This window comes from Natrinema sp. LJW11, assembly GCF_056135975.1.
Map to the genome: position 1 here is coordinate 1 of NZ_JBWBDM010000014.1, position 54,361 is coordinate 54,361.

Below are 54,361 nucleotides of genomic sequence, written 5' to 3' on the forward strand. Positions count from 1 at the left end.
ACCCTCACGTTTCTAGTTACTGACTATTCTAGCTTGGTGTCTCTGGATCCCCCGATCTGCTAAACTAGAACGGATGGAGCTACTCCCCATAGTATGATGATCCGAGTGAATCGGTATAAGAATTCGGTGAGGTGCCTATTAAGCGGAATTTCAAGCTCCGGTATCAGCTATTGCTGAAGACTCTTGATCAGTAAGCACGTTTGGTGTACAGTAGATTTACATGAATGGTTCTTTAAAGAAGAGGATTTCAACAGAGCCGATAGCCTCTCACTTGGTGTGCACTCTCCTCCAGAGTTTTAACCGCGTGAGGGCCATATTTTTGTCTACATTGAAACTCGCACAGACACTCCAAGATAGACCTGTGGATTCGAATTTGGTGAGAGGCGTATGACAGACATGAGGTATGATTCGTGCAGTACGCGGTTAGAATTCTACAGAGGGGTGAGATACTGTCCGGCTTGCCAAAGCAAAGCGTAGGTGAAACAGAAGATTGACTCACAACGGGGACTATAGAGAGAACTGGCACCTACGGTGTGACTTCTATTCTCGGAAACAGTTCCCAATAATTCTTTTCACACATCGTTGGGGTGAATAGAGGCCGTGAATGTTTCGTGTCGTTCCTAACTCAACAATCCACTTCCTCTACAGTTTTGGAAGATGAACTATTTTGGGAGATGGTCAAGCTGATTCTGCATCATATCTACTCTATAGTCATTCAGTCATATGTATGAAAATCAACTTCTTGCTCGAGAAGTTCGTCGGGAATCCCAGGAACTTCATCGGAACGGACTGGACCCTGTTCCTCGATGACGTCGAGATCGCGGGGGAATTCACGTAACGCGAAATGCAATGAAATACCAGCCTTTGCTCCTTCGCCCAATGCAATCGGGAGTTGATTGTGCCCAGGTGTCAGGTCTCCCACTGCATAGACGCGATCGACTGTTGTCTGCCCGTGATCATCGACGACGACCGTCCCATCATCGTTGACATCACAGCCGAGATTACGGGCCAGACCGTTGTTGTACTCGGCACCGTACATGGCGAAGCCACCCTTGTACTCGCGAATCATGCCGTCTTCGAACTCGAAGGCTGCTAACCAGCCATCTTTGTCGTTTTGAACGCCAGTGATGTCCTCGTGAATGATATCGATCGGATGGTTCGAGAGCATCGTTGCCGTCTCGTCGCTCCATTCAGGGCTATCATTGCGAGTGAGTAGATCAACATCGTCGGTGAAGTTCAGCATGATCGCAGCTACGTGTGCAGCGCTCTCCCCGTATCCCATGACGTAGACGGGTTCATCGACGAACATGTAAGCATCACAGTGCAAGCAGTAGTGGAGCCCGCGACCGGTCCGCGGTAGTGGCGGTTCCGGGCGGATATCGTTGAATCCCGTCGCGAGAACAACGTACTCTGCGCGATAGTCAGCATTATTCCCGCAGAGACGGATCGAACCATCCTCAGTACTGTCGCAGGAGACGAGTAGATCATTGTGGATATCGCACCCGTACTCCCGAAGTTGGTCTCTACCAACCGAGAGAAATTCGTTCCCGGATGTCTCCTCCGTGACACCCAGTAAATTGTGGACCTCTTGCATCATCGCTGCGCGTCCACCGCCTCGATCGACGACGGCCGTTCGATGACCGAGTCGCGTCGTATACAGCGCTGCGGTCATTCCAGCCGGACCGCCTCCGACGACGAGAACTTCGTAATCGTGAACAGTTGAATCAGTAGCCATCGTCTCTTCGTCCGATATCGACACATAAAATGGTGGTTCGAAATCGGCGTGATATTGTGGATACAGTGACAAAGCCAGCGAGTGAGCTCTAGTTCTTGAATTCTATAGACTTACTGAGCAGCCGTTCCTAATCTAATAATTCATAGAATGCATGTTTCCAGCTACAGAGGAATCTCAAATGCGGCCTCTTCCGTTCGCTCGAGCGTCTCGAGGTGCGCTTCGGCATCGAGTGCTGCCATGCTGCCGGTTCCGGCAGCGGTGACCGCCTGTTGATAGTGCGGATCAGCGACGTCACCGGCGGCGAAGACGCCCTCGACCGCCGTCTCGGTCGTCGCGCGGCCGGCGTCGTCCGTACGGGTGCGGAGATAGCCGCTCTCGTCGCGGTCGACGGCGGTCCCCTCGAGGAATTCGGTGTTCGGTGTGTGGCCGATGGCGTAGAACACGCCGCCGACATCGACGGTCTCTCGGTCGACGTCGACGCCGGTTGCGGCCTTCTCCGCGGGATAGCCGTCGGGATGCGAGACGAGCGTCGCGCTGGTGACACCCTCCTCCTGCGAGCCGTGTATCGCCTCGAGTTCCGTGTTCCAGCGGAACTCGATGGTCTCGTTGTCGCGGGCGCGGTCGGCCATGATCTCGGAGGCGCGCAGTTCCTCGCGACGGTGAACGATCGTCACATTATCGGCGAACTTCGCGAGGAAGAGCGCTTCTTCCATCGCCGAATCACCGCCGCCGATCACGAGGACGTCGTCACCGCGGTGGAATGCGCCGTCGCAGGTCGCACACGTGGAGAGCCCGTAGCCCATCAGTTCGTCTTCATTCTTGGCGCCGACCCAGCGAGCGCTCGCGCCGCTCGCGACGATCAGCGCACGCGTTTGCAACGTGTTGCCGTTCGAGAGTTCGAGTTCGAACGGCCGCTCTGCGAGCATCGCGTTTTCGACAGTGCCGTGGGTGAACTCAGCGCCGAAGCGCTCGGCCTGGTCCTTCCCGTTTTGGATCAGCTCCATCCCGCCGACGCCCTCAGGGAAGCCGAGGTAGTTCTCGACGTCGGTCGTCAGCGTCAGTTGGCCGCCCGGTTCGGGTCCCTCGAGCACCAGCGGCTCGAGGTCGGCCCGCGCGGCGTAGACGGCCGCGGAGAGGCCGGCGACGCCGGAACCGACGATCACTATGTTGCGAACATCCGCGGTCGTGTCTGTTTCCTTGTTCATTCGGTGTATCTCTCGATCAGGCTACGGAGTCGGTCTTCCGGCAGCGCGCCGGACTGCTGTTCGACCTGCTCGCCGTCAGCGAAGAGGGCTAGCGTTGGCACACCCCGAACGCCGAACGAGCCCGCGAGTTGCTGGTGTTCGTCGACGTCGACCTTGGCGATCACGGCCTCGGTCGTGTCCGCCAACTGCTCGAGGACGGGATTGAGCATCTGACAGGGGCCACACCAGTCGGCGTAGAAGTCCACGAGAACGACGTCGTGCGCCGTCGTGACGTCCTCGAGGTGGCTTCTCCCGTCGATGTAGATCGGTTCGTCGAGCGATTCTCCGGAGGCACCGCGTGCATCAGTTGCCATCACCACTACGTATGGACTGATAGCGTTTAAAGGTTTTGTGAGAATTGCACAATATAAGGGCCATAGTAGAGGCTGTCTTCATTCTCCACACTACGATGAACGAACCGATCCGTGGACCGCGCTAAGTAGAGGTTCGGTGAGGATGATCGAAGAGACGTGACAACGCTTTCGTCGGTCGAACCGTCCCGATCGGTTTTGCACAGTAACCTAACAACCGCTCATTCGACAGAGTCGGCCGACCGATCTGAAATACCCGCGTCAAAGCGGGTGAAATACCCAACTCGCGTTCCGACGCGCGCGTCGAACGTCAGTCCCCGCTGTTCGACACGGCGTCGCAGCCCTTCGAACCTGACGAAGTGCGGGTCGGGGAGCGACTCGCCGACGACGAGTCGACCGTCGGGTTTCAGGACTCGCTCGAGTTCGTCGAGGGCTCGCTCTTGGTCAGGAATTTCCCCGAGGACTAAGATCAGATACGCAGCGTCGAACGTGTCGTCCGGATACGGAAGCGATCGTGCATCGCCGCGGATCGGTTCGACGTTCGGGTTCCCTTCCTGTCGCATTCGCGTTCGGACGTGTTCGACCATCTCCGATTGGACGTCCACGGCGTGTAGTGTCCCCGACGGTTCGATTGCCCGTGCGACCATCCCGGTGTAGTAGCCGGTTCCCGGTCCGACCTCGAGAAGACGTTCACCGGGCTGGGGCTTGAGTACGTCGCGCAGCCGGGAGCGAGTAATGACCGGACGCGGGAAGTTGATCGCGTGGCGCTGGGCGTACGGGCACGGTGATGGGTTCGATCGCCACCGGAGGGCGTATCCGAGTCCGGCGAGCAGCGTGAGTCCGAGCAGGGCGGCGATCGCTCGTACGGTACGACGAGAAACCATAGTACTCCCTTCATCGTGGACGGACTACAGTCTTCCTCAAACTGACGCACGTGCTGCAGGCTTGCTGGTGCTACCCCAACTACGACCGTTCTCGAAATCAGTTGTACAGTATGTCCTATACGCTTCGTACACAAGTCGACGGCGAGTTTGACGACATCGTCGAGAAAACGATCGACGCCCTTGAGGACGAGGGGTTCGGCGTGCTCTGCGATATCGACGTCCGGGAAACGCTGAAAAAGAAACTCGACGAGGACTTCCGGCAGTATAGAATCCTGGGTGCGTGCAATCCGCAGTTGGCCCATCAGGGACTCGAGCACGATCTCGAACTCGGGACGTTGCTCCCATGTAACGTCGTCGTGTACGACGATGACGACGGCGTCGTCGTTAGCGCGGTCGACCCGCAGCGTCTGATTGGTGTCGTTGACGACGACGAACTCGACCCGATCGGTGACGATGCTTACGAGCGCTTCGAACGCGTTCTCGAGTCGCTGTAGTCGGGTCCAAGAGCGGCCGTTCGGGGTTGGTCTCATCCATGGTTCATCCCAACGCCGCGTTCGCTTATGGGACAGGGCGGTGTCCGTCGTGCATGGCAGATTCGAATGACGACGAGTTCGATCCAATGGCGCCCGAACAGCGGGAGATCGGCCGCGAAATGGTCGACGAGAGTACGGGCCTCGGCTCGGTGATGGCTCACGCGTACCGCGGCGAACTCGGCCGGGTGGATACGTGGCGACAGCGTCTCGACCAGACGACGACGTGGGCCGTGACCGTGATGGCGGCGATCCTAACGTGGGCGTTCTCGAGTCCCGACAACCCCCACTATATTCTGCTGATCGGCATCGTGATCGTCACGGTCTTCCTCGGCATCGAGGCGCGACGGTACCGTGACTACGACGTCTTCCGGTCGCGCGTTCGGATTCTCCAGGAGAACCTGCTCGCGACCGCTCTCGATCCGTCGCAGGGGGTCGAACACGTCGACTGGCGAGCGGAATTGAGTCAGGACTACCGCGAGCCAACAGTGAAGGTACCGATGTGGGAAGCCCTCGCGAATCGCCTCCGGCGCGTGTATCTCGCGCTACTCGGTGTTCTCCTCGTTGCGTGGCTCTTCAGAGTGACCGCGTTTGCGGGACGCGAAGACTGGATCGAAACCGCTGCGATCGCTCGAATCCGGGGGCCGATCGTGATCGCGGTCGTCGTCGCGTTCTACGTCGCGCTGCTCGCGATCGCGCTGTGGCCGCGAGAACGCCAGGCGAAGGGTGAATTCCGTAAAGGAAAAGAAATAGAGGGTGACTGGAAAGATCCGGATGCAGAGGACGAATCGCGTAATCGATGAGCAACTGCACGGAACCATGCGAGTCCGACTGTGGGTAACTAAACTCCGCGGTCGTTCGGTTCTAGCTCGAACTCTGTCATCTCAGACTCGTCGTTCGGATCAAACGGGATGTTCTCAACGCGCTATGGATCCAATTTGACTATCCCTCAGTTGCCAACGTTGCGGGATCGTCAGTCTCTACCTCGACAGGGGAGCGAATGAGGTTCCCCCACTCGGTCCACGAACCGTCGTAATTACGGACGTCCTCGTACCCGAGGAGTTCGTGGAGTGTGACCCAGGTAATCGACGAACGCTCGCCGATTCGACAGTAGGTGATGACCTCGCTATCACCGGTGATACTGTAGTCTGCGTAGAGGTCTTCCAGTTCCGCTCGACTCTTGAATCGACCATTCTCTTTGAGGTTCTCACTCCAGGTAATGTTCTGAGCACCCGGAATGTGACCTGCTCGCTGAGCGGTTTCCCGACTTCCTTCGGGAGCGATTTTCTCACCGCGGTACTCCGCAGCGCTACGAACGTCTACGAGCGGAACGTCCACCTCTAATGCATCCTCAACGCCCTCCCGATAAATACGGATATTGTCGAACGGGCCGCTGACGTCGTACTCACGTTCGGGGAAATCCGGTTCGTCGGTTGTCATTGGGTAGTCGTTTTCTTCCCAGTAGACCCGTCCACCGTCCAGCAGATGGACGTCCTCGTGACCGTAGTACTTGAACTGCCAGTAGGTGTACGCGGCCCACTGATTCCACTCGTCACCGTAGAGTACGACGGTCGAGTCCTCCGTAATCCCCGCTTCCCCCATGATTTCCGCGAACTGATCCTTTTTCAGGATGTCGCGCTGCGTCGAATCCTGGAGGTGTGTCCCCCAACCGAATCCGATCGCGTTCGGAATATGTCCTTCGGCGTACGACTCCTCGTACTCGATATCAGCCTCGACCAACCGATACTCCGGGTCGTCATCTCCGAACTCGTCGAGGTGTTCTTCGAGCCAGTCCGGCGAAACGAGTGCGTCGGTCGCGTATTCACTGGTGTCGGCCATACGAGTTCGACTACTCGAATAAGCCACTTAGAGCTGTTTCTAATAATTCCATAGTCATACAATATTCTGTGTTTCCACTGTGCTGAAGTAGCACTCAGAACCGATACGGCTGGCAAATCCGAGGCGGCGTTACTCCATAGTACATCTCGAGTGGGACCGGAGACGATGAATGCCCGGGTTAGGCTGCGCAGTTGTTCGGCCCTAACTCGAGTTCCGTCGCCTCGGACTCGTCCTCGGGTGGCTCCGAACCCGTGTTGATCTCGATCACGCGCTCGTAGTTCGGTGGCTTGTCGGGCGCATTGTCGACCAATCGGTCCACGAACTCGTCCTCGTCCAGTCCCAGCAGGTCGAGGCTGTCGCGGAGGTCACCTAGTCGAGCGCTGATCAGTTCGCCAGGCGAGCCGACCTCGTATTGGTTGTCCTCCGTGACCGAAACGTGGCCCGGAAGGATCCGCGTCTCCTCTGGTAACTCGAGGATGGTGTCGTGAATCGATTCGTATAGCAGTTCGGCGCCGCTTGCCGCATCTTCATCGCCGAACTGAAGCTCTGTCCGTCCGACGGACTCGACGAACAGCGTGTCGCCGGTCAGCAGCGCCTCGCCATCGACGAGGTAGTTGACCATCTCGGACGTGTGCCCCGGCGTGTGCAGCGCTTCGATCTCGATCTCGCCGAGTTCGATCGTCTCGCCGTCGGCGAGGGGTTCGTAGTCGTACTCGACGCCCCGCTCGCTCGCGTGTTCGCCGAGGTGGTACGGTACGTCGAGTTCGTCCGCGAGCTTCGGTCCACCCGAGATGTGGTCGGCGTGAACGTGGGTATCGAGGACGCGCTCGATCGTGAGCCCGGCCTCCTCGGCGACGATTTTGAACTGGTCCGTCTGACGGGTCGCATCGACGACGACCGCCGACTCGGCGTCCCTCGAGCCGACGATATAGCCGAGACAGCCCTTCGCCCGTCGCTGTAGCTGCAGGACGACGAGGTCGTCGTTTTCGGTCTCGACGGGAACGACCTCGTAGACTTTGCTCCAATCCTCCATACCGCCCTTCACGACGGACACGTCGTCGTAGCCGTGTTGCTCGAGTTCGAAGCTGAACGGCGTCGACGTAAGCCCCTTTCCACAGATCGCGACTACTGTCTCTCCGTCTTTGGCCTCCTCAACGCGCTCGAGTTCTTCGTCCCCGATCTCGTTGTCTGGACCGAACGGGATGTTCTCGGCGCCGTGAATACGCCAGCCCTCGTAACTATCTTCAGGGCGCGTATCGACGAGCGTGAACGACTCGTTTGAGTCAATCATATCCGCGAGCCGTTCAGGGGAAATTTGGTTCACCATTGGAATCACCTTACAATACTATCTGGTGCGAGGCCGCCGATAGTTCTCATCCCTGCATAGGCATCCTCGGCTACCGGTACGGATTTCGCCCGCTCTCGGGGAAGCGGGTCCCGGTTGGGATTAACCGCGTCTCGCAGTACTCATCTCCGCCCGCGTAATCAACCCCCGGTTGGACGTACGGGTACGGTCCGTCAGCGGGCGTATTCTGGACCCATCCGCCGTTGTCGGGTGTCTGGACGAGCGTCGTCTCCTCGTAATCGATCGGCGAGTAGTCCTCGAGGTAGTCGACGACGACGTCGACCGGAACGACGCCGTCTTCAATGTCGATGTCTTGGAACGGGAAGCCGCAGTTTCCGAGATCACGTTCGGGATCACCGGGACGGGTAAACGTCGCGATCGAGTAGCGCGCTTCGGGATCGACCGGTTCCCCGTCGACGACGAGATCGACGAGTCTGCGTTCGCGTTTCGCGGTCGGATCGATGATCACCTCCACGTTCGAAGAGTAGTTCCGGACACGACCGTCCTCTTGCTCGTAAACGTACGGTGTGAAGTTGTCAGTAAGGAACGCTTCCATGTGGTTCAGCAGCTGCTGACCGTACGCTTCGCCACGGGCCACCGGTGCGGTCATCGGAAACGCTTGATATAGGTGCTCGAGCGTTATCTCGCCGGCGGGAACTGCCGGACCGTAACGGAAGCCGTGGGTGACCGCTAATTCGGTGCCGAAGTACGTTCGTAGTGCGTCGGCGAACAGCGCGTTCCAGTCGCTCTCGAGGAACGATTGTCGATCGAGCGACCCCTCCGTCCTCCCGACGACTGTGTCCAGCGGCCGCTCGAGGGTTCCGTCTCCTCGCTCGTAGGAAGTTTCGTCGTCGAAGAACGGCGATCGAATATCCGCAACCGTCCGTTCGGCCACCGGTGCCGGGTCGGATGTGTAGACGTGGTCTTCGGCGAGACAATAGAGGATGTGGCGAAATGCGACGCCGTCGTCATCGATGTGGAGGTCCACGCGGCCGAGTCCGTCGCCCGTTCCTGATTCGATGACGAGCGTCTCCGTCTTATCGATCAGGATCGGATCGTGAGTGTACTCGTGAGTATGCGCACTGAACAGAACATCGATACTCTCGATGTCCTTCGCCGCTTGGACGGCCCACGGCAGTCCGATCTCGGTGACCGCGAGGACGACATCGGTACCCTCGTTGCGTACGGATTCTGCGGCTTCCTCGAGCAACGCTGGGTGTTTTCCGAACCGGTACTTTCCCTCATGGAACGCCGGCGCCATACGGTCGACGTAGACGTTCGTCATCCCGACGATTCCGACGTCGACGCCGTTCACACGTTCAATCGTGTAGGGGTCGAACAGCAACCCGTCCGCATCTGGCCCGTAGAGGTTGTTCGCTAACACCTGCGCCTCGAGTTCGTCCATCAGGTTCCGCAGGTTCCTGTCCTCGGCGGCCTCGTTTCCAAAGTCCCAGTTCCCCGGAACGTACACGTCCGGATCGACGTGCTCGGTTATCGGTTCTAGCATCGCCCTGCCCTTCGTGTACGTCGTCACCGCGGTGCCGTGGAACGTGTCGCCGCTCATTAGCGTAAGCGTCTCATCGGTAGCCGAGCGGATCTCTTTGAGTTTGCCGGCCAACAGCGGGATCCCGCCGCCGCGCCGGAGGATCCGGTCGTCGCCACCGAAGTCGAAATCGGGGCTCGATTCGGGATTATCGTAGTAGACGTGATATTCGGGAACGAGCTGGCCGTGCAGGTCGCTGACGTGGAGACAGACTACGTCCGGTACTTGTCCCTGATCGCGGTCAGCCGCGTCCGATCCGTCGAGCCGTTTCCACTCCTCCATGTATTCCGTGTCGAGATCCATGCGATGCTCTTTCACGTCCTACGAGAGCATGTACTCAAGCCGTTACCCTGCATTGTGCTCCCGCGATTCCCACTCTTGCTCCAGTCCGTCGAGCAGTCGATCGATGTCGTTTGCAGTATTGACTGCGTGGACGGACGCTCGAACGGCGGTCGGAGATGGCAGTGCTCGAACGACGATCCCGTTGGCAGCCAGCCGTTCGACTGTCGTCGCCGGATCGTCAACATCGATGGTCACGAGCCCCGACTCCGGCACTGAGGGGCTGAGAAGACGGTCAACAGGGACACCGTCTACTAGTCGACCGGCGAGACGGCGGACGCGGTCTTCGATCCGGTCGATCCCGACTTCATCGATCACGTTGATTGCTTCCCGGAGCGCGACGTGGGGTGCCGGGTTCGCTGACCCAACTTCGAACCGACGTGCGCCGGCTGCGTACTTGTAGGGATCGTCGGATGGCGTCTCGACGCTTCGATAACCGACCGTTCGCGGCTCGAAACCCTCAGCGACGTCACGGTCGACGTAGAGGAAGCCGCCGCCCCACAGCCCGAGCAGCCACTTATGGCCGGCAGCAGCGACCGCATCAGCACCCCACTCCGCGACGTTCATTGGTAGTTGTCCGGGGACCTGTACGGCGTCGACGAGCGCAAGCGCACCAGCGTCGTGGGCGATATCAACCAGTTTCCCTACCGGAAGCTGCGTCCCGTGGGTCCACGTGACCGCGCTGAAGCAGGCGACTCTGGCATCCGTGACGGCCTCGGCGAAACGCTCGAGATCGATGCGGCCGTCCTCGGTCTCGACGACTCGAACCTCGACGCCTTCCCGCTTGAGGCGTTGCCACGGGAGGATTCCGGCGGGATGCTCGAGGTCCGTCCGTACGACGATGTCGCCGGGCTGCCAGTCGATCGCGTTGGCGATCGCGTTGATTCCGGCCGTCGTACTCTCGGTGAGCGCGATCTCGTCCGGATTGGCGCCGACGAACGATGCGACCCGCTCTCGAGTCCGGTCAAACGCTCGGAACGCCGTCTCGTAGGGGTGGTCGCCAACCGGTGACTCGTACTCGTGCTCGCGGACGAACTCGTCGGCGGCATCGACGACATATTTCGGACTTGGACCGTGAGCGCCGAAGTTGAGGTAGGTTCCCTCCTGTAAGGCAGGGATATCCGCCCTGAACTCGGTCGGCGTCATCGTCGGATTCGGTTGCATACGGTATCTTACGAACGCAGTAGATAATAATCTTGGGTTCACTATGAAATACTGAGGGCAGACGCCGTGAACGAGCAATTCACCGACGAGCAACGGGGGTTGCAAGAAACCGGTCCCCAGCCCCATCTCGAACACTTCGTTCATCCGGAGAACCGTTCCTGGCGATTCGGCAACAACTATCGTGACCACTGAACGTTATTGCACACCTGATCGGAGGCGACAGTATTATATTATATTGGGACCATAGTACAATACATGTCTGAACCAAGAAGCGATGACACTGGGGAACAATTGGGAATCGTACTCGAAACCAGCGACCCCGAACGCGCGTGGAACGCCTTTCGTCTCGGAATCACCGCACTAGAGAACGGAAACGACGTGTCAGTGTTCCTGCTCGGCGACGGCGTCGAAGCCGAGGAGATCACGGACGATCAGTTCGACGTACGGAATCGAATGGAGGAGTTTGACGAGGCCGGCGGGGAGTTGTTGGCCTGTGGTACCTGTCTGGACATCCGAAACAGCGATGGGAGCGAGGTCTGCCCGATCTCGACGATGAACGATCTCCTTGAGGTCGTGACGACCGCCGATCGAGTGCTGACGATCGGATAGTAATCGGTTCCGGACACCCTGCACAGCGGAGCGCTCGAGCGTCGGAGTGCTATCCGGATGGATCCATCCTGTCGACTGCAGACGCCCATACTTCGGGCAGGCGCGCGTACACCATCGCGTTCCCGATGAGCGCGTCGACGGTCGTGTACTCGTCGACCGCGTGGCCGGTATCCGTCGCGAGCGCGAACTCTACCGTCGGAACGCCGGCGTTTCGAAGTGTCTTCGCGTCGCCGCCGCCGGTCGCGCTCCGGCGGTACATCCGCTTGCCGGTTGTCGCTTCGGCACTCGAGGCGACGGCCTCGACGAGCGGACTGTCGATCGGTTCGGCGGTGCCGACGCTCCAGGCGACGTCGGCGACCGTGATCCCCTCGCAGTCGGCGACGCACTCCCGTATTGCTGAGAGGACCTCGTGCGTCCGGACGCCGGCCGTCAACCGGATATCGATTTCCGCGCGGGCGGACTCGGGGACGCTGTTGATCGCGTCCCCGCCCTCGAGGACGCCGAGGTTGATCGTCGGCGTCTCAAACAGTTCGCGGGCGGTCTCGGCGCCCATCGTCGGCTCGTAGAACGCGATCGATTCGTCGAGGATCGGCTCGATGATGGGATCGATCTCGAGGCATCGCGTCCCGAACCGTTGCCGCAGCGTCGTCACTGCGTCGTAAAGTCGGTCGATCGCGTTCTTGCCGAGCACCGGCCGCGAGCCGTGTGCGGCCTCGCCGGTCGCCTCGAGCGTCAGCCAGATACTCCCTCGATCGGCGACCGTCACGGAGTGGCGCCCCACCTCGCAGGTCGGTTCGCCGATGACGCAGGCGTCGGCCTCGAGACGGCCGGTCTCGAGCAACGCGGGGAGGCCGGCGTCGCCGCCGACTTCCTCGTCGCTGACGAACGCGAACGCGAGGTCGACGGGCGGTTCGACGTCCGTCTCGGCGAACGCGAGGTCGACGGGCGGTTCGACGTCCGTCTCGGCGAACGCGCGGATCGCGAACAGCATCGCTGCGACGGCTCCCTTCATATCGGTCGCGCCGCGGCCGTAGATCCGGTCGTCGATGCGCTCACCGAGCGGATCGGACGACCAGGCGTCGGTGTCGAACGGCACCGTATCGAGGTGACCGTTGTACAGCAGCGTTCGATCGCTCGCGCCCGGAAGAGTCACGAGGAGGTTTGGTTTCGCTGGATCGACGGCGAACCGCTCGACGTCGACCGGAAGCGGCGACAGGTACTCCTCGAGCAGCGAGACGATCTCGCGCGTGTCGCCAGGCGGATTCGCCGTGTCGACCGCCAGCAGGTCGAGCGCGAGCTCGATCAGGTCCGCGCGGTGGTCGGCGACGTAGGCTTCCAGTTCACCGGGTTCGTCGGTCGTCATCGTGATCTCACTCGAGTTTGCCGGCGAGAACCTTCGCCGCGGTGAGAATCGGATCCCAGACGGGGCTGAACGGCGGCGCGTACGCCAGATCCGCGTTCTGCAGTTCGGTGACGGTCATGTCGGCCGTCAGCGCCGTCGCGACCGTGTCGATGCGCTTCGCGCCCTCGCGGCCGACGACGGTGCCACCGAGCAGTTCGCCGCTCTCGCGGTCGGCGACCAGCGTGACGGTGAGCTCCGCGCCGTCGGGGTAGTAGTGAGCGCGCGTCGATGCCGAGATCGTCACGGAAACGGGATCGAATCCAGCCTCGCGGGCCCGATCCTCGTCGATGATCCCTGTTCGGGCGGCCCCGAGGCCGAACGCCTTTACGATCGCGGTGCCGGCGGTGCCGCCGGTCGGCGTGGGAGCGCCGGTAATCGTCTGTCCGATCGCCCGCCCCGCACGGTTGGCTGTGAGGGCCAGCGGGACGTGGTCCGGATCGCCGGTCACGACGTGGGTCGCCTCGGCGTTGTCGCCCGCTGCGTAGACGTTCTCGTCGTTCGTTCGCCCGTACTCGTCGGTTGCGATGGCTCCGGTCGGCCCCAGTTCGATGCCGGCTTCCTCGGCGAGATCGGTATTGGGCGCGCCGCCGACGCCGACGATCGCGACGTCGGCGGCGACGGTCTCGTCCTCGAGTTCGACGGCCTCGACCCGCTCGTCGCCGACGAAGCCCGACACGGCGGTCTCGAGGTGGAGTTCGACCCCCTGCTCGCGCAGGTGCTCCTCGACGACCCCGGCGACGGCCTCACCGAACGGCTGGAGGACGTGGGGCAACATCTCGTAGAGGTGGACATCGACGCCGCGGGCCGACAGCGCCTCGGCCATCTCGATGCCGACGTAGCCCCCGCCGACGATCGCGGCCGTCTCGGGTTCGCGGTCGGTGACGTAGTTCTCGATGGCGTCGGCCTCGTCCATGTCGTGGATCGTGAACACGCCCTCGAGATCGAGTCCCTCGAACGGCGGTTCGATCGCGCTCGCGCCGGTCGCGACGAGCAGGTCGTCGTAGGGCTGTTCGTCGGTCTCGTCGTCGATCTCGACCGTCACCGTCTGCGCGTCGGGATCGATATCGACGACCTCCGCGCCCGTTCGCAGGTCGACGTCCCGTTCCTCTCGGAACTCCTCGGCCGTCACGGTGACGAGGTCGTCCAGGTCGTCCACCGCCCCCTTCACGTAGTATGGCATCCCGCAGGCGGCGTAGGAGACCCACTCCCCTTTCTCGAAGACGATCACCTCTCGCTCGGGATCGTCTCGTTTCGCCTTGCTCGCGGCGCTCATTCCCGCGGCGTCACCGCCGATAACGACGAACGTCTCGGTCATACGCGAAGAGTAGGACGGCAGCGCCTAAAGTATTTCTGGGAGTTCCCAATACTATGCAATCAAATACGGCTATCGCTCCGAAAGCGTCTCTCGTCACGAGCCTCTGCTCGACGAGTTCGGTACCATCTACAAAGACATGGTACGGTCTCCGATGCCACGATCAGTGTGGAAGCGTCCACTGCTTGCGTCAACGGATCACTCGAGGTCCGCGTTTCGCTCCACGCCCGAGGATCGCTGCGTCTCCCGGTCCGCGGTACGGGCCGAACACGAACAGTTTGAGCGCAGTCGGATCAGTAGCCCGATGACGCCGAGCACTGCGAAGATCACCGCTCCCTGTGCGATCCCGGCGATCATCCCGACTGATGTTCCGCCGGCGATGGCGGCGGTCCCCGGTCCGACACAACAGAGGCTCGCGAGCCCTGCCAGCCCGAGCAGCGATTGGTCCGAGATGTCTGAACCCATACGTGAATGTAAGGATCGGGAGGGATATGTATTCGGCCGATTTTCCGAGTCAGCGATTGCGGTCTCGAACTGACCGCCCGGTATCCCACCTGTTACGTGTCCGCTCGCCTGCCGAACGATACAGGAGGCTCCTACACGTGATTCGTCCGCCCGGTTTTCGCTGGAGCAGCGCACGGTGGTGTACTCCCACGAATCGACGGTCGTCCCGTAACGGTCGACGGTGAAATCCAGAACTGATTTTTGTGGCGGACACAATACTATACACGAATGACGCTGCCAATCGACCCTAGTCAAATCGATCCGGACGACATCGGTGCGAAACAGACGACCCTCGAGATGGACCACGAGGAAGCGATCGAGCGCGTCCGCGAGGTATTCACCGACGCGGGGTTCGGCGTTCCCGTCGAGTTCTCGCCGTCGGAGCTGCTCAACGAGAAGGTCGATGCCGACCGCGACCCCTACTACGTCCTCGGCGCGTGTAATCCGTCGGTCGCCGACCGTGCACTCGAGGCGACCGACGGGAAACTCGGCGCGCTCTTCCCGTGTAACGTCGTCGTCTGGGAGGAAGAGCCGGGTCGACAGCGCGTCTACCACGTCTCGATCATGCGGATCGCGCGGCTCGTCGGAATGGCACCGGACGACGACGAGATGGAAGACATCGTGGCGGAGACCGGCGAATTGGTCGATACCGCGTTCGAGAATCTGTAACCATGGGATACCACACGTTCGACGCCGAGCGAGCGGACAAGTTAGAGGTGGCCGGACGGCGTTATCGGTTCGTCTCGGCCGAGGAACTGCTGTGGGCGCTCTCGCTCTCCCCGGACGATACCGTCGCCGACCTCGGCAGCGGAACCGGCTTTTTCACCGACGACGTCGCACCACACGCCGGCGAGGTCTACGCGGTCGACGTTCAGGAGGAGATGCACGAGTACTACCGGGAGAAGGGCGTCCCGGAGAACGTCGATCTCGTGACCAGCGACGTGAGCGACCTGCCGTTCGACGACGGCGGCGTCGACGCCGCGTTCTCGACGATGACCTACCACGAGTTCGCGAGCGACGCGGCGCTGGCCGAGATTCGCCGGGTCCTCGCCGCAGGCGGTCGACTCGTCGTCGTCGACTGGGCGGCCACCGGAACCGGTGAGGACGGTCCGCCGGTCGACGAGCGCTACAGCGCCGACGAGGCGGCGGACGCCCTCCGCGAGGTCGGGTTCGCCATCGAACACGAGGCCGTCCGACCGGAGACCTTCCTGCTGATCGCGACGCTCGAGTAAGGGTGGAATCGGTGTCCTGACCGGAACAGAGACGAGTATTCTTCCTTTGAAAGAGAATTACGCGTCTCTGATCCGTTCGATCGCCTCGTCGAAGCGCTCGATGGGCTGTGCGCCGACGAGCGTCCCGAAGGATTCGGAGTCCGGATCGGAGACGGCGAACGTCGGCGTCCCCCGAATGCCAAACGAGCGTGCTTGCTCGTTATCCGCGTCGATCTCGTTTTCGAGCGCCGACCGCCGATCGTCGAGACACGACTCGAGCGAGTCGGCGTCGATGCCGTCGACCGAGCGCGTGTACTCGACCAAGTTATCGGCCGCTGCCCAACCGGAGTTCTTCTCGCCCTGTTCCTCGAAGATTGCCGCGTGCCAGTCCCAGTACGTCGAAGGGTCGGCGTCGCGAACCTGATCCCACACGCACTTGCCGGCGACCGCGGCCGTCATCGAGTCCGCACCGAAGTACGGCAGCGAGATGAATACGATTCGAAGCTCGCCCGGTTCGACGTACTTTCGAACGAGGTCAGGGAGTGTCTCTCGTTCGAACTGTTCGCAGAACGGACACTGGAAGTCCGTCCAGTAGTAGATCTCGAGCGGTGCATCGGACGCACCCATAATCGGCTTTCCCTGCAATTCGACGCCGAGGTTTGATGTCTCGTCGCTCGAGTGAAACGACGGGGAGAGGTCGTGACCGGTGTCGTCGGATCGGGTGAGATAGTACGCGCCGCCGACGCCGAGAGTTCCAACGAGACCCGTAACGAGAGCGCGACGAGACGGCTGATCGAGCGACATCGATTGTTCGCGCTCACATTTCTGCTACCGGCCCTAAACGGATCCGCCGATTTGCTAGGCCAGCAAATCGGATCGGGATCTCGTCCGTCCCGCTCCAATTTGCCCATTCGGTCGCTCCCGACGGTCCGACGATGAGCAGTGATCGAACAGCGGAAACGGTGTCGGGCGCAACGAGTGTTTCGAGCGATCGAATCCGGTACTACGAGTCCACGACCTCGAGCGTCCAGTCGCCGTTGGCCTCGACGTTGAGCCAGACGGGGCCGCCCGCCTTGTACGACCGTGAGTTATTGAACTCGCCGGTCCGGTGGACGAGTATCTCCCGACTGCCGTCCGCGTCGTAGCCGTCGACGATGAACGCACCGTCACCGTCATGTGTCGCGACGACTCTGATGCCACCCTGGGTCCACAGCGGTCCGACAAACGCCGATCCCGTTCCGGTCGCCTCGAGCGGGAGGTCCTCGAGTTCGTCGGCGTCAACCGCCGGCTGTGAGAGGTCGATCGACCACGCGCCGTCGGCGTCGACCTCGAGTCTGTAGGCGTCGTCGTCGACGGCCATGATCGACTCGCCGGTGGTATTCCCGGACGTGGTCAGCAGATTCTCGTTGCGTCCGATACCGTCGGCTTTCGTCACGTCGACGGCGATCTCCCCGCCGTCGTGGGAGACGTTCGCCACGAGCATCCCCTCGTCGAGGTCGAACGTGGCGGTGTCGCTAGATCCAGATCCCTCGAACGTGTGGGACTGGCCCGCCTCGAGAATCGTTCCGCTCGGTCGCTCTCTGTTCTCGGTTTCGTCGGTGCCGTCGGCGCGCTCGAACGTCTCGTCGACGAGATCTGAGGGAGTAATGACGTCGAGGCCGCGGTGCTCGATGTGATCGAGGAGCAGTCCGAAGTCGTCCAGTGACATCCGATTCTCGTTGACACCCACGTCCGCTTCGTCGACGATCCGCGGGACGCGCAACACGGTGAGATGGTTGTACTGATTGGAGAGGTTGATGTGTCGGCGAACACCGGTGTGAAGCGCGGGACCCCAGATGAACGGGATCATATGCATCTCGGTCGGTGGCACGCTCGTCGTTCCGGCGTTGGACAGGAACGTCGTCTCGTGGATTTCTCTCGTGAGCCCGTAGGTCGTCGCATCCATCCGGTCGTCAGGAACGAACAGGTGACGCGATCCGTCCTCGAAGCCCTCGTCTGCGAGCGCGTCTCGAGCGGTTTCGAGGATCCGTCGCTGCTGGTCCTCGGACTGTTCCGGCAGGGGCGTCGACACCTGTGGGAGCGAACAGACGTCCCAGCCGCGGTCTCGGAGGTCGCGTAATTCGGTGCGCCCCATCCGACCGGCGGCTCCGATTTGCTCGGGGCTGACCGGAACCGCCGCGGTCCAGTCGCGCTCCTCGAGCATCTCGGCCGCGATGTCGTAGTGCGAACCGTGGCCGCCGTAGAACGCGAGGATTGCGGCACCGTTAGCGGCCGATTCGGTTCGGTGGAGGTCGTCGACCAGCAATTTGGACGGTCCGCCGTCCGGCCCGTCCGCGATGATATTGAGACCGGTGACGTTCGACAGGTCCGGGTCTTCCCCCGGTTTCTGCTGGTAGCCACAGTCCATTCGGAACCAGCCGTCGTATCCATCCGGAACGATTCGAATACTGGTGAGGCGTTGGCTCTGCGTCGGTGCAAGGAATTCGACGATGATTCGATCAGCGGATTCCGGTTTGACCGCCAGCGAGGTGTCCCAATCCTTGAAGTCGATTCCGTCGTCGAACCGAATCTCCATGCCGGCCGTCGCCTCGTCGCTCTCGATGACCGCCGCTTGCGATCCGAGTCGCGCCTCGTCGGGAGCGGCCGAGAGTTCGCCAGTTCGGGCGGACCACTCGCCGAGATCCTCGAAGTCAGAGATTACCTGTCCACTCTCGATAGCGGGCCAGTTCGTGGGGCCGGACGCCATTTCTCCCCTGCCGACTCCGTTACCGTCGTCGTCCGATAGGATGTCCATACAGCCAGCGAGGGTCGTCGATGCGGCACCGAGTGCGGCGAGCATTCGCCGTCGGGACGACCCCCCGTTCGTGTCGCATTCGTGAGCCATTGTAGATAGGTTACTCGTCGTTACGTTCTCTCTTTGATGGCGTAAACGGACCTGCTGATTTGCTGACCCAGCAAATCGGAGTCGGTGATTTCAGTCATCCCTGCATCGGTGCAACTAGATGTTCACGCGCGATTCGATCAGCGGGTACTTGACGAACCTCGCTGCAGCGGTCTCGTACCCGTTCGAGACGTGGCGAGGGACGATCGGACTGGTACTCGTGACGGTCGCCACCTACGTCCTCCTGATCCTGAGTACGATGCCGGAGTTCTCGCTCCAGATGCTCGGCGATGGACTCCACTGGTTCGAATACGTTCTCGTCTCGCTCACGGAGACGATTTACCGAACCGACGGCTGGTCGGGGCTCGCGGTCATCGTCCTCTACGCCTTGCTGTCGGGCGTCGCGATCGTCAACGCCGTTGCGCAACTGCAGATCGTCGGTCTCTCGAGTCTCACCGACCTCTCCGGCGTCGTCCCGGGGCTCCTCGCATCGGGCTGTGCGAGCTGCGGTGCCGGCCTCCTCGGCTTTCTCGGGTTCGCCGGGGGACTGGCAGTACTCCCATACGACGGCGCGTTGCTTCGCATCGGCGGGCTCGCTCTCTTGGTGTTTTTCCTCGGACGAGCGGGCCATCCGGAACGCTGTGCGATCACGACGGAGGCGACAAAATGACGGCACACGACTTCGTCCGATCGATCCGATCGGATCGGCGAGCGATGCTGTGGGGAACGGCCGCCGGAATCGGCGTGGTCCTGCTATTCGGGCTCGTCACCGGTCTCATCCCGAACCCCCTGTACGTTCGGATGGTCCCCCGGACGCCCACCGACTACCTGTTTCTGATGCTGACCGCGCTGCTGGCGGGCGTCTACACCGCACAGCGACTGGCGACCGAGACGGCCGATCTCGACCTTGAGGCCGACGACGAGAGCGAGGCCGACGGCGCGAGTAGCGAGGACCGCTGGATGCTCGGCGGTCTCGTCGGCGGATTCCTGGCGGTCGGTTGTCCGATCTGTAACGTCGCCCTGCTCGCCCTGTTTAGTTCGTCCGCGCTCATGACGTACTTCGATCCGTTACGACCGGCCCTCGGTGCGCTCTCCGTGGTGATTCTGGCGGGACTTATCTACGTTCGCCACAGGCGGTCGTGTCCGACCTGCACACCGTAATGCGTTCGACCATGAGTTTCCATCAAAACAACCAAGATATTGTAGTAATTATGCACTTCGTCCCAATATTTTAGAATCCATCATCGGAAGCCAATGATTAACCGACACCCTGTCGAGGCGCTCATCATCGATCCGAACGCCGAGGACGTTCAGTTCTTTCTCGAGACGATCGAGAACGCGGCGTCCGTGAACACCGTTTCGACCGCTGTCAGTGGCGCCGACGCACTCGAGTTTATGCGGCAGTGCAATTCGGATCCCGACCGTTCCCGTCCGAACCTCGTCGTGATCGATATCGACCTCCCGAAGATGGACTGGCGATCGCTCCTCGAGACGTTCGATACCCATCCCGAGTGGACGGACGTTCCCGTCATTGGCTTCACAGGGGTGGACGAGCGGAAATGCATCACACAATCGTACACACTCCGCGCAAACGCATATATTCGGAAGTTGGATGTCCGAGACGGGTTCGTCGACGTCGTCCGAACGCTTGAGGTGTTCTGGTTCGACATCGTCTGGTTACCGCCGGGAGACGAAGCGGACGACGACCGTCAGTAGTCAGGAGTGCTGCTCGAGTGTGGGTACAAGATAGTGACGGCGATTTGCTGAGCCGGGGAATCGTGGCCTATTTGGTACTGAACGACGGGGTCTATCGTGTGCAACACGGAGGTCCCTCGGACTCGGCGGAAATCTTCCAGATCCTCGCGGATGAGTACGCACGGAAGATACTCCTCGCCGCAGATCACGGACCGAAAACAGCGAAAACGCTCAGCGAGGAATGCGACGCCTCGCTCACGACGATCTATCGGCGAGTGTCGACGCTGCAGGACCACGACCTCATCGAGGAACGGAATACCGTCGATTCAGACGGGTCCCATCGAAGCAAGTTCCAAACGTCACTCGAGGAACTCCACGTCGAGATTACCGACGGGCAGCTCTCGCTGACGCTGGAGACCCGCGACGAACTCGCTGACAACTTCACGTCCCTCTGGAGCGATCTCCGGGGTGACGACTGATGGAAGCGTCGTTCGTGATCGCCAAACTGTTCACGTTCGTGCTGAGTCTCGGCGTCGCGTATCTGGCGTATCACGGCTATCGGCGCAGCGGTCAGACGCCGATGCTGTACGTCTCCGGTGGATTCGTCTTCATCGGTGCCGGCGCGATCTGCGAGGGGCTCATCTACCACGTGTTCGGAACGACGATCGCGTCCGCCGCCCTCGTGCAGGCGGCCATCGTCTCGAGCGGGATGGTGCTCGTTCTCATTTCGTTGACGAAGTGATCTCGCGAACTCCCGAGCGGCATTCGCGCTCCTCGTTCATCCTCGCCGCTGTCCCTTTTTCCGACTCGGGGAATCGTCGTACTGGATTTACGATTCCCACCGAAACGTCGACGTATGAATCGGCGTCTCTGGCTCCGATCGATCGCCGCCTCGAGTGTCGCTACCACCGCGGGCTGTCTGGATACCCTCTCGAGTGATGAGGGACAGGCAGACGATAGCGCCGGTAGTGAACGGAAGCATGCCGACGGAGCGGTTCTCGGCCCACCGGAGCAAGATCTGAGCGAGTCGTCGCATCCGAGCTACGGCGACGACGTTCCGTCGGTCGAACTCCCCAACCCGCTGACCGGTGAAACGGTCTCGACGGACCAGTTCGAGAACGATCGGGCCATTTTGATGACCTTCTTTTATACGTCGTGTCCCGATGGGATGTGTCCCGCGTTGATACTACGACTCCGTCGTGCACAGGAAGCCGCTGCTGCCAACGGGTACGGTGACGATGTCCAACTGCTCGCGATGACGTTCGATCCGGAACGGGACACGGAAGACGCGCTTCGAACGTTCGCCGATCAGCAGGGAGTCAATCTCGAGGCCGGGAACTGGGATTTTCTCAGACCGAAGCGGTACGAAACGGCGAAGGAGATCTTAACAGACCAAATTGGGTTGCCGCTCAAAAAGATCGATGCCGAGAAGTACGATTCGCTCGAGTATCAGTTCCCCCACTATAATTTGATCTTGCTCGCGAACGAACGGGGGATCGTCGAGCGAGTGTATCCCCGGGGGGCAACGGTCGAGATCTCACGGGTAGTCGACGATCTCGAAACGGTGGTGTCAGCGTAAGATGCGCAGGCGAGATATCCTCGCCGGAGTCGGCAGTCTGGGTACGATCGGTGGCGCAGGAGCGCTGGCGATACGCGGTCCACCGTCGTTCGGAGATGGAACAGACGAAACCCAGAGCGAGAATTCGGATGGAACAGGATCTCCGGACACCGAACCGCTCACGATCGAGACGATCGATGCCCCGGGAAGCGAAGCCGGCGAGGTCCGTGTTCCGGCGTCCGACCGACCCACGTTCATCGATTTCTTCGGCACGTGGTGTCCGCCGTGTATCGAGCAGATGCCCGCACTTGCGGCGGCGAACGATCGCATCGGTGACGACGTGCTGTTCATCTCGATCACGAGCGAAGCGATCGGGCGATCAGTGACGAAAGCAGAACTAGTCGACTGGTGGGAGAAACACGACGGGAACTGGTCTCTCGGCCTCGATCCGACTGCGGAACTGACTGCACGGTATCTCGCGGGCGGCTATCCCTCTGCGGTTGCGATCGATACGTCCGGTCGCGTCCAGTGGTCGGACACCGGCGTCAAAACGGCGGACGAACTCGTGGCGGGGATCGAACAGGCGCTCGAGGCGAGGACGGACGCGTGATCGACGCATCGCTCCTGTCGACGGTCGTCTTCGCACTCACTGCCGGCGTCGCGACCTTCTTTAGCCCCTGTGCGTATCCGCTGTTGCCCGGGTACGTCGGGTTCTACGTCAGCCGGACGGACGGCGACGCATCACTCGGTGGGGCGACGACCCGCGGTATCGCCGCAGGCGTTGGCGTTCTGGGAACGCTCGCAGCCCTCATCGGGGTGACGTTCGTAATCGGTCAGCAGACGCTATCGAACCTCACGATCTTCGAGTCGCTCGTCGGCGGACTACTGGTGATCTTCGGCGCGCTCGTTCTCGCCGGTCGCGCCCCCTCGCTGTCGATTCCGCTTCCGAAGCGGCGCTCGAGTATCTTCGGATTCGGACTCTTCGGTTCGGGGTACGCGCTCGCTGGGGCCGGTTGCGTCGCGCCCGTCTTCCTCGCGGTCGTCGCCCGCTCGCTATCGCTGCCGACCGAGGCGGCGGCGCTCATCCTGATGACCTACGTCGGTAGCGTCGTCGCCCTGATGATCGCGGTGACGGTCGCGACCGGAATGGGGCTGGTCGCGAGTGCAGGTCGGTTCGCGGCCTACTCGGGACCCCTGAAGCGGCTCGCCGGAGGCCTGATGATCGTGGCTGGAGCCGGACAGCTTTATCTGGCGCTCGTTGTCTATTAGCACGATTTCATTTAGAACAACTCGTGTAACTCACGGTCAGTACAGGGGAAGGACTTACCACTGGAATATTTCGGTAGAGAGTAACGATATTGCACTATTCATGTTCGTTCAAAAACAATAAGTGACTCTGTTCTATAACTCAGACTGTGCGCCGTATCTATTTAGCCGTAACTGGAGGAAGCTTCCTGTGGGCCATAGCGGTGGTATTACTCATGTTTGGCCGATATACTCCCTTCCCGATGTTTGACCTTGTACGTTCAATAGTCTTCCTTGGTGCTATTATCTGGACTATTCTGGGAATAGGGATGCTCGTACGAAACGGGTATCAGCGACTTTCAGGCTGACAAGTTCGCACACGTAGTTACCGTTCTGTATAGATGGTTACGAAAATGATCTCAAAGTACGAGATTAAATTCACGTTCGCAATAACTCAGAACTTTCTGTGTTGGTAGTAAGCGCAAATACGATGAGCAATCATCCAGACACCACGCGTGATCAGACCCAGAATACGGTGACTCAACGCGCGCTAATCGCGGCAGGAGTATTCGGATTTGGATTCAGCGGGTTAATTGACGTACTCGTTTTGCACCATATCCTCCAGTGGCATCACTTGGTTTCTGGAATTTATCCAATGTACACGCTGGACGGCCTTGAGACAAACATCCTTGCAGATGGGCTGTTCTCACTTGCGATGTTAATTATTATGGGAGTCGGGGCCGGCCTTGTGTGGCAGTCTGAGCGACGAACTGTTGTTCCGTTAGCCGTCCAACCGCTGGCTGGTGCTGCTCTCATCGGTCTCGGCGTGTTCGATGTCTATGACGCCTTCATTGACCACGCTCTGTTAGGCCTACATCAGCCAGTCGGTCCTGGCGGGAAATCCTTGTCTTGGGGTGGTCAGTATAACCCTCATTGGATAGTGGTCAGCCTCCTCTTCATCACTGCGGGGTACTACGTCTATAGAACGGGGATACAGAATCGTAGTGGCGAGCGGGAAGAAACCACATAATTTGTCTGCAATTTCACACTCATGTTTGTTCTACGTATCCTCTCAATGCTTGGGTTTCTATTATACGGAAGTCCGTTACATGGTCCTCCGCAAGCGCCACCGCCACCAGTCCCCCATTGGGTCGTACTGATCGTTGTTGTTCCTACTCTTTGGCTTGTTATCGGTGGTATAGTACTAATGATCGATTGGCTGTTACGACAGTTCTGAAAGGTAGGAATACGAACAGGGCTCATTGGAATGCTACTGTTCCGAGCACGTCGAAGTACAGCAATATGTTCGCATATGTAATTACCGTTCAGTAGAGAGAACACACATATTGTAATAGAAAATCTGCAATTTTATTGTATTTTTACACCTCGAAACAGCCATAAGGAGTTGTTGCATTGAGTGTTCCAATGGAGGAGTTGCGATGAGCAGTGGGGATCTATTCGTCATCGATGACAATCCGGCGGATATTCGGTTCATTGAGGAGGCGCTCTCTGTCTCAGAACTGACCCCGACTATCCATACTGTGAATACCAAGGATGAGGCACTTGATTTCATCTATCAGCGAAACGAGTACGAGGATACACCTCGCCCGGATGTGGTGCTGCTCAATTGGCGACTCTCTCAGACGACCGGCAAAGAGATATTGAACGCTGCTCAGTCAGCCACTCCACCCCTCCCTGTCGTCGTAATGACTAGTTCGAAACCACAAATGCAGTCTGAGAATGCACCGGTATCACGGCCAGACCAGATAATCGAGAAGCCAACAGACCCCGAGATGTATACTGAACTGCTCCGACCATACCTCAGCACTCAATAAGCACACGTACTTACCGGATCAAGTGATTCAGTTTCGGGTGCCATTTTTCATACCAAACCCTATTACCAATTACTATTAGAAGAACAGCGCTGGCACGGAGTTGCGGAAGATGTTGAGAGAGATAACGAACAGGAGTCCGACGACGAACCAGTTGAACGCGCGCTCGTCGAACTCGAGGCGTCGGAGATACGTCCCCACCAGTAGGCCACCGATCGTGACGACGGCGATCACCGACCCAAGCCAGAGCCGGTAGGTCGTCAGGAGATCGGTGAACAGCGCCATCTGTATGATACGAACCGTAAATATCGTTCCGAGAACCATTGCCAACCCGCCGATGTATCGCTCGGCATCCCGCTCGAAGGTGTGGAAGTACGCCGGGAGCAGCGGCCCGAGATTCGCGAGAGCGAGCAGGAAGCCTTGGGAAAACCCAGCCATACCGAGGGCGACTGGGTGGTGTGCTTCCTCGACCGTGACGAAGTTCTGGACGACCTGAAAGACAACGTAACTGAGGAGGACGAGTCCGATAACGAAGGGGACGAGCGGTCCGGCGCTGTACGTCGCCAACGCTGCGACGCCGATAACAGTCCCAATAACGGCGAGCAATAGGAGCGACCACTCCTCGCGAACGAACGACCGCCCCGTTCCGGTTTCCGCGATCTGGAACATATTGAGCATCCACGGGGGAATCGCCAGGACGACGACGGCGACGGTCGGATCGATCACCGTCGCGAATATCGGTGTCATGATGAGCGAGTAGCCAAAGCCGGTCATTCCCTTGACGATGCCAGCGACAATCGCGACCATGCTCAGTACGGCGAGCAATCCGACTGAAAGTTCGGACTGAACGCCCCGTCCGGCGTTCTCGAAACCCGGGAAGAAGACGATCGAGGCGACGAGAACGATCAGCGTCGCGCCGACCATCGTCACCTCGCGGTACTGAAACTCGAAGAGATTGGTGAAGAACTGTTCGACGTCGACTGTAGTTTCCGGAGCACTCATACTAGTTCGAAGGCGCATCTCGACCCTCGAGATCGCCGTTTCGAGGACATCGGTCGGCCACCCGTATTCCATTGTGCTATTCGGCGAGATTTATCGAAGCCCGAGTTACCGGAAATCTGGGAGACAGTCGCATTAAACCTTCTCGAGCCCGTTTACAGGGATAACTCGAGAAACAGCTCTGTCGTCTATAGAGGCAATATTAGCCATCAGTTTTCCGATCGTTGGTACACGGTCGTCACCAGCTTCATTTATGGATCGATCGACCGATTGCACAATAGTATTGTGTCTATTCTGCAAAACACTGATACGCATTCGGACCCTAGCCATGTTGATGACTGAACCCACATCCTCAGAGTTGACCGACAACGGCCGCGCGACCCATAGACCCGTCCAATTACACGATGTAGACGACTACGACGACCTACTCGCGGCACACGACCTCGTCTTGCTCGAGTTCGTCACGTCCGGCTGTGGAATCTGCGCGTCGATGGAGCCGGTACTCTCCGGAGTCGCGCGCAGCGCACCTGGCGTCGTGGCGACGGTGAACGCTGGTCTCGTCCCGGATCTCGCCGCCGAGTTCGGCGTCCAGAGCGTCCCGACGCTCGTCGTCCTGCGCGACGGCGACGAAGTCGCCCGCCTCGACGACGGGTTCCAGAGCACTGAGACGCTCGTGGACGTCCTCGAGACGCACGCAGCACACTGACACCGCCGACGACTGTACCGAAGATCAGATTGCTTCTACTGCTATACTGGGTTCGGCGCGCCTCCCGAACGAAGTGCTAGTTCCGAACGCCGATCCGTTTTCGTCACGTCTTTTTTGACGACGAAGTCCTCGAGGACGAGCACGTCAAGTCCCATTCCGTAAAAGTCCTTGATCGCCTGCGTCGGCGTCCGGACGATCGGTTCGGCGTGATCGTTGAACGAGGTGTTGAGGACGATCGGCACGCCGGTGATGTCGGCGAACTCGGAGATGAGCCGGTGATAGCGCGGGTGCTGGTCCTCGCGAACGGTCTGAGGGCGCGTCGAGTTGTCGGCTGGATGCAAGACGGCCTCGAGCTCGTCGGTTCTCTCGGGGCGGATGTCGTAGGCATCGATCATGAACGGCGCTGAGCTGCCGTCGATGAGGTACTCCTCGGCGGCCGACTCGAGCATCGAGGGAGCGAACGGGCGCCACTCCTCGCGATGTTTGACGAACCGATTCACTCGATCGCGGGACTCGGCGGTGCGCGGATCGGCGAGGATGCTCCTGGCACCGAGCGCCCGCGGCCCCATCTCCATCCGGCCTTGGAACCAGCCGACGAGGTCGCCGTCGGCGAGCCGTTCGGCGACGTACCGCTCGATGTCGTCCGGTTCCCCGTACTCGAGTTTGTTCGTCTCGAGGGTCGAACGGATCTCCTCGGTTTCGTATTGGGGACCGAGGTAGACATCGGTCTGGCGGTCGACGGCCGACGGCGGCTGTCCTGTCCATCCCGCACCGAGCGCGAGCCCCGCATCGTTGGCGACCGGCTGGACGAAGACGTCGTCGACGTGTGGTGACTCACGAACGCGCTTGTTCAGCTTGCAGTTCAGCGCGACACCGCCGGCGAGTGCGACGTTCGCCGTGCCCAACTGATCGACGGCTGTCTCCGCGATGTCGACGACCGTCTCCTCGAGCAGTTTCTGAGCAGTGTACGCGAGGTCTTTCTCCCACTGGTCGAACTCGCCGGGCGTTTCGTTTCGAGGACGGCCAAACGCGTCCTCGAGGGTTTCGATGCCGTGGCCGGTTCCCCAGCGCTTCGTCAGTTCGGTGACGTCGTAATCGGCGCCCGTGTCGATCAGCCCGCGTAGGACGCCTTCGATCTCTGGATTGTCCTCGCCATAGGGTGCCAGCCCCATCACTTTCCCCTCGCCGTTGAACATCCGGTAGCCGAGGAACTCCGTGACGACCGCGAAGAAGAGCCCGAGACTGTTCGGGTGTTCGTAAGTGTACGCGCGTGTCAGGCCGTCCTCGTTGCCGCGCCAGACGACCGTCGAGTCGTACTCACCTTTCGCGTCGACCGTGAGGACAATCCCCTCATCGAACCCCGACGGATGGAACGCGCTCGCAGCGTGGCAGCGGTGATGCGGAATCGTCTCGATCGGCGGCACTGGCGAACCGATCAACTCGAGGCGGTTCTCGATCTGTCGGGTCGGAACGAACTGGCTCCGAACCTGCGTGACGAGCGTCTGTTCGAGTGCGGAGAGCTTTCGTCCGATACCAGGCGAGCGGATTGCGTCGGTAACGTAGTGCGAAGCGATCTCGCGTCGGAGCTGCGGATCGTACGGGAGGAGGATCCGATTCAGGTCCGAGAGGGACAGGTTTCGATTGTCGAGACACGCCCGGATCGCGCGTTCGGGAAACATATCCGTCGCGTGTTTGTCTCGCGTGTATCGCTCTTCCTCGACGCCGAAGACGGGCGTCCCGTCATTGAAGAGAACGGCGCTCGGGTCGTGCTGGCCGTAGAGTCCGATCGCCGGTTTGAACGCGAGTTGATAGTCAGTCATGGCTCGTGAAAGTGGTGTATCGTAACCTAATCCAGGAGATAGCAAAACGACGCTGACGATTTGCTGGGTCAGCAAATCGTCGGCGATGTAGTCGTGTTCGTCGTCGGCCAGGCACTGGCGGTCCGCATTCTCACGGATCTCGATGCGATCGAGCACTCTGTCCGAGACCTCGCCCGACGCGACGCCAGCGAGCAATCCACCGACCGTCAGTGTCAGCTACCGCTCGAGGCGTATTCATGGTTCTCGTCGGCACTTCTCCGACAGCAGAAATCGGTATAGCCGATCGAACTGGATACCGGTTCGTGAACGGGAAAACTGTTCCGTTGGGGCAGGAACCCGCTGGGCCGCACGTTCGTCTTCCACTTCCCGTTAGCGAACTCGAACTGTTCTCTCACGACGGTCGTCCAGAGTCCCAACGACAGCGTGACCGTTCGACCGACTGACGACGTTAGTTTGCGGCGCAGTTGTTCGGCCCGAGTTCGAGCGCCTCGACGTCGCTGCCGGGTTGCTCTTTCCCCCAGTTGATCTGCTTGATCTCGTTGTAGTTCGCTGGTTCGTCCGCGAGGCTCTCGACGATGGTCTCGACGAACTCTTCCTCGTCGTCGTCCTCGACGTAACTCAGGAGTTCGTTGGTCGTCTCTTTTCGGAGGTCGCCGAGTTCGGTCGCGACCGGGCGAATCGACTCGTCACTGAAGTGACCAGGAAGGACGACGGTCCCGTCTGCGAGGTCCGTCAGCCGCTCGAGACTGTCGAACAGCTGGCCGGCGGCCTCGCGGACGGCCTCCTCCGCGCCATCCTCGAGGTCGGGGCGGCCGACGCTGCGGAGGAACAGCGTGTCCCCGGACAGCAGCGCGTCGCCGAACCGGAACGAGACGCTGCCGGGCGTGTGTCCAGGCGTGTGGAGCACTTCGAGGTCGCGGTCGCCGACGGAAATTGTCTCGCCGTCCGCGAGTTCCGTGACGTCCTCGAGTTCGCCGGCGTCGTCCCCGTGGAGGTAGTAGGGGACGTCGAGTTCGCCGGCGAGCCGACGGGCGCCCGAGACGTGGTCCGCGTGGGCGTGGCTGTCCGCGACGCCGACGACCTCGAGGCGCTCGAGGCACCCAAGCCGTACGAACGAGGATGGAACGACGTGATCACCGTCGATCCCGGTGAAATCGTCCACGTGATCGTCCATTTCGGAGAGCACGACGGGCTGTTCAACGACCAGACGGGCACGTACATGTGGCACTGCCACATGATCGAACATGAGGACCACGACATGATGCGGCCGTTCACCGTCCGACCGAACGACGCCGATGGTGACGACAACGACGATTCGACGAGCCGCCGCTGAAGCGGTTGGCTCGGTGGGAGACTCCCCTCAGCGAAACGATCTCGAAGCGATTCGTGGAGAGTGAGCGTGAACGTGAGTCGCGGCCGGTAGACGATTAGCTCTGGGCGGGAATCTCGGTGTCGGCCTCGGCGTGTTCGTACTTGTTCTCGAACTCCTGGATGAGTTGCCCCATCTTCGCGTACCAGTCGTTGAGCTTTCGCTGCATATCGTTCGCGATCTGAGTCGGATCCGTCGGGTAGTAGACGTGGTAGTAGCCGCCCTGCTCGTAGTTGATCTGCTCTTTCTGGATGAAGCCGCTCTTGAGCAACCGCTGGATCGATCGGTATGCGGTCGAACGTTCGCGGTCGACCTGCTCGGCAACCTCGTCGATCGTCAGCGCTTCCTCGCTCTCGACCATCACGCGGAAACAGTCCTTGTCGAGTTGCTTGAGTCCGTGAATACACTCGAGTAACCCTTCGCACTCCATGTCTTGCTGCAGTTGTTCCGCCATCGAACTAGCCATTGTACTACGACCCGATAGGGACCGTATCGGTATAAGGGTTGTGCGAATATTGTACAATCTCAATGAACCGAGATAGAAACGGTACGAGCGGCCGCTATAGCGTCAGTCCGCGGACGTCGCAGCCGCGTTCGACTGCGCTCGCATCGTCGTGATCGTGCTGTAGATCACGGCCCCGCTGACCATGAACGCCGAGAGCAGGATCAGCACGAAGCTGACCGTATTCAGCACGTCCATCCCGAGATAGTCGCCCACCTGACGGAACGCGACGGCGATCGAACCACCGACCAGCATTAGTCCGAAGTAGATCTTGATGTCGTCTTCGTCGACGATGCCGGTCGCGGCCGAGCCGATCCGGGCGCCGAGCGCGCTCCCCGCAAGTAGCGGCGCGACGATCGAGAGGTCGACGCCGCCGTTGAGCCCGTAGGTGAACGCGCCGAACCCGCCCGAGAAGACGATCTCGAAGAGGTCGGTCCCGACCGCGACGGGAACCGGGACGCCGATGAGGTAGACCATCGCGGGCATCTTGACGAAACCGCCACCGACACCCAGGAAGCCCGACAACAGGCCCGTGGCGAACGCGACGACCAGAATCAACCAGAGCGAGACCTGGATCCCGCCGGCAACTGTCATCATCGGCGGGATGCGGTAGGACTGAATTCGCTTCGCCAGGGGTGGAATCGCGTCCGGGTCGAACTCCTCGTCGGATTCGTGGTGGCTGCCACCCGAATCGTCTCCGCCGTCGTTTACGAGCGCATTTCGGGTGACGAACAGCCCGACCGCACCCAACAGGACGACGTACGTGATGCCGATGGCACCGCTGGCGAGTCCCAATTCCTCGAGATAGTACACTATCCGACTCCCCACCTCGATACCGCTCGTCGTCCCGACGATCATCAGTCCGCCAAGTTTGTAGTCGACCTGGCCGAGGTCGCGGTGTTTCAGCGTCGCGATCATGGCCGTCCCGAAGACGAAGGCCATGCCGCTCCCGACGGCGACTCTGGCGGGATACCCCATCACGAGTAACGCCGGTGTGACGAGGAACGAACCGCCCATGCCGAAGAAGCCGAATAGGACGCCGACCATGAAGCCGAAGCTTACGAACAGTGCGAGCGTCATCAGGGCGATTCCGAATAGCTCCATCTATGCGCGTGTGATTTTCTCGACGATCGGCGCTGCGACTCGCTCGAGCGCGCCGTACCCGACGTAGAGGACGAACGCCTCGAGGAGGACGGCGCCAACGAGGGCGCCTGACTGTACTGCTGACGAATACGCTGTGAGGTCGATCACCGATACCGACCTCCGTCGCCCGGTTGTGTGCGGAGCATAGGTTTCTACTCGGTATCATCTATCCGAAGGAGGAGTATAACGCTTTTGGGACTTCTACACAATATTACTGCAGTCTATCTCACGGCTATCCAACGAGAATATTCCAGTAAGTTATGCGGGGAGCAGGAACGAATCGTCGGAGACTCCTTCCGCTGGCGCGCGGTCGGAACGCAGCGTCAGCGGATTCGTGGCGAGACGGAGTCGGCGTCGCGATACCTCCGGATCGGTTACGACTGATAGTTCGGAGTAGATATTGGTTTGCACAAACAATATTATGCGTCCGAAGCCTACGACCGGTATGATAGGGATCTGTGCGACCGATCTCTCGGCCGCCAGCGAGGCGACGATCGAGAGCGAGACCTGTCTCGAGTGTCTCGGCCGAATCGGTGTCGAGGAGATCCACCTCGTGACCGTGATCCCGTCGAACGTCCACGCGGGGATGCCCGGTATCGACTTCGCAGCGCGACGCGGGCGAGCGCTCGAGCGCTATCGCAGCGTCATCGAAGACGCGGGCTTCGACGTCGAAGCGCACGTCGTTCGTGGGACGCCCCATCGACGCATCAACGGGATCGCAGAGGCGGTCGGCGCCAGCCTCACGGTCGTCGGCTCGCGGGGAAAGAGCCCGCTCGAGAACCGCATCATCGGCTCGACCGCGCGTAATCTCGCGCGGACGACGGTCATCCCGCTGCTGGTCAACCGGATTGAACGCGGAACTGACGAGCCGACCGTCGTCCGCGAACACCTGTTCCAGCGGATGCTGTACGCGACCGACTTCTCGGAGAACGCCGAGCGGGCGCTTGAGGCGTTCTCGTACCTCCGTCACGCGACGCAGGAGGCGACGCTAGTCCACGTCGAAACGCCGAAGGATCCGGCGCTTCCAGAGGGCGCCGACCCCGAAGCGCGACTGGCGGAGTTGGCAACCAAACTTGAGGAGTGGGAGATCGAGACGCGAACGGCGGTCCGTCAAGGTGATCCGGCGGACGAGATTCTCGCTGCGGAAGTCGAGTACGAACCGACGACGATTCTCGTCGGCTCGCGCGGTCACAGCAGGCTCCGCAGACTCTTGCTCGGAAGCGTCTCCGAAGATATCGTCGCACGGGCGGACAGCAACGTTATGCTCGTTCCGCCGGATCGAAAGGCGTAACGAGGGCGAACCGTCGGCTCACTCGAGCGGGAACCGGTTCACCGGTCGTGAGAGATGGAGTCGACGCGTTCGTCGGCAAACCAGTGTGTAATCGCGCTCTCCGCGCGATGCAGGACATCGCTCCAGGTCGACTTGGTCACGCCGAGCGCCGACGCGACGTCCGTCAGCGTCGCCTCGCGGGGAACGTCGTAGTACCCCGCCTCGAGAGCGGTGCGGAAGACCTCGAGCTGTCGGTCTGTCAACAGATTTTCTGCGTCGCTCGCGGCGACGGCATGTACGTACTCGATGTGGTATTCGATGCCACGCTCATCGAACGCGTCGCCGAGCATCGATAATCGGTCCGCACTCGTCGTCAGTTCCCAAGTCACCACGCCGTCTTCGACCGCAAACGGCGTCTCCATTGGAACGCCAGCCTGCTGCATGGGAACGAGCAGTGACGGATTCGATGTCTCGACCTGCAGGAGTGCGGTCTCGTCGTGCTTCCAGAGCAACTCGAGGTCCCGGATATCGCTCCGCTCGGCGATCGCGGCGAGTATCGGGACCGGATTCGACGCCGCCAGTTCGATGACACCGATCGCGACGTCCGATCCCGGCAGCACTGAACTGACTCGAAACGTAGTGTCGGGATAGGCCGTCGAAATCTCGTAGATCCAGAGGGATTCGGGGAGTTGGACGGTGAGTTTCGCCCGTGGCATCAGTATTGATGATTGGCAGTCGAACGTCGTAGCATACGCTTCGAACATGTTCGAAGCACCCTGCAATATTCGCGACAACGGATACACAGCGGCCAATCAAACGAACGTGTATGGCTAATACGGATCCGTGCGACCCACGTCCAAGCGACTCCGAATACCGATCCACCCGGCGGACGGCTGATGGACCGACGCTCACTCTGACGCCGTTTCACGTTGCTGGCATCGCATTCCTGTTTGTCGGTTTCGCGCTCGCTCTCTATCAGGGCCTTCAAGCGTTCGAACTCGTTCCGCAGGTATCGTGGATCACGTGGGCGCACATCCACTTCGTTACGATCGGCGCGTTCACGCAGTTGCTCTTCGGCACGCTGCCACAGCTGACGGCGCGGAAACTCGAGCAACCGGGACCGTCAGCAACGGCTATCAAAGCCGTTTTTCTCGGATTGAACGGCGCCGTACTACTCATCTGGTACGGTCGTGCCTTTGGCGAGCCACTGTGGTTCGACATCGGCCTCGGGACGATCTGGCTGCTTACGGGCTGGCTGTTCGCCGTCGTTCTCCTGATGGTACGCAGAAGCGACAGCGGGCGAGCGCGCGACCCGACCATTGGCTTTTACCTCCTCTCACCGTTCGTCTACCTGATCGGGCTCACGTTCGCGTTCGGACTGTACAGCCACGGCTGGGATGTCCCCGGCGGCTGGTACGGACTCCGGGAGGCACACGTCCACGCCAACGCGTGGGGGTTTCTGGGCCTCGCGGCGATCGGCACGCTGTACGATCTCTTTCCGCGGCTCGTGGATGCGGAGCTATACAGCGACCGACTGAGACGATACTCGTTCCCGCTGTTTGCGCTCGGTATCGTCCCGCTCGTCGTCGGACCGGTGCTCGGCATGGGGAAGACGGTGACCGCAATCGGACTAGTACTGTACGCCGCCGGCTACGTTCTCTATATTTACACGCTCGCTCAAACCTACCGGGCCGGCACGCCGAGCGGGACAGCGCTCTCGGTGCTCGTCGCCCAGCTGTGGATCCTCGGCCCGGCGAGCTTCGCCCCGTTCATCCTGTTCGGTATGCCACTCGGTATCCCCGCCCCGTGGATCGAGACCGGCGCATTGCACTTCCTTTTCATCGGCTGGGCGCTTCCAATCGCGCTCGCAGGCTCGCTGCTCGTCGCCTGCACTCTCGAGTGGCCCCACGGAACCACTCGAGGTGACGGCGGCGACAGCCGCGTCGACGGACTCGTCCCCGCGAAGCGTCTCCCGTCGGCCGTCGGACCGAAGTCCGTCCTCGCCTGGAACCTCGCGGTTCTCGCCGTCGGGATCGGCTTCTTCTATCAGGACCAGTCGTGGTCGGCGCTACTGCACGGCTCGGGATTCACTGTCCTCCTCTCACTCTGGGGGTACTATCTGCTGAAGATCGTCGAACAGCGGTGGTCAGTCCGCACGCAGACGTCGTCAACTCGAGTGTGATTTCCGGACTCGACGAGAAAAGCGTTGTATACACCGTCGTCGAGATATCGCGTTCAAAGCTGCTCACAGTCAGCGGCCTGCGTTATTCTGAGTTCTCGCCGAGTGATTGTGTTTCATCAACATCGCTCGGCTGTAGTTGGCGAACGAGATGTAGGTGCATCCGATACCGTACAATATTAGTCCCAATCCGACGAAAATGAGCGGAAGGAGTATTGATTCAATTGCCTGAGAGACACTCTCAAGATTCGCCGGCAGAACGCCTATGATCGCCAAGAGAAATGCACTCACGATCGGTACTGCACTACCCGATCAAACGGGCGGTGCCAACGCCGTGGTATGGTTCATTACTGGACTCATGGACGATCTGTTCCCGGTCTGCTCAGCCCGAACGATGTGAGAGTCGGCCGGCGATCCGCGACGAGACCAGTGCGAGTCCAAACCGGCTATATGATATTGTAGACAGTTCACAAAACCGTTATTGCTGTGGAAACCGTACCGTCGATCGATGAGCGACTCCGCAAACAACGATCGCCAACGGATCCGTGAACAGAAGAAGCGAGAGCTGCAGGAACGTCTCGAGAACGGCGGGGGCCTCGATGCGGCCGACAGGGAGAGCACCGAACCCGACGAGCCAATCGCGATCACAGGCCAGGGTCACCTCGACGAGGTCGTCGGAGAGCACGACGTTGTCCTCGTGGACTGTTACGCCGACTGGTGTGGCCCCTGTCAGATGATGGAGCCGACGATCGAAGCCCTCGCCGCGGAGACCGACGCCGCCGTCGCGAAGGTCGACGTCGACGCTCACCAGCAGATCGCCCAGCAACTGGGCGCTCGCGGCGTCCCGACGCTCGTCCTCTACGCCGACGGCCAGCCGGTCGAGCGGATGGTCGGCGTCCAGGACCGCGGAACGCTGGAGGGGCTAATCGAGCAACACGCGTAGTGACGCACCTGCCGAGGCCACGGCAGTCGATAGTGATTATCTGAACAGCGTCCTGGTCTGACCTAAATACGGGGACCGGCGACACGACCACGACACACTGACCTTCAGCCATGACCACCGATTGGCGGCGAGCGATCGAGACGCAACGGGAAGAGAAAGACCGGTACTTCGGCGGCGACCCGCACTCGCCGATTCCGTCGGACAAGCGCGAGTCGTTCGACGGCCTCGAGTATTACCCGATCGACGAGGCATACCGGTTCGAACTGCCGCTGCACGAGTACAACGACCCTGAACCGGTCACCGTTGGGACGAGCACCGACGGCGAGCGGAAGTACCTTCGGTGGGGCGAGTTCCGATTCACCGTCGACGGCGAAGACATCACGCTGCAGGCCTACAAGGCGGATCCAGACGACGATCGGCTCTGGGTCCCGTTCCGAGACGCGACCAGCGGCGACGAGACCTATGGCGCCGGTCGGTACCTCGACCTCGAAGGCGACGCCCACCGAACGGGCGACGAAAACTGGATCCTCGACTTCAACGAGGCGTACAATCCGACGTGCGCGTACTCGGATCGCTACGAGTGCCCGCTCCCGCCGACGGAGAACTGGCTCGAGGTCCCGATCGAGGCCGGCGAACAGGCGTACCACTGACGATGATTCCGGACTAATTCGGCGCCCTCGACGGAATTTCGCTGTTTTCGAACGTCGTAGGCGCTATCGAACCACCGTGACCGTCGATCGTGAGAATACCACCAGTTATATTATCTACTGAAACTATTACTCACAAGAGTACCCCATGACGACCACTGAAGACCGAATCCGAACGACGCACATCGGGAGTCTTCCCCGCCCGCCGGCACTGCTCGACCTCCTCGAGACGCGTCAGAACGACGAACCGGTCGACGAGGACGAGTGGAACGAAACCGTCGCAGAGGCCACGCGGGCCGTCGTCGAGCGACAGGCCGAGGTCGGGCTCGACGTCGTCAACAACGGCGAACAGTCGCGGGTCTCGTTCAACTGGTACGTCGCGGACCGTCTGAGCGGTATCGACGGGAAGCGCGAACAGGAACTTTGGGCGGACCTCCAGGAGTTCCCCGAGTACGCCGAGGAGACGTTCAAGACGGACGTCATCGATCTCTCGATGCAGCCCGTCGTCGACGGCCCCATCGAGTACACCGGCCGCGCGGAGGCCGAGGACGAACTCGAGGCGTTCCGAGACGCGCTCGCGACCGTCGACGCCGACTTCGAGGGGACGTTCGTGACCTCGGCGTCGCCGAGCATCGTCGCGACCACGCACGTCAACGAGTACTACGACACCTACGAGGAGTACCTCTTCGCCGTCGCGGACGCGATGCAGACGGAGTACGAACTGGTCGCCGAGACCGGGATGACCCTCCAGATCGACGCGCCCGAACTGCTCACCATCGGCCAGACGGCGGCCTACGCGGACGAACCGCTCGAGGACGTCAAGGAAGCGACGCGCCTCCACGTCGAGGCGCTCAACGAGGCCCTCGATAACGTCCCCGCCGAGCAGGTACGCCTCCACACCTGCTGGGGGAGTTACGAGGGCCCCCACCACCTCGACGCGGACCTCGTTGACCTCCTGCCGGAGATCTACGAGGCCGACATCACCGGACTGAGCGTCGAACAGGCTAACCCCCGCCACCAGCACGAGTACCGCGCGTTCGCCGAGCAGCCGCTTCCCGACGGCTGGACGCTGATGCCCGGCGTCGTCGACGTCAAGACGAACATCATCGACCACCCGGAGACGATCTCGGACCGCCTCGAGCGCGTCGCGGACGCGGTCGACGAGTCGACGCCGATCGTCGCCGCGCCCGACTGCGGCTTCGGTACGCAGGCGGGTCTCGGCATGGTCCACCCCAAAATCGCGTGGGCCAAACTCGAGGCGCTCGTCGAGGGCGCCGAGATCGCGACCGAGCGCGTCTACTGACGGCCGCCTCTTGGGCCGCCGGGTGGAAGCCCGTCCGGTGAGCGGTCCGCCCGCGTCTCACGCGAGCGGAAGCGTGAGCGAGAACGTCGATCCCTCACCGGGTTCCGACTCGACCCAGATGCGGCCGCCGTGCCGTTCGACGATCCGCCGAGCGAGGGTCAGTCCCATCCCGGTTCCCTCGTGTTCCTCGTGCGTGTGCAAGCGCCGGAAGATCTCGAAGATCCGGTCCTGATCGTCGGGGTCGATCCCGATTCCCTCGTCCCGAACCGAGAGTAAGCACTGCCGTCCGCGCCGTCCCGTCTCGATATCGATTCGGGGCCGCTCGTCGCCGCTATACGTGATCGCGTTGGTGACGAGATTCTGAAGTACCCGTCGCAACTGACTGGCGTCGCCGCGAACGGTCGGCAACGATTCCGCCGTGATCTCCGCGCCGGTCTCCTCGATCCGGAACTGCAGGTCGTCGAGGACCTCGTCGAGCAGTTCGTCGAGGTCGACCGACTCGAACGACTCCCCTTGCGTATCGACCCGGGAGTATTCGAGCAGCCCATCGATCATCTCCGTCATCCGTTCGGCGCCGTCGACGGCGAACTCGAGGAACTCTGTCGCCTCCCCGTCCAGGTCGTCGCCGTAACGGCTCTCGAGCAGTTGCAAGTAGCTCGAGACCATCCGCAGCGGCTCCTGTAGATCGTGGCTCGCCGCGTAGGCGAACTGCTCTAAGCGCTCGTTCGATTCCTCGAGTTTCCGTTTGTACTCGTCGCGCTCGGTGACGTCGACCGCGACGAGCATCCCCGCGAACACGTCGCCATCGTCGTCCCTGACAGGAACGATGTGGACGTTCCAGATGTGATCGCGAAACGAGACGTCCGTTTCGGTCGATTCACCGCCGAAGACGGACCGGAGCGCCGGCTCGAGTTCGGTGACGAGTTCGTCGGGGTAGACGTCGTGGATCGTCTTTCCCTCGAGTTCGTCGGGGGGAAGATCGATCTCGTCGAGGATTTGCCCGTCCGCGAAGGTATACCGGAGTTCCTCGTCGAACATCGTGATCACGCCGTTCGGGAAGCTCTCGACCAGCGTCCGGTAGCGCCGTTCGCTCTCCTCGAGCCTGCGTTGATACGCGAGCCGCTCGGTGACGTCCCTGACGACGCCGATCCGGCGGTACGTCCCGGATTCGGCGACGTGGGTCGTCACCGCCGTTTCGGTGGGGACCGCCTCGCCGTCGGCCGTCTGGATCGTTGCCTCCAGTTTCGTCGCGCTCGACTCGTCGGCGACGGCTTGAGCGCGTTCGAGTACCTCGTCGTCGACGACAAGCGACTCGCGTGCGCCGAGCAGTTCCTCGCGGTCGTAGCCGGTCAGTTCGGCGAACGCCCGATTGACGACGGTGAATCGGCCCTCGTCGTCGACCGTGTAAACGCCGTCGTCGATCGCCTCGATGATCGTTCGATACTTCTCCAGTTTCCGCTCGCGTTCTTTCTGCGCCGTGACGTCGGCGTCGATTCCGACGATGTGCTGGACCGTCCCGTCGTCGTCGGTGACTGGGACCGCCCGGGCGTGAATCCACCGCTGCTCGCCGTTCGGTCTGACGATCCGAAACTCCTCATCGAACCGCCCGTCCGGCAGTGCGGTGTAGGCCTCGCGGACCCGGTCTCGGTCCGCCGGGTGGACGAGTTCGAGCCACGAGAGCCCGTCGTCGTACAGGTTTTCGCGGTCGTGTCCGAAGACGTCCTCGTAGGCGGGGTTCGCGTAGACGTACTCCGCGGGGTCCGCGTCGGTCAACCAGATGACCTCCTCGAGGTGTTCGCTGAGCGTTCTGAATCGGCGTTCCTGCTCTCGAAGCGCCGCCTCCATCCGGTTGCGCTCGGTTACGTCCCGGACCACACCGATCCGCGTTTCGTCGCCGTCCTCGTCCAGAATAACGAATCGATTCTCGACCGTCCGGGTCTCGTCCGAACCGGCGTCGATCGTCTCCTCGAACATCGGTGGTTTCCCCTCGCTTCCGTCGCTCCACTGTTCGGCCTCGATGGAGGCGAACTCCTCGCCGAACACCGTCGAGGCGTGTCGCCCCTGCAGTTCCGCCCGCGAGAACGGGGTCAGGTCGGCGAACGAATCGTTGACCAGTTCGAACCGACGCTCCTCGTCGAGAACGTAGATGCCCTCGTGGGCCGTTTCGACGACCGTTTCGTACCGCTCGAGCTCTCGACTACGCTCGAACCGATCGGTGATGTCCTCAATCGCGAAGACGACGCCGTCGATTTCGTCGTTGTCACCGTCGGAGAGCGGCGCGCCGCTGATCGAGAGCCACACCCGCTGACCGTCCGGCCGCAAGACCCCGCTGACCTGATCGAACACCGGTTCGCCGGACTCGAGGATCCGGGAGAACGGCAACTCCGCCGACGAAAGGGAATGGCCGTCGGGACCGATCTCGTCCCACTCGGGATCGTCGAACCGCAACTCGTCGATCCGCTCTTTGCTACGACCGAAGATTTCTTCGGCGCGATCGTTTGCGAAGCGCATCTCGCCATCGGTATCGACGATCGTGATGCCGATCGGACTCGTTTCGACGATCTTGTCCTTGAGGGACGCCTCCGCGTCTCTGCGCCGGTTCGCTCGCTCCCGATCGACGACCAAACCGAGGACGTTCGCGACGCTCTGGACAAACGCCGCGTCCGAGTCGTCGAACGCGTCCGTCGTCGTGTAGATAGCGAGGACGCCCCACGGCCCCTCTGTCGAGCCGATACTGGCGCAGATGACGCTGCTGATCGTCCGGTCGGGGAGAAACGGCGGCCGGTCGAACCGATCGCTGGTTTCGAGGTCGACGACGACGGGGTCGTCCGCCGTCAGCGCCGTTCCGTGTGCGGTATTGCGACCGGATGCAGTCGTCTTCGTTCCGATGCGATCGTCGTTGATCCCGTCTCCGCCGCGGATCAGGAACCGATTGTCGCCCGGAGCCGATTCGAGAACGGTCGCGAACTCGGCCTCGAGTACGTCACTGACCGCCGTGACGGCGCTGTCGATCAACTCGTTCGGATCGTCCGTGTCGAACGCCCGGCGACCGAGGTCTGCGACGAGCCTCTGCTGTCGGATGGCAGCGTCCGCCGTCGAGTTCCCATCCGAACGAGGAGAGGGTGTCATTGTCCGTGCTAGAAAGGCGAAGCAGTATAAGGCCACCTTCTCGAACGGGACGGTGCCGTCACCGAACGACGAGCATCGATACGTAGCCGAGCCCGAACGCAAGGACGAACGATCCGATCCAAGCGGCGACGGTGAATCCCAGCTTTCGGGGGCTGACGCCGTCTCCACCGGTGACCGCGAGTCCGCTGCCGATGATCGCGCTCACGATGATCTCGTTGAACGAGACCGGTACCCCGAGCAGGACCGCGGTCTGTGCAATGAGAAACGAGGGGACGAGCGTCGAAATGGATCGTCGCGGTCCCAGCGACGCGTACTCCTGCGAGATTGACTTGATCATTCGGGGCGCACTCGTCCACGAACCGACGAGGATCCCGACGCCGCCGCCGAGCAACACCACGATCGGTGACACCGTCGGCAGCTCCTCGAGCAGCGGGAACAGTGGTCCAACGGCCAGTCCGACCTGACTCGCACCTGCCGAGAACGCTACGAGCGCACCGAGCGAGAGCAGGAACCGGCGCAGCCCGCCGGCCTCGTCGCGACCGACGTCCCAGCGAACGACAGTCGCGGCGATGGTCCCGAAGCCGAGGGAGATTACGATCGTGGCGGCGACGCCGTCGACGGGAACCAGCGTGGTCCCGGCGGCAGCGAGTGTTCCCCCGACCGACGCGAGGAACGAGAACTCGAGGTTCGCAACCACGACGCCGACGATCCCGGCGAGAATCGGAACGGTGACGTCCTCAGGAGCATCAGCTCGCGGGAGGATACTGGCGAGACCGTAGGCGATTCCCCCGCCCACGAACGGTGTAAGGACCCAGACCGCGCCGATTTCGGCGTACTTCCCCCAGGCCGGATCGCCGCCGAGTGCGAGGCCGACGCCGACAACCGACCCGGTCACGGTGAACGCGGTCGCGATCGGATACCCCGTGTAGATCCCGATCGCCATCAGCCCGGCACCGATCAGCAGGACGACGATGACGCCGCTGACCGGGAGGCTGATCCCGTCGACGAGGCCGCTGCCGACGGCTTCGGAGACGTTTCCGCCCTGCGTCACCGCGCCAGCGAAGCCGAGAATGCCAACGAGAAACGCCGCGCGCATCGTCGGAATCGCGTTCGCGCCGACGGCCGGGGCGAACGGGGTCGCGCCGCTCGAGCCGGCGCCGATGACCCACGCCATGAAGAGGCTCGCGACCGCGGCCGCTGCGAACAGGAGTATCGTTGTAGGTTCCATTAGTGTACGAAAATCCTCCGTTTCAGTTCTCGAGGTGCGAAATTCGAACGGTGTTAGTCAGCACTCGCTGGACCGGAGTCGGCCGCGGCGCGCTTGCTGCGCCAGACCCCCTGCAGGTAGGCGCCGGCGAACATGCCGACGAGCGCCCACAGGATGGCGACGTTTCCGATCCCGAGGCTGGCGTAGGCCGCGCCGGGGCAGATCCCCGAGAGCCCCCAGCCGACACCGAAGATCCCGCCGCCGATCAGGACGTTTCGATCGAACGATTTCAGCCGTCGACGGTACACGTCGCCCGTCAGCGGTGCGCTGTCGCGAATCCGGGGCATGATCGCGAAGGCGATCCCGGAGACGATCGCGGCGCCAAACATGACGAACGGCAGGCCGAGGTCGTCGAACTGGAGGAAGTCCAGCACGACTTCCGGCCGAGCCATGTGGCTGTACGCCAGTCCGAAGCCGAAGATCAGACCGCCGACGAGGATCAGCGGCATGAACAGCGGATGGCGATTTCTGCTCACGGGTCGTCACCTCCCCGTTCGCCGTCTCGAGACGCGAGCGTCTCGCAGCTCATGTTACGGACTCACCCCCATTGCCTGGACGATCTGGGCGGTCACGATCGCGACCGTCAGGAACGTGATCACGCCGACGATCGACGTTTTCGAGGCCGAGCCGACGCCGCAGACGCCGTGGCCCGACGTGCAACCCTTCCCGACGCGCGTCCCGATCCCGACGAGGACGCCACCGAGCAGCAACCGCCAGGGCTGGACGTCGGTTGTCCACGTCCCGCCCTGCCAGAAGACGGCGTAGACCGCCGCTCCCAGAATGATTCCGAGCGTGAAGACGACGCGCCAGTCCCGGGAGCCGCGGTACTGCTTGAACCGTGACTGATCCGAAACGTACGACAGCGTCGACTCGAGGAACGTACTCGCGCCCGCGGCGATCCCCGTCCCGAGATAGATGACGACCGCGCCGAGGCCGACGAGCAGTCCACCGATAGCGTACCGGGAGATGCCGTTGGGAAACGGCTCGGCGGGCACTACCTGACCCGGGGCGGCAAGTTCGGCGAACAGTGCGATCTCGAGCACGGTGATCAGTCACCCGCCAGCGACTCTTGGCTGGCCGCGCAGTTGTTCGGGCCGAGCTCGAGTTCGAACGCTTCCTTGTCGTTGGCCTCCTGCTGTCCGAGGTTCGTGAGGATGATATCCTCGTAGTTGGCCGGACGGGGCGGCATATCCGAGAGGATCAGCTCGACGAACTCGTCTTCGTCCATCGTTAGAGCGTCCATCTCTTCTTCGAGTTGGCCGATCGGTGCCGTATAGGTGCCATCGTCGGCGGGATCGGCGGAGTCACTGAAGTGAGCCCCGCCGACGAGCGTGTCGTTAGGCAGGGTCAGCACGCGCTCCTGCAGCGACTCGTAGAGCTGGCGTGCGGCGTCTTCTGCGCCCTCGTCGCCCTCCTCTAAGTCAGGGCGGGCAACACTCTCGACGAACAGGCCGTCGCCAGTCGCAAGCAGCGAGTCGTCGATCAGGTACGAGGTCATCCCGGAGGTATGTCCGGGCGTGTAGACGGTTTCGATCGTGGCAGCACCGACTTCGAACTCGTCGCCGTCTGCTGCAAGAGTCATCTCGTCGGCGTAGGTGATACCGCGGTCGACCGCCGCCTTGGGGATGACGCCCTCGACGCCCTCATCGGCGAGGTCGCGGATCCCCGAGATGTGATCCGCGTGGATGTGCGTGTCGATTGCGTACTTCAGGTCGGCGTCCAGTTCGTTCGCATCTTGGAGATAGCGGTCGGTGAATGCACGCAGTGGGTCAATCACGGCCGCCTCGTCACCGTCAACGATGAGGTAGCCGAGACAGCCGCTCGAGGGACGCTGGTACTGGTAGAGCGTCCCCGCGCCGTCGTAGCGCTCGACCTCGACGCGCTCGTAGATTCGCGCCCAGCCGTTCATCCCCTCCTCGAGGTGGTCGACGTCGTAGCCGCGCTCTCTCAACTGTGCAGCGACGTACTCGCTCGAGCCGCCCTTCGCACAGAGAACCGTAATTTCGCGCTCATCGGGAATCTGTGCAAGGACATCGTCGTCAATTTCGTCGTCCAAGAACTCGAAGTACGGGATGTTGATCGATTCGACGGTCTCCCCGTCGATCCTCCACTCGTTGTACTCCGATTCCATGCGGGTATCGAGGAGTGTGACATCCTCGCCCGCGTCGATTTTCCCCTTCAATTCGTCTGGACTGACCGATTCGATCTCGACGTCCGGCATTGGAAGATCCATATCGTCCATGTTGTACAGTTCCCAGTATCGGCTACTGGCACTTAAGGGTTTGTGTAGTAATTCCTATTATCTACAATACAGGCTAGCCAAATACAGCCTCATGATTTCTATATACGCGTATGCAGGCGGTACTAACTAGTTATTTTATCCTCCTCAGGACTAGGGGTGTTCGTGTATTGTGCAATAACCGGAGGCCTTATATGGGAGCGCCCAATATTGTATGATAGCTCCAATACGGGGCCAGAACGAAACTATGAGTTCGGAATACCAGACCACGGAGACGCTAGACGTGAAAGGACAGTCGTGCCCGATGCCCATCGTGAAGACCAAGCAATCGATCGACGATCTCGAGGCCGGCGACGTCCTCGAGGTCGTCGCGACTGACTCGGGCAGCATGAGCGACATTCAGGGGTGGGCCGACGGCACCGACGGCGTCGAACTCCTCGAGCAGGTCGAGGAGGACGATTTGTACACTCACTACGTGAAGAAAACGGAATAATGAGCACGGATAACCCAACGACGGCAGTCGACGACGCCGATCCGGACGTCGACGCCGCCGAGTTACAGGCGCTGCGCGAGCGCGTCGAGGAATTGGAAGAATCGATGGCAGCGGTGGACACTGGCGACGATCAGAAGAAGATGACCATCGTCGCGACACAGGGGAGTTTCGACATGGCGTATCCACCGTTAATCCTCGCGAGCACTGCGGCCGCCTTCGGCTGGGAGGTTGTCGTCTTCCACACGTTTTGGGGGCTCGATATCCTCCACGAGGAGAAGTCGACGGACCTCAAGTTGAGCGCCGTCGGCAACCCGAATATGCCGGTCCCGAACGCCGTCGCTGCTCTGCCAGGCATGGACAAGATGGCCACGAAGATGATGCAGAAGAAGATTGACGACAACGGGACTGCCACCATCGAGGAACTGATCGACCTCTCGCTCGAGAGCGGCGTCGATCTGCAGGCGTGTCAGATGACGATCGAACTGATGGACTATGATGAGGACGACTTCTACGACGGCGTCACCACTGGCGTCGGTGCGGCCACCGCGCTGCAACACATGGCTGAATCCGACATTCAGCTCCTCGTCTAATCCATGACTGCCACCGAGTCAACGCGCTCAAAGCCGAGCCTACGCGTCCTTGAAGCGATTGCCGACGCGGAAGATGTCTCCCCGATTACCCTCGAGCCACCGCTCAACGACGTTGTGGATCCTGCTGCGCTGGACCGATTGTTTGAACCGACCGCTGCTGACGACTCGGTCCGAAGCGGACACGTTTCGTTCCGGTACCGAGGGTATGACGTAACAATCTCTTCGGATGGGACCCTCAAACTGTCGTAAGAAGAGTTTGGGATTCGCTTCCACGACCCTCGGCTATTGTCATTTTCATGCACTACTACACCCTTCGGTTGAATCACGCGACGCAGAGGGTCTGGAATCGATTAGTTACTGAGCGACTCGTACTCTACTTGGTGTGGTTTCTCCTCTGTCTAAGTTGAAATAAAACCATATATCAAAAATATTCCCTGAGGTTGCGTAGCAATCATTCCACGTGCATATTTAATTAAGATGTAAATATTTATATCAAACTGTGTGATTATACTCCGAGTTCACTTGTGAGTACCCCTTAGATAGGATGAACGAAATTATAATCCTCAGTCTCAGTTTGGCTGTACAAATACTCCGGTGGCGCGAGGAGCGAAAGCGCCGAAAAGAAGCAGAGAAACGATACCCACGAATAGGGCTTTATCACGGATGATGCGGCCAACGGCATGCCTCTGGACGATCATCTCAAAGATAATACAAGTAGTCCGTCTTCCTGCAGTTAGGGCTGATTCGAGAATGAACCTATATAGTACTCAGACGCGACATACTTCAGATATTGTACGTACGTCTGACGTACGTTTATACAGGGCGGCGATATACCCTCATTCGGTCGTTTATGACCAAAAGAAAACATATGCGCCGGGCTACCTTCCTGGCGCTTGCCACGGTTCTTCTCATCAGTCTGGTATCAGCGAGCGCAGCCGCGGTGCCAGATCCGGATGATATCAAGTACCCAAAGGAGTCTATTGAGTGTCCTGAAATGACGGATGCTGTGAGCCCTCTATCGGATACGAATTCCAGTGAATATCTGGACTGTAAAGAGAAGAGCATCGCGCAGTGGACTGAGCGAACGGTTAAAAAGGATATACAACGCTCGCTCCGCAGCATCCAGAACCTCGAGGACCAGTTTGATGAACTGGTATCTTATCTGGAGTCGCAAGCTGAACGCGCTTCGCTCTAATCTCGATCAACCACCTATATTTTATAAATAATGACGCGGCCAACGACAGTGATACCTCTAAACGATCGTTGCGAAGATTTCCTGATCGCCGTCGCACTGAGAACCACAGCATCCGGTTCACCAAAAATGACGAGCTGTCGTGGCACAAGCCTATTACTACGCTCGGAGAACCAAAACGAAATACGCAACGTATTGAGATGAGCGTCCTCCGCTGCCCAACTGGAGTCTCGAGGTCTACCAGCAACTCAAATCCCGTATCTGTCGCGGCGACAATAGGCTGACGAAAGAGAAGGCGACAATACTCATCGTCACAGAGGTGATTGGGGAAGCTAACGCGGAGTATTCGCTCTAACGGCTAATCGATTGTGGATATCTCTATCTGGTCGACGACATGCTCTACGTTACTGATTCAGATTCAGATAACGCAGAGGAATAGAAGATCGACGGCTTGGTCCGCGCACTTACGTGGATTTTGGAGGTGTTCAACTCCGGTGCTAATCCCCCGTCAGAAGTGACGACACTGCACGGTGGTGTTGTTGTACCCCTGAGAGGGGTGAGGCGCTTTCGAGTAGGTAAGAGCGTCAACACGAGTGATTCTAATGGCAGTGACCACAGAGCGAACAGCCTCGTTCACCGACACCGAGACGCGCAGCGACGAGATGAACAGTACGATCGAAACGTGGGTTGACGACCTCGTGGACCTCGTCGACGACGCTGCGGCCAGTGAAGAGTTCAAAGCCTGGCTCGACGTACAGAGTCAATTCCACGACTATTCGTACCGAAATACGCTCCTGATCAAACAGCAGTGTCCCCACGCAACCCGCGTTGCAGGGTACAACACGTGGGCAAACGAGTTCGAGCGCTACGTCCAGGAAGGCGAGAGCGCGATCTGGATCTGGGCGCCAATCATCACGAAACAGTGTCCCGAATGCGGAAACTCGGCGTCGTACCACGAGGACAGTAGCTGTGAGTACGACGAAACGCCATCCGAGGAGTGGTCGAAAGGGCTTGTCGGGTTCAAACCGACTGCTGTCTTCGATGTCTCGCAGACCGACGGAGAGCCGCTTCCTGATCTCGAAACCGAAGCATATGGTGATGCCAGTAATCTGGTGCCAGCCCTCCTCGAGAGTGCAGAGCAGTTGGATGTCGACGCACAGATTGTCTCCTCTGACGAGTGGACCTATGGAGAGGCAAAGGGTGTCTGTAAACAGCGGTGTCCGATGACCATGCACCCACAAGTCGAAGTGAAAGATCGAGACAACCAAGCGGATCTCGCTGGGACACTCATCCACGAGTTCGCCCACGCCTTGTTGCACTTTGATATTGAGGATCGTGATGAGCGGTCAAAACGCGAGCTGGAAGCCGAAGCCGTTGCGTACGTTGTGGGGCGCTACTTCGAGTTGGATATGAGCGGATCAGCGTTCTACCTTGCGGCGTGGAACGGTGACGATCCCGAGGTGATCTCTAACCGGCTTGGCCGGATTAGCAACACGGCCCAAGAGCTAATCGACACGCTCGAACGAGAACTCGAGCGTCTCTCAAAGGCTGAATCAAACGCGGATAAGGGAAACAACTAGGATCAGTACCTCACAAAGCCGGTTAATTAGACCGTCTGCTTGTTGAAGGTATATATAAAACCCAACAAGAAGACAGTGGGATCCACGAGGACTAGCTTCTTGACTTCCTCGTCAATCAGCTTGACGAGGAAGTTTATCTCAGCCTTGCTAACAATGCTGAAGTCGATGTTAAAGACATCTATGTGGTCCTCATCGGCGGTAGCGCCGACGAGACCTCGATCTCTACGCTATGCAACTTCAGCCAGGACTCGCCATCACCGAATACGATCCTCTACCATCTGCGGACGAAGTTCGAGCCGTTCCGTCTCGAACGAATCACTAACACGCTCTTTCGACGAGATATCGACGAACTGCTCCTCGAGCAGGTGGAGGTTTGCACAGACCTCCACCTGTGGCCTTACTACGGTAATGAAGACGATACAGACGGCCCGTGTTTCAGTGATCTGTGTAGTAGTATTCGCCACTTTCCTTTCCTTTTTTATCAAGCTGGCTTCCTGGATCGTTGACACGGGGGCGGCCAGTCCGTTCGTCGCGACGAAATGTGATTTCGATCGATGAGAGGAACTCGTTCATGCCATCTCGCAGCGATTGTGGCGAACTCGCATGTCCATGCTTACCGGAAACACCGTCGAAAACGAGCAGTCGATCAGCGATCCGGTCAATCAGGAACATGTCGTGATCAACAACGAGAACCGGATGATCGGTTCGCGTGGCAAACCGGCGAATCTGGGACGCGACGGAAACGCGTCGGTCAACATCAAGGAATACCGACGGTTCGTCCAAGAGATAGCAATCGGCATCACGGGCAAGACATAGTGCGATACTGACTCGCTGTAATTCCCCGCCCGAGAGATCTTCAAGTGCCTGATCGAACAGCGGTTCAAGGTCGAACGGGTCCCGAATTCGGGACTGGAACGCCCGTGAATGGACATCAGTAACCATCGCGAAGCGATCTCGAACAGTCCCCGAATCATCCGGGGACATGTACTGCGGTTTGTACGAGACGGTTACATTATCGGGAACTGACCCCTCATCCGACTCCAGACCACCGGCAATGAGTCGCGCAAACGTCGTCTTTCCCAGTCCGTTTTGGCCACAGATTCCGAGTACCTCGTGTTTGTGAATCCGTCCTGGCTCGACGGTCAACGTGAACTCGTCGAACTGTTTTTTGAGAGCGGGATACTCGAGTATCACATTTTCACCGCTTGCCGAACGATCACTTCCAGTTGGGAACTTGATGGCGTTCGGTCTGATCTGAACGTTATCCTCTGTGAGGCGTCCTTTGAGGAACTGATTGATCCCGTCGCGGGTCGAGAGTCGTTGTGAGACGACACCGAAGCCACCGGGCTCACCGTACAGCACGTGAATTGAATCCGAAAGAAGGTCGAGTGTCGCCAGATCGTGTTCGACGACAATTGCGGCCGTATCCGTCGTTTCGACATGGTTTCGAATGGTCCGAGCGGCCGTTAGTCGCTGTTCGATGTCGAGAAACGACGATGGCTCGTCGAACAGATAGAGATCCGCGTTAGTCGCCAGCGTCTCTGCAATCGCAACGCGTTGTCGTTCACCGCCGGATAACGCGGTAATCGGTCGGTCCAGTATCGCGTCCAGTTGGAGCGTGGCTACGATATCCTCAGTACGGTTTTCCTGAGCCGCGAGACGTTCACGGACAGTCTCGTCCTCTATAGAGGAGGGAAGATCGACTCGCTGTGGCTTGTATGCCGCTGTCACCTCGTCGTTGCGGAGTCGCTCGAGATGCTGTTGTAGGACTGTCCCCCGAAATGCTTGGATTGCGTCATCCCAGCCCGCAATTTCGCTTGAGTCGCCGAAATTCGGGCGCAATTTACCGGCAATAAGTTGGAGTGCTGTGCTCTTTCCGATTCCGTTGCGACCGAGGAGACCGACGATCGACCCATCTTCGGGTGCTGGAAGTTCGTATAGGCGAAACCCGTTCTCCCCATACTGGTGGACAAGTTGACCGGTTGCAGACGGTAAGGGAACGATTTCGATCGCATCGTTCGGGATCTTCTTCTCAATCAGTCTGTGTTCGTTCATCACCAACGCGTCGTCGATGTGGAGTTCCCCATCGTCAGTGACGTGAAATCCCTCGCGACCGGAGCGGTTTAATGGGTCATACTTGACGGCGATATCTCGAACTTCGTCGGTTACTTCGTCTTGATCGATAATCGCAATGTAGTCGGTTTGTGAATCAGATGATGGTGGCATTTTAGTGGATATGTCGTATCTGAATGATGAGTATTGCTGGTATCCGAATCGTTACTCTTTACCTCGACAGTGAGACGGTTCTATTATTGGGCTCGTCCGTAATTAGCCGCCCGGATTCGGTATTGGTCGTAGGATACTGTCTACTCATGAAGGAACTTGCCGTGGTTTTGACTACTATTCGTCTTCCAGCTGATTCAGCGCAACATCCTCTGCTGAGAACCCGCTGACTACTTCGATCACGTCTTCGTCGAGCCCGTACTCTCCTGCAGCCGTTCGCTCGAGTCGTGATTGGAACACATCTTCGGCAAGCTCGTTCTCAGTCCATGCCGTGTGGGAAACGACCGCTCGGAAACTGCCGACGGTCGTTGGGATCGCTGGCACGTCCTGGTAGGTAGTTGGATAGCCGTCAAACAGCGGCGCGTACCGGAATGGGATCGCCACTTCGTGACTCTGCGTAGGTGAGCCACTCAGAAGACATCGGCCTGGTTTGTCGGCGAATACGCCCTCGAGACGATCTTCGTCTGGCCGTGGGTCATAGTCCGGCGTCTCCCCATTGTGGATCTCGACGATATCGTACAGTTCACCCGTCCCACCTACAACTTCCGCATTCGTCAGCCAGCACGCGACCGCGAGTGCATCCTCCCCGTCACTAGTGATCGTGTAGTATTCGCTATCCCACGAACTGAATGTATCGTACCTCAGATGCACTGCAAACGCTGTTCGTGGTCCAACATTGGGCTTGTCGTCGATTTCGGGGCTACTTTGACGCACCCCCATATCAGCGGTGAGAGCCTCGAACGTTTCCGTATTCCCCATCCGATCGAATTCGATCGGAATCACCTCGATCGTATCAGAGTCAGACTCAAATCGGGCGCTCACACCAGACTGTTGGTCAGGTCCGTATTCTCCCTGTTCGAATTCGGTTTCCTCCCACCCGTCAGCGATAGCGAGACGACCATCATCAATCAGCAGCGGTGGGTCCGGATCAGGAAATTCCATCTCAGACGCTGTATCATCCCCATTGGAACCATCCATCATTATAACTGAACTTACTGTCTGAACACATAAACCAGGTGGATATTCCAAGGCTGGAAGGCGACGATGAGGCTGCCAGTAGACTTGTGGTGCTATTCATCCCCGAACGCCGCTGCTAACTGATTCCCCATAAACTCACGCCGCCGTTTCCGGGCCTCCTCTTCGCCGAAATAGTTCGTGACGACGACGTGGGGATCGTCACTGCCCTGATCCTCGGCAAAGGCTTCTGCGCGATTCGCGAGTCGCTTGACAGCGTCGTCGTACGTCCGATACCAGAACCGCCGGCCATACTGCGGAGTGGGCGTCTCCTCGCGCATAGACACACCGGCTCGATCAGCCAACCGCTTGAATCGCTCCGTCATCGTATTTGGTGTCCGGTGACCGCTTGCAGCGGACACACTCGGGAAGAGATACCCATTCCACTGGTCACGTTCGGCGAGTTCTTCCCACCGATCAGCGAGCGTCTCGAGACCGTATTGGACCGAGACACGCCCTGGTCCGTTCTTCCGTTCGTCGCCAAAGACAATTCGTGGGTCCTCGGCATCGAGATCGAAGTACTCTTGGTCGTTCGTCGGTTCGAACTGGTCGATCGAGAGCGCCGCGACCTCCCCGCGCCGGAGCCCCCACGCACACGTCGCGATGATCAGCAAGCGTTCCTCCACCGACTCGCAGATGTCGACCATCGCCTGGACGTGTTCCGCGTCGATCGCAGGCGGGTCTCGATCATCGTCATCCGGCGTTTCCTTCGCCCAGCTATCTTCATGCGGTGCGCCGAGCGCCGGATTGTAGGGGGCATCACGGTCGATCTCAAGCCACTTGTAGAAGACACGCACGTCAGTCGTGTGTTTCATCTTCGATTCGGGGCTCGAGAGCTCGGCATCGAAGGTATCGTAGACGGCTCGAACCCGCTGCTTTTCGTCACGCCGGGGGACCTCGTCCTCCCGGACGCGCTCGACAATCGGAGCCGAGTCGTACAGGTCCGCATAGGTCCGAACATACCGAGCGAGTCGGGAGCGCTTCGAAGCGATCGTACTGTCCGAATGTCCCGACCGATCGAGATAGGTCGTCAGGTACAACTCGAGTTCGCGAATTGTCGTTTCGGCGTCGATCTTCCAGTTGTAGCTGTCGTCGACATCCGAATCGGGGTTCGGATAGCCAACCATCGCGAGGAACTGAGACAGCGTGAGATCGTGGTGTTCGCGCAGCGTGCGTGCGATCCCGGAGTAGCCCACCTCGGTGATCTCCTCGTACGTCGGTCGCGTATCGAGATCGAGGCCGTCACGTGCGAGATCCGGTTCAATGTGGGCGTTCCAGAACGACTTGAGGTCCTCGAGGGATTTATGAGACCAGTTGATCGTTTCCTGTTGGCTCATGGGCTCACCCGCTCGAGAAGGCGTATTTCTCCGGTCTGGGTGGATTCTAAGACTCTCATTTTCCTATGTCTCGCCACTCTTGACAGTTACATAATAGTACCGCTTACCAACTTGTCTCGTGTAGACAAACAAGATAAGCGGTATAGGCCCGAAATGGAGCCAAAAACCGATAAACTGTATAACGCTATAGCAACTCGCGGCGCAATCTGAACGACTGCCTCGAGAACCGAGTCGCCAGAAAATGGCTGATTCAAGCTCCGAGAAGGAGGTTCGCGCTTTCGGTGTCGGTCAGAGCTACCCGACTTTCACGGTCCCGACGCGCTCTGCGTTCTCGATACGCCGGACCTCGGGCTTCGACCGGATCCACTCGAGGGCCACTTCTTCGGTCTCGTCGGCGTACGTGTACATCTCGTAGCGCTCGCCGGACGTGGACTATTCGTCGGGGACGACAGCCTGAATCTCGTACTCAGGGATCTTATTCAGTAGATTTTCGCTTCGATCACTCGCCTCGAGACGACGCCATCTCGTAGTCCTCCGCAGAAAGCACGGTCGAAGAATCGTCGTCCTCGATCTCGGAGATCCGCATGAGCGCGTGTGGTTTGCAGTAATAGTAGACGCTCTGGCTGCCTGTATCCCGAAACCGGATGTTCAAGCGCTTTTCCGCCGGTTTCGTACAATTAGAGCGGTTGTACTCGCACTTCATTGGTGGTGACTCTCACCGCCGAGGGAGATAAGGATGGGGGCGGTGCTCGAGGACAGTGTAGACTGAAGAATCGCGAAGTTCCGTTGAAGTTAGCGTACAAAACGTACTTTACTAGTTCGAACAATATATTTCATATCATAAGTCCTCAGTCGGACTGGCGGGAGCTCGAGATCGAACGGGACCTTCCCGACGACCTCCCGGACGATGTCGATCGAGATGATCTCCGAGAGCGTGGCAACCTTTCGGCGTACGCGGTTCCAGAGGACCAATTCAATCGACCGAACGAGGATCACGACCGATGGCTTCCCATCGGGCGGTTCACCGCTGTTTTCTGCCTCATGGCAGTTGGGTTCGTACTCGAGGCGATCGTCGGTGGATCGATCGCGACGCTCCCGGCGCTCACGCTTGCCTTCGTTTGGACCGGAATCGCTGCAGCGTCCGAATGGACGTACCGTCGTCAGTCGTCGGTG

55 protein-coding genes and 3 pseudogenes (1 of these 58 cut by a window edge) are annotated in these 54,361 nt (G+C 60.0%); 29 read left to right on the plus strand and 29 right to left on the minus strand.

Annotation, left to right across the window (positions count from 1 at the left end; all coding sequences use genetic code 11):
• Positions 1 to 715 precede the first annotated feature (715 nt).
• From AC0QDI_RS24310 to AC0QDI_RS24325, 4 genes are all read right to left on the minus strand, one after another.
• Positions 716 to 1,735 (minus strand): NAD(P)/FAD-dependent oxidoreductase, encoded by a 1,020-nt coding sequence (locus tag AC0QDI_RS24310; protein ID WP_474672649.1) that lies wholly within the window; start codon positions 1,733 to 1,735, stop codon positions 716 to 718.
• 161 nt (positions 1,736 to 1,896) lie between these two features.
• Entirely contained in the window at positions 1,897 to 2,940 is a 1,044-nt protein-coding gene (locus AC0QDI_RS24315) for an NAD(P)/FAD-dependent oxidoreductase (RefSeq protein ID WP_474672651.1), read from the minus strand.
• Entirely contained in the window at positions 2,937 to 3,293 is a 357-nt protein-coding gene (gene trxA, locus AC0QDI_RS24320; RefSeq protein WP_006667186.1) for a thioredoxin, read from the minus strand. The genes AC0QDI_RS24315 and trxA overlap by 4 nt, the downstream gene beginning before the upstream one ends.
• Positions 3,294 to 3,511: 218 nt before the next feature.
• Entirely contained in the window at positions 3,512 to 4,174 is a 663-nt protein-coding gene (locus tag AC0QDI_RS24325; protein ID WP_474672654.1) for a class I SAM-dependent methyltransferase, read from the minus strand.
• Between the two features lie 110 nt (positions 4,175 to 4,284).
• Here AC0QDI_RS24325 and AC0QDI_RS24330 point away from each other — a divergent pair, with 110 nt between their 5' ends.
• Together AC0QDI_RS24330 and AC0QDI_RS24335 are read left to right on the plus strand one after the other, a co-directional pair.
• Complete coding sequence (locus AC0QDI_RS24330) at positions 4,285 to 4,668, plus strand: DUF302 domain-containing protein (RefSeq protein ID WP_474672656.1); 384 nt, start codon at positions 4,285 to 4,287, stop codon at positions 4,666 to 4,668.
• A gap of 92 nt (positions 4,669 to 4,760) precedes the next feature.
• Positions 4,761 to 5,507, plus strand: coding sequence for a DUF2270 domain-containing protein (locus tag AC0QDI_RS24335; protein ID WP_474672658.1), 747 nt, complete (start codon positions 4,761 to 4,763; stop codon positions 5,505 to 5,507).
• A 139-nt stretch (positions 5,508 to 5,646) separates the two neighbouring features.
• Here AC0QDI_RS24335 and AC0QDI_RS24340 read toward each other — a convergent pair whose 3' ends face one another.
• From AC0QDI_RS24340 to AC0QDI_RS24355, 4 genes are all read right to left on the minus strand, one after another.
• Complete coding sequence (locus AC0QDI_RS24340) at positions 5,647 to 6,543, minus strand: sulfurtransferase (RefSeq protein WP_474672660.1); 897 nt, start codon at positions 6,541 to 6,543, stop codon at positions 5,647 to 5,649.
• Positions 6,544 to 6,721: 178 nt separating this feature from the next.
• Entirely contained in the window at positions 6,722 to 7,870 is a 1,149-nt protein-coding gene (locus tag AC0QDI_RS24345; RefSeq protein WP_474672662.1) for an MBL fold metallo-hydrolase, read from the minus strand.
• 70 nt (positions 7,871 to 7,940) lie between these two features.
• Positions 7,941 to 9,734 (minus strand): bifunctional metallophosphatase/5'-nucleotidase, encoded by a 1,794-nt coding sequence (locus tag AC0QDI_RS24350; protein WP_474672664.1) that lies wholly within the window; start codon positions 9,732 to 9,734, stop codon positions 7,941 to 7,943.
• Positions 9,735 to 9,776: 42 nt separating this feature from the next.
• Positions 9,777 to 10,934, minus strand: a complete 1,158-nt coding sequence (locus AC0QDI_RS24355; RefSeq protein ID WP_474672666.1) for an aminotransferase class V-fold PLP-dependent enzyme — start codon at positions 10,932 to 10,934, stop codon at positions 9,777 to 9,779.
• A 255-nt stretch (positions 10,935 to 11,189) separates the two neighbouring features.
• Between AC0QDI_RS24355 and AC0QDI_RS24360 the strand changes: the two genes are divergently transcribed.
• Positions 11,190 to 11,543 (plus strand): DsrE family protein, encoded by a 354-nt coding sequence (locus AC0QDI_RS24360; RefSeq protein WP_474672668.1) that lies wholly within the window; start codon positions 11,190 to 11,192, stop codon positions 11,541 to 11,543.
• 49 nt (positions 11,544 to 11,592) lie between these two features.
• Here the strand turns inward: AC0QDI_RS24360 and AC0QDI_RS24365 are convergent, their stop codons facing one another.
• The 3 genes from AC0QDI_RS24365 to AC0QDI_RS24375 form a co-directional block, all read right to left on the minus strand.
• Positions 11,593 to 12,906 carry a M20 family metallopeptidase gene (locus tag AC0QDI_RS24365; RefSeq protein ID WP_474672670.1) on the minus strand — a complete coding sequence of 438 codons (1,314 nt, stop codon included), beginning with the start codon at positions 12,904 to 12,906 and terminating at the stop codon, positions 11,593 to 11,595.
• Positions 12,907 to 12,913: 7 nt separating this feature from the next.
• Positions 12,914 to 14,260, minus strand: a complete 1,347-nt coding sequence (locus AC0QDI_RS24370; protein ID WP_474672672.1) for an FAD-dependent oxidoreductase — start codon at positions 14,258 to 14,260, stop codon at positions 12,914 to 12,916.
• A gap of 195 nt (positions 14,261 to 14,455) precedes the next feature.
• Positions 14,456 to 14,722 (minus strand): hypothetical protein, encoded by a 267-nt coding sequence (locus AC0QDI_RS24375; RefSeq protein ID WP_474672674.1) that lies wholly within the window; start codon positions 14,720 to 14,722, stop codon positions 14,456 to 14,458.
• 267 nt (positions 14,723 to 14,989) lie between these two features.
• Here AC0QDI_RS24375 and AC0QDI_RS24380 point away from each other — a divergent pair, with 267 nt between their 5' ends.
• Positions 14,990 to 15,430, plus strand: a complete 441-nt coding sequence (locus AC0QDI_RS24380) for a DUF302 domain-containing protein (RefSeq protein ID WP_474672676.1) — start codon at positions 14,990 to 14,992, stop codon at positions 15,428 to 15,430.
• 2 nt (positions 15,431 to 15,432) lie between these two features.
• Positions 15,433 to 15,993, plus strand: a complete 561-nt coding sequence (locus tag AC0QDI_RS24385) for a class I SAM-dependent methyltransferase (protein ID WP_474672678.1) — start codon at positions 15,433 to 15,435, stop codon at positions 15,991 to 15,993.
• Between the two features lie 57 nt (positions 15,994 to 16,050).
• Here the strand turns inward: AC0QDI_RS24385 and AC0QDI_RS24390 are convergent, their stop codons facing one another.
• Together AC0QDI_RS24390 and AC0QDI_RS24395 are read right to left on the minus strand one after the other, a co-directional pair.
• Positions 16,051 to 16,776, minus strand: coding sequence for a DsbA family protein (locus AC0QDI_RS24390; RefSeq protein ID WP_474672680.1), 726 nt, complete (start codon positions 16,774 to 16,776; stop codon positions 16,051 to 16,053).
• Between the two features lie 199 nt (positions 16,777 to 16,975).
• The gene (locus tag AC0QDI_RS24395; protein WP_474672682.1) at positions 16,976 to 18,856 is read right to left on the minus strand and encodes a polysaccharide deacetylase family protein; all 1,881 of its coding nucleotides are present in this window, start codon (positions 18,854 to 18,856) and stop codon (positions 16,976 to 16,978) included.
• Between the two features lie 118 nt (positions 18,857 to 18,974).
• Between AC0QDI_RS24395 and AC0QDI_RS24400 the strand changes: the two genes are divergently transcribed.
• From AC0QDI_RS24400 to AC0QDI_RS24445, 10 genes are all read left to right on the plus strand, one after another.
• Positions 18,975 to 19,523 carry a hypothetical protein gene (locus tag AC0QDI_RS24400; protein WP_474672684.1) on the plus strand — a complete coding sequence of 183 codons (549 nt, stop codon included), beginning with the start codon at positions 18,975 to 18,977 and terminating at the stop codon, positions 19,521 to 19,523.
• On the plus strand, positions 19,520 to 20,014 hold the full coding sequence (locus AC0QDI_RS24405; protein ID WP_474672686.1) for a hypothetical protein: 495 nt from the start codon (positions 19,520 to 19,522) through the stop codon (positions 20,012 to 20,014). Before AC0QDI_RS24400 ends, AC0QDI_RS24405 begins: the two co-directional genes overlap by 4 nt.
• A gap of 93 nt (positions 20,015 to 20,107) precedes the next feature.
• Positions 20,108 to 20,569: a response regulator gene (locus AC0QDI_RS24410; RefSeq protein WP_226777935.1), complete on the plus strand. Its 462-nt coding sequence runs from the start codon at positions 20,108 to 20,110 to the stop codon at positions 20,567 to 20,569.
• 98 nt (positions 20,570 to 20,667) lie between these two features.
• The gene (locus tag AC0QDI_RS24415) at positions 20,668 to 21,027 is read left to right on the plus strand and encodes an ArsR/SmtB family transcription factor (protein WP_226777936.1); all 360 of its coding nucleotides are present in this window, start codon (positions 20,668 to 20,670) and stop codon (positions 21,025 to 21,027) included.
• Entirely contained in the window at positions 21,027 to 21,290 is a 264-nt protein-coding gene (locus tag AC0QDI_RS24420; RefSeq protein ID WP_006111121.1) for a DUF7521 family protein, read from the plus strand. The genes AC0QDI_RS24415 and AC0QDI_RS24420 overlap by 1 nt, the downstream gene beginning before the upstream one ends.
• Positions 21,291 to 21,404: 114 nt before the next feature.
• Entirely contained in the window at positions 21,405 to 22,127 is a 723-nt protein-coding gene (locus AC0QDI_RS24425) for an SCO family protein (protein ID WP_226777937.1), read from the plus strand.
• A 1-nt stretch (position 22,128) separates the two neighbouring features.
• The gene (locus AC0QDI_RS24430) at positions 22,129 to 22,716 is read left to right on the plus strand and encodes a TlpA family protein disulfide reductase (RefSeq protein ID WP_226777938.1); all 588 of its coding nucleotides are present in this window, start codon (positions 22,129 to 22,131) and stop codon (positions 22,714 to 22,716) included.
• A complete protein-coding gene (locus tag AC0QDI_RS24435) occupies positions 22,713 to 23,375 on the plus strand; it encodes a cytochrome c biogenesis CcdA family protein (RefSeq protein ID WP_226777939.1) in 663 nt (220 codons plus the stop codon). Before AC0QDI_RS24430 ends, AC0QDI_RS24435 begins: the two co-directional genes overlap by 4 nt.
• A 466-nt stretch (positions 23,376 to 23,841) precedes the next feature.
• Positions 23,842 to 24,381, plus strand: coding sequence for a DUF2243 domain-containing protein (locus AC0QDI_RS24440; protein ID WP_226777940.1), 540 nt, complete (start codon positions 23,842 to 23,844; stop codon positions 24,379 to 24,381).
• A 409-nt stretch (positions 24,382 to 24,790) separates the two neighbouring features.
• The gene (locus tag AC0QDI_RS24445; RefSeq protein ID WP_226777941.1) at positions 24,791 to 25,186 is read left to right on the plus strand and encodes a response regulator; all 396 of its coding nucleotides are present in this window, start codon (positions 24,791 to 24,793) and stop codon (positions 25,184 to 25,186) included.
• Positions 25,187 to 25,261: 75 nt separating this feature from the next.
• On the opposite strand, the gene AC0QDI_RS24450 is transcribed toward AC0QDI_RS24445, so the two are convergent.
• On the minus strand, positions 25,262 to 26,185 hold the full coding sequence (locus AC0QDI_RS24450; RefSeq protein WP_474672690.1) for a sulfite exporter TauE/SafE family protein: 924 nt from the start codon (positions 26,183 to 26,185) through the stop codon (positions 25,262 to 25,264).
• Between the two features lie 331 nt (positions 26,186 to 26,516).
• On the opposite strand from AC0QDI_RS24450, the gene AC0QDI_RS24455 reads away from it, so the two are divergent.
• On the plus strand, positions 26,517 to 26,888 hold the full coding sequence (locus AC0QDI_RS24455; RefSeq protein ID WP_226777943.1) for a thioredoxin family protein: 372 nt from the start codon (positions 26,517 to 26,519) through the stop codon (positions 26,886 to 26,888).
• A gap of 41 nt (positions 26,889 to 26,929) precedes the next feature.
• On the opposite strand, the gene AC0QDI_RS24460 is transcribed toward AC0QDI_RS24455, so the two are convergent.
• Both AC0QDI_RS24460 and AC0QDI_RS24465 read right to left on the minus strand, forming a co-directional pair.
• On the minus strand, positions 26,930 to 28,708 hold the full coding sequence (locus AC0QDI_RS24460; protein WP_226777944.1) for a carbamoyltransferase family protein: 1,779 nt from the start codon (positions 28,706 to 28,708) through the stop codon (positions 26,930 to 26,932).
• Positions 28,709 to 29,156: 448 nt separating this feature from the next.
• Positions 29,157 to 29,795, minus strand: a pseudogene (locus tag AC0QDI_RS24465) (MBL fold metallo-hydrolase); the annotation flags it as partial.
• On the opposite strand from AC0QDI_RS24465, the pseudogene AC0QDI_RS24470 reads away from it, so the two are divergent.
• Positions 29,778 to 30,041 (plus strand): annotated as a pseudogene (locus tag AC0QDI_RS24470) (multicopper oxidase domain-containing protein); the annotation flags it as partial. The pseudogenes AC0QDI_RS24465 and AC0QDI_RS24470 sit on opposite strands and share 18 nt — an antisense overlap.
• A gap of 94 nt (positions 30,042 to 30,135) precedes the next feature.
• Here AC0QDI_RS24470 and AC0QDI_RS24475 read toward each other — a convergent pair.
• The 3 genes from AC0QDI_RS24475 to AC0QDI_RS24485 form a co-directional block, all read right to left on the minus strand.
• Positions 30,136 to 30,543, minus strand: coding sequence for a helix-turn-helix domain-containing protein (locus tag AC0QDI_RS24475; RefSeq protein WP_226777946.1), 408 nt, complete (start codon positions 30,541 to 30,543; stop codon positions 30,136 to 30,138).
• Positions 30,544 to 30,645: 102 nt separating this feature from the next.
• A complete protein-coding gene (locus AC0QDI_RS24480) occupies positions 30,646 to 31,683 on the minus strand; it encodes a sulfite exporter TauE/SafE family protein (RefSeq protein WP_226777947.1) in 1,038 nt (345 codons plus the stop codon).
• Complete coding sequence (locus tag AC0QDI_RS24485) at positions 31,684 to 31,830, minus strand: DUF7512 family protein (protein WP_226777948.1); 147 nt, start codon at positions 31,828 to 31,830, stop codon at positions 31,684 to 31,686.
• 337 nt (positions 31,831 to 32,167) lie between these two features.
• On the opposite strand from AC0QDI_RS24485, the gene AC0QDI_RS24490 reads away from it, so the two are divergent.
• Positions 32,168 to 33,013, plus strand: a complete 846-nt coding sequence (locus tag AC0QDI_RS24490; RefSeq protein ID WP_226777949.1) for a universal stress protein — start codon at positions 32,168 to 32,170, stop codon at positions 33,011 to 33,013.
• A 38-nt stretch (positions 33,014 to 33,051) separates the two neighbouring features.
• Here the strand turns inward: AC0QDI_RS24490 and AC0QDI_RS24495 are convergent, their stop codons facing one another.
• Complete coding sequence (locus AC0QDI_RS24495) at positions 33,052 to 33,708, minus strand: helix-turn-helix domain-containing protein (protein WP_474672693.1); 657 nt, start codon at positions 33,706 to 33,708, stop codon at positions 33,052 to 33,054.
• A 110-nt stretch (positions 33,709 to 33,818) separates the two neighbouring features.
• On the opposite strand from AC0QDI_RS24495, the gene AC0QDI_RS24500 reads away from it, so the two are divergent.
• The 4 genes from AC0QDI_RS24500 to AC0QDI_RS24515 all read left to right on the plus strand — a co-directional run bounded on the left by AC0QDI_RS24500 (position 33,819) and on the right by AC0QDI_RS24515 (position 38,064).
• The gene (locus AC0QDI_RS24500; RefSeq protein ID WP_226777951.1) at positions 33,819 to 35,174 is read left to right on the plus strand and encodes a heme-copper oxidase family protein; all 1,356 of its coding nucleotides are present in this window, start codon (positions 33,819 to 33,821) and stop codon (positions 35,172 to 35,174) included.
• A 505-nt stretch (positions 35,175 to 35,679) separates the two neighbouring features.
• Complete coding sequence (locus tag AC0QDI_RS24505; RefSeq protein WP_226777952.1) at positions 35,680 to 36,114, plus strand: thioredoxin family protein; 435 nt, start codon at positions 35,680 to 35,682, stop codon at positions 36,112 to 36,114.
• Positions 36,115 to 36,224: 110 nt separating this feature from the next.
• The gene (locus AC0QDI_RS24510) at positions 36,225 to 36,764 is read left to right on the plus strand and encodes a DUF1684 domain-containing protein (protein WP_226777953.1); all 540 of its coding nucleotides are present in this window, start codon (positions 36,225 to 36,227) and stop codon (positions 36,762 to 36,764) included.
• A gap of 145 nt (positions 36,765 to 36,909) precedes the next feature.
• Positions 36,910 to 38,064: a methionine synthase gene (locus AC0QDI_RS24515; RefSeq protein WP_226777540.1), complete on the plus strand. Its 1,155-nt coding sequence runs from the start codon at positions 36,910 to 36,912 to the stop codon at positions 38,062 to 38,064.
• Positions 38,065 to 38,121: 57 nt separating this feature from the next.
• On the opposite strand, the gene AC0QDI_RS24520 is transcribed toward AC0QDI_RS24515, so the two are convergent.
• The 5 genes from AC0QDI_RS24520 to AC0QDI_RS24540 are packed head-to-tail and all read right to left on the minus strand — an operon-like array spanning position 38,122 to position 44,702.
• Positions 38,122 to 41,193, minus strand: coding sequence for a PAS domain S-box protein (locus tag AC0QDI_RS24520; protein ID WP_474672696.1), 3,072 nt, complete (start codon positions 41,191 to 41,193; stop codon positions 38,122 to 38,124).
• Between the two features lie 58 nt (positions 41,194 to 41,251).
• Positions 41,252 to 42,421, minus strand: coding sequence for an inorganic phosphate transporter (locus tag AC0QDI_RS24525; RefSeq protein WP_226777542.1), 1,170 nt, complete (start codon positions 42,419 to 42,421; stop codon positions 41,252 to 41,254).
• A 53-nt stretch (positions 42,422 to 42,474) separates the two neighbouring features.
• Positions 42,475 to 42,936 (minus strand): DUF6691 family protein, encoded by a 462-nt coding sequence (locus AC0QDI_RS24530; protein ID WP_049904790.1) that lies wholly within the window; start codon positions 42,934 to 42,936, stop codon positions 42,475 to 42,477.
• 54 nt (positions 42,937 to 42,990) lie between these two features.
• Positions 42,991 to 43,503, minus strand: coding sequence for a YeeE/YedE family protein (locus AC0QDI_RS24535; RefSeq protein ID WP_226777543.1), 513 nt, complete (start codon positions 43,501 to 43,503; stop codon positions 42,991 to 42,993).
• Positions 43,504 to 43,508: 5 nt separating this feature from the next.
• Positions 43,509 to 44,702, minus strand: a complete 1,194-nt coding sequence (locus tag AC0QDI_RS24540; protein WP_226777544.1) for an MBL fold metallo-hydrolase — start codon at positions 44,700 to 44,702, stop codon at positions 43,509 to 43,511.
• A 244-nt stretch (positions 44,703 to 44,946) separates the two neighbouring features.
• Between AC0QDI_RS24540 and AC0QDI_RS24545 the strand changes: the two genes are divergently transcribed.
• From AC0QDI_RS24545 to AC0QDI_RS24570, 6 genes and pseudogenes are all read left to right on the plus strand, one after another.
• A complete protein-coding gene (locus tag AC0QDI_RS24545; RefSeq protein WP_006111093.1) occupies positions 44,947 to 45,192 on the plus strand; it encodes a sulfurtransferase TusA family protein in 246 nt (81 codons plus the stop codon).
• Positions 45,192 to 45,782, plus strand: coding sequence for a DsrE/DsrF/DrsH-like family protein (locus AC0QDI_RS24550; protein ID WP_226777545.1), 591 nt, complete (start codon positions 45,192 to 45,194; stop codon positions 45,780 to 45,782). Before AC0QDI_RS24545 ends, AC0QDI_RS24550 begins: the two co-directional genes overlap by 1 nt.
• A 3-nt stretch (positions 45,783 to 45,785) precedes the next feature.
• Positions 45,786 to 46,031, plus strand: a complete 246-nt coding sequence (locus AC0QDI_RS24555; RefSeq protein WP_226777546.1) for a HalOD1 output domain-containing protein — start codon at positions 45,786 to 45,788, stop codon at positions 46,029 to 46,031.
• Between the two features lie 601 nt (positions 46,032 to 46,632).
• Positions 46,633 to 46,977, plus strand: coding sequence for a hypothetical protein (locus AC0QDI_RS24560; protein ID WP_474672699.1), 345 nt, complete (start codon positions 46,633 to 46,635; stop codon positions 46,975 to 46,977).
• 599 nt (positions 46,978 to 47,576) lie between these two features.
• Positions 47,577 to 48,554 carry an ImmA/IrrE family metallo-endopeptidase gene (locus tag AC0QDI_RS24565; RefSeq protein ID WP_226777548.1) on the plus strand — a complete coding sequence of 326 codons (978 nt, stop codon included), beginning with the start codon at positions 47,577 to 47,579 and terminating at the stop codon, positions 48,552 to 48,554.
• A gap of 50 nt (positions 48,555 to 48,604) precedes the next feature.
• A pseudogene (locus AC0QDI_RS24570) lies at positions 48,605 to 48,982 on the plus strand (ISH3 family transposase); the annotation flags it as partial.
• Positions 48,983 to 48,989: 7 nt separating this feature from the next.
• Here the strand turns inward: AC0QDI_RS24570 and AC0QDI_RS24575 are convergent.
• The 4 genes from AC0QDI_RS24575 to AC0QDI_RS24590 all read right to left on the minus strand — a co-directional run bounded on the left by AC0QDI_RS24575 (position 48,990) and on the right by AC0QDI_RS24590 (position 53,891).
• Positions 48,990 to 50,780 carry a ribosome biogenesis/translation initiation ATPase RLI gene (locus tag AC0QDI_RS24575; RefSeq protein WP_474672701.1) on the minus strand — a complete coding sequence of 597 codons (1,791 nt, stop codon included), beginning with the start codon at positions 50,778 to 50,780 and terminating at the stop codon, positions 48,990 to 48,992.
• A 174-nt stretch (positions 50,781 to 50,954) separates the two neighbouring features.
• Entirely contained in the window at positions 50,955 to 51,818 is an 864-nt protein-coding gene (locus AC0QDI_RS24580) for a hypothetical protein (protein ID WP_226777550.1), read from the minus strand.
• 89 nt (positions 51,819 to 51,907) lie between these two features.
• The gene (locus tag AC0QDI_RS24585) at positions 51,908 to 53,188 is read right to left on the minus strand and encodes a site-specific integrase (protein WP_226777551.1); all 1,281 of its coding nucleotides are present in this window, start codon (positions 53,186 to 53,188) and stop codon (positions 51,908 to 51,910) included.
• A 499-nt stretch (positions 53,189 to 53,687) separates the two neighbouring features.
• A complete protein-coding gene (locus tag AC0QDI_RS24590; protein WP_474672703.1) occupies positions 53,688 to 53,891 on the minus strand; it encodes a hypothetical protein in 204 nt (67 codons plus the stop codon).
• 5 nt (positions 53,892 to 53,896) lie between these two features.
• Here AC0QDI_RS24590 and AC0QDI_RS24595 point away from each other — a divergent pair, with 5 nt between their 5' ends.
• Positions 53,897 to 54,361, plus strand: partial view of a hypothetical protein gene (locus AC0QDI_RS24595; protein ID WP_474672705.1) — the 5' portion only. 30 nt of this gene lie beyond the right edge of the window; 465 of the gene's 495 nt are visible here — the first part of the coding sequence; it begins with the start codon at positions 53,897 to 53,899; its stop codon lies beyond the right edge, outside the window.

Excerpts from the sequence above, each read along its gene's own strand:
- AC0QDI_RS24450 (WP_474672690.1), bottom strand. The coding sequence starts at position 26,185 with ATGAGTGCTCCGGAAACTACAGTCGACGTCGAACAGTTCTTCACCAAT.
- AC0QDI_RS24365 (WP_474672670.1), bottom strand. The coding sequence starts at position 12,906 with ATGACGACCGACGAACCCGGTGAACTGGAAGCCTACGTCGCCGACCAC.
- AC0QDI_RS24500 (WP_226777951.1), top strand. The coding sequence starts at position 33,819 with ATGGCTAATACGGATCCGTGCGACCCACGTCCAAGCGACTCCGAATAC.
- AC0QDI_RS24495 (WP_474672693.1), bottom strand. The coding sequence starts at position 33,708 with ATGCCACGGGCGAAACTCACCGTCCAACTCCCCGAATCCCTCTGGATC.
- AC0QDI_RS24550 (WP_226777545.1), top strand. The coding sequence starts at position 45,192 with ATGAGCACGGATAACCCAACGACGGCAGTCGACGACGCCGATCCGGAC.
- AC0QDI_RS24370 (WP_474672672.1), bottom strand. The coding sequence starts at position 14,260 with ATGACCGAGACGTTCGTCGTTATCGGCGGTGACGCCGCGGGAATGAGC.
- AC0QDI_RS24585 (WP_226777551.1), bottom strand. The coding sequence starts at position 53,188 with ATGAGCCAACAGGAAACGATCAACTGGTCTCATAAATCCCTCGAGGAC.
- AC0QDI_RS24340 (WP_474672660.1), bottom strand. The coding sequence starts at position 6,543 with ATGGCCGACACCAGTGAATACGCGACCGACGCACTCGTTTCGCCGGAC.
- AC0QDI_RS24525 (WP_226777542.1), bottom strand. The coding sequence starts at position 42,421 with ATGGAACCTACAACGATACTCCTGTTCGCAGCGGCCGCGGTCGCGAGC.
- AC0QDI_RS24380 (WP_474672676.1), top strand. The coding sequence starts at position 14,990 with ATGACGCTGCCAATCGACCCTAGTCAAATCGATCCGGACGACATCGGT.
- AC0QDI_RS24475 (WP_226777946.1), bottom strand. The coding sequence starts at position 30,543 with ATGGCTAGTTCGATGGCGGAACAACTGCAGCAAGACATGGAGTGCGAA.
- AC0QDI_RS24545 (WP_006111093.1), top strand. The coding sequence starts at position 44,947 with ATGAGTTCGGAATACCAGACCACGGAGACGCTAGACGTGAAAGGACAG.
- AC0QDI_RS24325 (WP_474672654.1), bottom strand. The coding sequence starts at position 4,174 with ATGGTTTCTCGTCGTACCGTACGAGCGATCGCCGCCCTGCTCGGACTC.
- AC0QDI_RS24400 (WP_474672684.1), top strand. The coding sequence starts at position 18,975 with ATGTTCACGCGCGATTCGATCAGCGGGTACTTGACGAACCTCGCTGCA.
- AC0QDI_RS24375 (WP_474672674.1), bottom strand. The coding sequence starts at position 14,722 with ATGGGTTCAGACATCTCGGACCAATCGCTGCTCGGGCTGGCAGGGCTC.
- AC0QDI_RS24445 (WP_226777941.1), top strand. The coding sequence starts at position 24,791 with ATGAGCAGTGGGGATCTATTCGTCATCGATGACAATCCGGCGGATATT.
- AC0QDI_RS24410 (WP_226777935.1), top strand. The coding sequence starts at position 20,108 with ATGATTAACCGACACCCTGTCGAGGCGCTCATCATCGATCCGAACGCC.
- AC0QDI_RS24490 (WP_226777949.1), top strand. The coding sequence starts at position 32,168 with ATGATAGGGATCTGTGCGACCGATCTCTCGGCCGCCAGCGAGGCGACG.
- AC0QDI_RS24330 (WP_474672656.1), top strand. The coding sequence starts at position 4,285 with ATGTCCTATACGCTTCGTACACAAGTCGACGGCGAGTTTGACGACATC.
- AC0QDI_RS24505 (WP_226777952.1), top strand. The coding sequence starts at position 35,680 with ATGAGCGACTCCGCAAACAACGATCGCCAACGGATCCGTGAACAGAAG.
- AC0QDI_RS24555 (WP_226777546.1), top strand. The coding sequence starts at position 45,786 with ATGACTGCCACCGAGTCAACGCGCTCAAAGCCGAGCCTACGCGTCCTT.
- AC0QDI_RS24425 (WP_226777937.1), top strand. The coding sequence starts at position 21,405 with ATGAATCGGCGTCTCTGGCTCCGATCGATCGCCGCCTCGAGTGTCGCT.
- AC0QDI_RS24480 (WP_226777947.1), bottom strand. The coding sequence starts at position 31,683 with ATGGAGCTATTCGGAATCGCCCTGATGACGCTCGCACTGTTCGTAAGC.
- AC0QDI_RS24385 (WP_474672678.1), top strand. The coding sequence starts at position 15,433 with ATGGGATACCACACGTTCGACGCCGAGCGAGCGGACAAGTTAGAGGTG.
- AC0QDI_RS24395 (WP_474672682.1), bottom strand. The coding sequence starts at position 18,856 with ATGGCTCACGAATGCGACACGAACGGGGGGTCGTCCCGACGGCGAATG.
- AC0QDI_RS24515 (WP_226777540.1), top strand. The coding sequence starts at position 36,910 with ATGACGACCACTGAAGACCGAATCCGAACGACGCACATCGGGAGTCTT.
- AC0QDI_RS24335 (WP_474672658.1), top strand. The coding sequence starts at position 4,761 with ATGGCAGATTCGAATGACGACGAGTTCGATCCAATGGCGCCCGAACAG.
- AC0QDI_RS24430 (WP_226777938.1), top strand. The coding sequence starts at position 22,129 with ATGCGCAGGCGAGATATCCTCGCCGGAGTCGGCAGTCTGGGTACGATC.
- AC0QDI_RS24560 (WP_474672699.1), top strand. The coding sequence starts at position 46,633 with ATGACCAAAAGAAAACATATGCGCCGGGCTACCTTCCTGGCGCTTGCC.
- AC0QDI_RS24440 (WP_226777940.1), top strand. The coding sequence starts at position 23,842 with ATGAGCAATCATCCAGACACCACGCGTGATCAGACCCAGAATACGGTG.
- AC0QDI_RS24575 (WP_474672701.1), bottom strand. The coding sequence starts at position 50,780 with ATGCCACCATCATCTGATTCACAAACCGACTACATTGCGATTATCGAT.
- AC0QDI_RS24360 (WP_474672668.1), top strand. The coding sequence starts at position 11,190 with ATGTCTGAACCAAGAAGCGATGACACTGGGGAACAATTGGGAATCGTA.
- AC0QDI_RS24565 (WP_226777548.1), top strand. The coding sequence starts at position 47,577 with ATGGCAGTGACCACAGAGCGAACAGCCTCGTTCACCGACACCGAGACG.
- AC0QDI_RS24420 (WP_006111121.1), top strand. The coding sequence starts at position 21,027 with ATGGAAGCGTCGTTCGTGATCGCCAAACTGTTCACGTTCGTGCTGAGT.
- AC0QDI_RS24355 (WP_474672666.1), bottom strand. The coding sequence starts at position 10,934 with ATGCAACCGAATCCGACGATGACGCCGACCGAGTTCAGGGCGGATATC.
- AC0QDI_RS24580 (WP_226777550.1), bottom strand. The coding sequence starts at position 51,818 with ATGATGGATGGTTCCAATGGGGATGATACAGCGTCTGAGATGGAATTT.
- AC0QDI_RS24310 (WP_474672649.1), bottom strand. The coding sequence starts at position 1,735 with ATGGCTACTGATTCAACTGTTCACGATTACGAAGTTCTCGTCGTCGGA.
- AC0QDI_RS24315 (WP_474672651.1), bottom strand. The coding sequence starts at position 2,940 with ATGAACAAGGAAACAGACACGACCGCGGATGTTCGCAACATAGTGATC.
- AC0QDI_RS24390 (WP_474672680.1), bottom strand. The coding sequence starts at position 16,776 with ATGTCGCTCGATCAGCCGTCTCGTCGCGCTCTCGTTACGGGTCTCGTT.
- AC0QDI_RS24520 (WP_474672696.1), bottom strand. The coding sequence starts at position 41,193 with ATGACACCCTCTCCTCGTTCGGATGGGAACTCGACGGCGGACGCTGCC.
- AC0QDI_RS24510 (WP_226777953.1), top strand. The coding sequence starts at position 36,225 with ATGACCACCGATTGGCGGCGAGCGATCGAGACGCAACGGGAAGAGAAA.
- AC0QDI_RS24455 (WP_226777943.1), top strand. The coding sequence starts at position 26,517 with ATGACTGAACCCACATCCTCAGAGTTGACCGACAACGGCCGCGCGACC.
- AC0QDI_RS24345 (WP_474672662.1), bottom strand. The coding sequence starts at position 7,870 with ATGGTGAACCAAATTTCCCCTGAACGGCTCGCGGATATGATTGACTCA.
- AC0QDI_RS24590 (WP_474672703.1), bottom strand. The coding sequence starts at position 53,891 with ATGAAGTGCGAGTACAACCGCTCTAATTGTACGAAACCGGCGGAAAAG.
- trxA (WP_006667186.1), bottom strand. The coding sequence starts at position 3,293 with ATGGCAACTGATGCACGCGGTGCCTCCGGAGAATCGCTCGACGAACCG.
- AC0QDI_RS24405 (WP_474672686.1), top strand. The coding sequence starts at position 19,520 with ATGACGGCACACGACTTCGTCCGATCGATCCGATCGGATCGGCGAGCG.
- AC0QDI_RS24350 (WP_474672664.1), bottom strand. The coding sequence starts at position 9,734 with ATGGATCTCGACACGGAATACATGGAGGAGTGGAAACGGCTCGACGGA.
- AC0QDI_RS24540 (WP_226777544.1), bottom strand. The coding sequence starts at position 44,702 with ATGGACGATATGGATCTTCCAATGCCGGACGTCGAGATCGAATCGGTC.
- AC0QDI_RS24460 (WP_226777944.1), bottom strand. The coding sequence starts at position 28,708 with ATGACTGACTATCAACTCGCGTTCAAACCGGCGATCGGACTCTACGGC.